The sequence below is a fragment of the Pseudoduganella sp. RAF19 genome (assembly GCF_052114165.1).
In the GTDB taxonomy this organism is placed as follows: Bacteria; Pseudomonadota; Gammaproteobacteria; order Burkholderiales; family Burkholderiaceae_D; genus Rugamonas.
Genome location: NZ_JBFREF010000012.1, coordinates 113109 through 169829, shown reverse-complemented (window position 1 = coordinate 169829; position 56721 = coordinate 113109). Strand labels below are relative to the sequence as shown.

General features: G+C 61.1%; 51 protein-coding genes, 5 tRNA genes and 2 pseudogenes (2 of these 58 running past the window's edge). 29 read left to right on the top strand and 29 right to left on the bottom strand.

Annotation, left to right across the window (positions count from 1 at the left end; genetic code table 11):
- Positions 1-1335, top strand: partial view of a bifunctional 3-(3-hydroxy-phenyl)propionate/3-hydroxycinnamic acid hydroxylase gene (locus AB4Z19_RS27670; RefSeq protein ID WP_442023954.1) — the 3' portion only. The gene continues 288 nt to the left of window position 1, outside the view; only the last 1335 of its 1623 coding nucleotides appear in the window; the start codon falls outside the window, past its left edge; the stop codon is at positions 1333-1335.
- A 95-nt stretch (positions 1336-1430) separates the two neighbouring features.
- On the top strand, positions 1431-2516 hold the full coding sequence (locus AB4Z19_RS27665; RefSeq protein ID WP_442023956.1) for a transporter: 1086 nt from the start codon (positions 1431-1433) through the stop codon (positions 2514-2516).
- 153 nt (positions 2517-2669) lie between these two features.
- On the opposite strand, the gene AB4Z19_RS27660 is transcribed toward AB4Z19_RS27665, so the two are convergent.
- The gene (locus AB4Z19_RS27660; protein ID WP_442023958.1) at positions 2670-3536 is read right to left on the bottom strand and encodes a hypothetical protein; all 867 of its coding nucleotides are present in this window, start codon (positions 3534-3536) and stop codon (positions 2670-2672) included.
- Between the two features lie 184 nt (positions 3537-3720).
- Here AB4Z19_RS27660 and AB4Z19_RS27655 point away from each other — a divergent pair, with 184 nt between their 5' ends.
- Both AB4Z19_RS27655 and AB4Z19_RS27650 read left to right on the top strand, forming a co-directional pair.
- A complete protein-coding gene (locus tag AB4Z19_RS27655; RefSeq protein WP_442036746.1) occupies positions 3721-5550 on the top strand; it encodes an AI-2E family transporter in 1830 nt (609 codons plus the stop codon).
- A 3051-nt stretch (positions 5551-8601) separates the two neighbouring features.
- A complete protein-coding gene (locus tag AB4Z19_RS27650) occupies positions 8602-8901 on the top strand; it encodes a hypothetical protein (RefSeq protein ID WP_442029671.1) in 300 nt (99 codons plus the stop codon).
- Positions 8902-9066: 165 nt separating this feature from the next.
- Here AB4Z19_RS27650 and AB4Z19_RS27645 read toward each other — a convergent pair whose 3' ends face one another.
- The 3 genes from AB4Z19_RS27645 to AB4Z19_RS27635 form a co-directional block, all read right to left on the bottom strand.
- Positions 9067-9231, bottom strand: a complete 165-nt coding sequence (locus AB4Z19_RS27645) for a hypothetical protein (RefSeq protein ID WP_442029673.1) — start codon at positions 9229-9231, stop codon at positions 9067-9069.
- Positions 9232-10133: 902 nt separating this feature from the next.
- Complete coding sequence (locus AB4Z19_RS27640; protein WP_442036744.1) at positions 10134-11504, bottom strand: MATE family efflux transporter; 1371 nt, start codon at positions 11502-11504, stop codon at positions 10134-10136.
- A gap of 23 nt (positions 11505-11527) precedes the next feature.
- A complete protein-coding gene (locus AB4Z19_RS27635) occupies positions 11528-12433 on the bottom strand; it encodes an NmrA family NAD(P)-binding protein (RefSeq protein ID WP_442036742.1) in 906 nt (301 codons plus the stop codon).
- Positions 12434-12616: 183 nt separating this feature from the next.
- Between AB4Z19_RS27635 and AB4Z19_RS27630 the strand changes: the two genes are divergently transcribed.
- On the top strand, positions 12617-13168 hold the full coding sequence (locus AB4Z19_RS27630; protein ID WP_442030083.1) for a PadR family transcriptional regulator: 552 nt from the start codon (positions 12617-12619) through the stop codon (positions 13166-13168).
- 916 nt (positions 13169-14084) lie between these two features.
- Complete coding sequence (locus AB4Z19_RS27625; protein ID WP_442036740.1) at positions 14085-14609, top strand: hypothetical protein; 525 nt, start codon at positions 14085-14087, stop codon at positions 14607-14609.
- A 50-nt stretch (positions 14610-14659) separates the two neighbouring features.
- Here AB4Z19_RS27625 and AB4Z19_RS27620 read toward each other — a convergent pair.
- A pseudogene (locus tag AB4Z19_RS27620) lies at positions 14660-14995 on the bottom strand (Hsp20/alpha crystallin family protein); the annotation flags it as partial.
- A gap of 206 nt (positions 14996-15201) precedes the next feature.
- Positions 15202-15735: pseudogene (gene istB / locus AB4Z19_RS27615) on the bottom strand (IS21-like element helper ATPase IstB); the annotation flags it as partial.
- A gap of 24 nt (positions 15736-15759) precedes the next feature.
- On the opposite strand from istB, the gene AB4Z19_RS27610 reads away from it, so the two are divergent.
- The 4 genes from AB4Z19_RS27610 (at position 15760) to AB4Z19_RS27595 (ending at position 17285) form a co-directional block, all read left to right on the top strand.
- Positions 15760-15984, top strand: a complete 225-nt coding sequence (locus AB4Z19_RS27610) for a hypothetical protein (RefSeq protein WP_442027633.1) — start codon at positions 15760-15762, stop codon at positions 15982-15984.
- Positions 15981-16649: a hypothetical protein gene (locus AB4Z19_RS27605; RefSeq protein ID WP_442027631.1), complete on the top strand. Its 669-nt coding sequence runs from the start codon at positions 15981-15983 to the stop codon at positions 16647-16649. The genes AB4Z19_RS27610 and AB4Z19_RS27605 overlap by 4 nt, the downstream gene beginning before the upstream one ends.
- Positions 16650-16820: 171 nt before the next feature.
- Complete coding sequence (locus AB4Z19_RS27600) at positions 16821-17060, top strand: hypothetical protein (RefSeq protein WP_442027630.1); 240 nt, start codon at positions 16821-16823, stop codon at positions 17058-17060.
- Positions 17061-17069: 9 nt separating this feature from the next.
- Positions 17070-17285 (top strand): helix-turn-helix transcriptional regulator, encoded by a 216-nt coding sequence (locus AB4Z19_RS27595; RefSeq protein WP_442027628.1) that lies wholly within the window; start codon positions 17070-17072, stop codon positions 17283-17285.
- On the opposite strand, the gene AB4Z19_RS27590 is transcribed toward AB4Z19_RS27595, so the two are convergent.
- The 7 genes from AB4Z19_RS27590 to cysS form a co-directional block, all read right to left on the bottom strand.
- The gene (locus AB4Z19_RS27590; protein ID WP_442027626.1) at positions 17272-18432 is read right to left on the bottom strand and encodes a tyrosine-type recombinase/integrase; all 1161 of its coding nucleotides are present in this window, start codon (positions 18430-18432) and stop codon (positions 17272-17274) included. The genes AB4Z19_RS27595 and AB4Z19_RS27590 overlap by 14 nt on opposite strands.
- A 195-nt stretch (positions 18433-18627) precedes the next feature.
- Positions 18628-18720 (bottom strand) — tRNA-Ser (locus AB4Z19_RS27585).
- Between the two features lie 118 nt (positions 18721-18838).
- Positions 18839-20086, bottom strand: coding sequence for an aspartate kinase (locus AB4Z19_RS27580; protein WP_442036738.1), 1248 nt, complete (start codon positions 20084-20086; stop codon positions 18839-18841).
- A gap of 135 nt (positions 20087-20221) precedes the next feature.
- Positions 20222-21739: a tRNA lysidine(34) synthetase TilS gene (gene tilS / locus AB4Z19_RS27575; RefSeq protein ID WP_442028831.1), complete on the bottom strand. Its 1518-nt coding sequence runs from the start codon at positions 21737-21739 to the stop codon at positions 20222-20224.
- Positions 21740-21783: 44 nt separating this feature from the next.
- The gene (locus tag AB4Z19_RS27570) at positions 21784-22758 is read right to left on the bottom strand and encodes an acetyl-CoA carboxylase carboxyltransferase subunit alpha (protein WP_442028830.1); all 975 of its coding nucleotides are present in this window, start codon (positions 22756-22758) and stop codon (positions 21784-21786) included.
- Between the two features lie 66 nt (positions 22759-22824).
- On the bottom strand, positions 22825-23400 hold the full coding sequence (locus AB4Z19_RS27565) for a DNA-3-methyladenine glycosylase family protein (RefSeq protein WP_442036736.1): 576 nt from the start codon (positions 23398-23400) through the stop codon (positions 22825-22827).
- Between the two features lie 65 nt (positions 23401-23465).
- Entirely contained in the window at positions 23466-24863 is a 1398-nt protein-coding gene (gene cysS / locus AB4Z19_RS27560; RefSeq protein WP_442036734.1) for a cysteine--tRNA ligase, read from the bottom strand.
- 264 nt (positions 24864-25127) lie between these two features.
- Between cysS and AB4Z19_RS27555 the strand changes: the two genes are divergently transcribed.
- The 3 genes from AB4Z19_RS27555 to AB4Z19_RS27545 are packed head-to-tail and all read left to right on the top strand — an operon-like array spanning position 25128 to position 27140.
- Positions 25128-25850 carry a peptidylprolyl isomerase gene (locus AB4Z19_RS27555; RefSeq protein WP_442036732.1) on the top strand — a complete coding sequence of 241 codons (723 nt, stop codon included), beginning with the start codon at positions 25128-25130 and terminating at the stop codon, positions 25848-25850.
- A gap of 55 nt (positions 25851-25905) precedes the next feature.
- Positions 25906-26397 carry a peptidylprolyl isomerase gene (locus AB4Z19_RS27550; protein ID WP_442025436.1) on the top strand — a complete coding sequence of 164 codons (492 nt, stop codon included), beginning with the start codon at positions 25906-25908 and terminating at the stop codon, positions 26395-26397.
- A gap of 2 nt (positions 26398-26399) precedes the next feature.
- A complete protein-coding gene (locus AB4Z19_RS27545; RefSeq protein WP_442025435.1) occupies positions 26400-27140 on the top strand; it encodes a UDP-2,3-diacylglucosamine diphosphatase in 741 nt (246 codons plus the stop codon).
- Here AB4Z19_RS27545 and AB4Z19_RS27540 read toward each other — a convergent pair.
- The 5 genes from AB4Z19_RS27540 to AB4Z19_RS27520 are packed head-to-tail and all read right to left on the bottom strand — an operon-like array spanning position 27103 to position 29963.
- Positions 27103-27720, bottom strand: coding sequence for a DinB family protein (locus tag AB4Z19_RS27540; RefSeq protein ID WP_442025438.1), 618 nt, complete (start codon positions 27718-27720; stop codon positions 27103-27105). The two genes, AB4Z19_RS27545 and AB4Z19_RS27540, sit on opposite strands and share 38 nt — an antisense overlap.
- Positions 27720-28169 (bottom strand): NUDIX hydrolase, encoded by a 450-nt coding sequence (locus AB4Z19_RS27535; protein WP_442036730.1) that lies wholly within the window; start codon positions 28167-28169, stop codon positions 27720-27722. The genes AB4Z19_RS27540 and AB4Z19_RS27535 overlap by 1 nt, the downstream gene beginning before the upstream one ends.
- Entirely contained in the window at positions 28170-28556 is a 387-nt protein-coding gene (locus tag AB4Z19_RS27530; protein WP_442025433.1) for a hypothetical protein, read from the bottom strand.
- A gap of 24 nt (positions 28557-28580) precedes the next feature.
- A complete protein-coding gene (locus tag AB4Z19_RS27525; RefSeq protein ID WP_442025432.1) occupies positions 28581-29336 on the bottom strand; it encodes a hypothetical protein in 756 nt (251 codons plus the stop codon).
- A 60-nt stretch (positions 29337-29396) separates the two neighbouring features.
- The gene (locus AB4Z19_RS27520; RefSeq protein WP_442025431.1) at positions 29397-29963 is read right to left on the bottom strand and encodes a DUF1439 domain-containing protein; all 567 of its coding nucleotides are present in this window, start codon (positions 29961-29963) and stop codon (positions 29397-29399) included.
- A gap of 48 nt (positions 29964-30011) precedes the next feature.
- On the opposite strand from AB4Z19_RS27520, the gene AB4Z19_RS27515 reads away from it, so the two are divergent.
- The 4 genes from AB4Z19_RS27515 (at position 30012) to AB4Z19_RS27500 (ending at position 33034) form a co-directional block, all read left to right on the top strand.
- Entirely contained in the window at positions 30012-30716 is a 705-nt protein-coding gene (locus tag AB4Z19_RS27515) for a DUF72 domain-containing protein (protein ID WP_442036728.1), read from the top strand.
- A gap of 124 nt (positions 30717-30840) precedes the next feature.
- The gene (locus AB4Z19_RS27510) at positions 30841-31215 is read left to right on the top strand and encodes a GntR family transcriptional regulator (RefSeq protein ID WP_395407349.1); all 375 of its coding nucleotides are present in this window, start codon (positions 30841-30843) and stop codon (positions 31213-31215) included.
- Positions 31212-32069, top strand: a complete 858-nt coding sequence (locus AB4Z19_RS27505) for an ABC transporter ATP-binding protein (protein WP_442025429.1) — start codon at positions 31212-31214, stop codon at positions 32067-32069. Before AB4Z19_RS27510 ends, AB4Z19_RS27505 begins: the two co-directional genes overlap by 4 nt.
- The gene (locus AB4Z19_RS27500; RefSeq protein ID WP_442025428.1) at positions 32066-33034 is read left to right on the top strand and encodes a hypothetical protein; all 969 of its coding nucleotides are present in this window, start codon (positions 32066-32068) and stop codon (positions 33032-33034) included. Before AB4Z19_RS27505 ends, AB4Z19_RS27500 begins: the two co-directional genes overlap by 4 nt.
- A gap of 1 nt (position 33035) precedes the next feature.
- On the opposite strand, the gene AB4Z19_RS27495 is transcribed toward AB4Z19_RS27500, so the two are convergent.
- From AB4Z19_RS27495 to rnr, 6 genes are all read right to left on the bottom strand, one after another.
- On the bottom strand, positions 33036-33848 hold the full coding sequence (locus AB4Z19_RS27495; RefSeq protein WP_442025427.1) for an outer envelope protein: 813 nt from the start codon (positions 33846-33848) through the stop codon (positions 33036-33038).
- A gap of 12 nt (positions 33849-33860) precedes the next feature.
- Entirely contained in the window at positions 33861-35747 is a 1887-nt protein-coding gene (locus AB4Z19_RS27490; protein WP_442036726.1) for a methyl-accepting chemotaxis protein, read from the bottom strand.
- A gap of 122 nt (positions 35748-35869) precedes the next feature.
- The gene (locus AB4Z19_RS27485; protein WP_442036758.1) at positions 35870-36562 is read right to left on the bottom strand and encodes a YceH family protein; all 693 of its coding nucleotides are present in this window, start codon (positions 36560-36562) and stop codon (positions 35870-35872) included.
- A 19-nt stretch (positions 36563-36581) separates the two neighbouring features.
- A complete protein-coding gene (gene cysE / locus AB4Z19_RS27480) occupies positions 36582-37325 on the bottom strand; it encodes a serine O-acetyltransferase (protein ID WP_442027860.1) in 744 nt (247 codons plus the stop codon).
- A 119-nt stretch (positions 37326-37444) separates the two neighbouring features.
- Entirely contained in the window at positions 37445-38191 is a 747-nt protein-coding gene (rlmB, locus tag AB4Z19_RS27475; protein ID WP_442027861.1) for a 23S rRNA (guanosine(2251)-2'-O)-methyltransferase RlmB, read from the bottom strand.
- 113 nt (positions 38192-38304) lie between these two features.
- Positions 38305-40845: a ribonuclease R gene (gene rnr / locus AB4Z19_RS27470; RefSeq protein ID WP_442036724.1), complete on the bottom strand. Its 2541-nt coding sequence runs from the start codon at positions 40843-40845 to the stop codon at positions 38305-38307.
- Positions 40846-41069: 224 nt separating this feature from the next.
- Between rnr and AB4Z19_RS27465 the strand changes: the two genes are divergently transcribed.
- Positions 41070-41154 (top strand) — tRNA-Leu (locus AB4Z19_RS27465).
- A 63-nt stretch (positions 41155-41217) separates the two neighbouring features.
- On the opposite strand, the gene AB4Z19_RS27460 is transcribed toward AB4Z19_RS27465, so the two are convergent.
- Positions 41218-41616, bottom strand: coding sequence for a VOC family protein (locus AB4Z19_RS27460; protein WP_442029800.1), 399 nt, complete (start codon positions 41614-41616; stop codon positions 41218-41220).
- 550 nt (positions 41617-42166) lie between these two features.
- Here AB4Z19_RS27460 and AB4Z19_RS27455 point away from each other — a divergent pair.
- The 5 genes from AB4Z19_RS27455 (at position 42167) to AB4Z19_RS27435 (ending at position 45403) form a co-directional block, all read left to right on the top strand.
- Positions 42167-44014 carry an ABC transporter ATP-binding protein/permease gene (locus AB4Z19_RS27455; protein ID WP_442036722.1) on the top strand — a complete coding sequence of 616 codons (1848 nt, stop codon included), beginning with the start codon at positions 42167-42169 and terminating at the stop codon, positions 44012-44014.
- Between the two features lies 1 nt (position 44015).
- Positions 44016-44100, top strand: a tRNA-Leu gene (locus AB4Z19_RS27450).
- Positions 44101-44287: 187 nt separating this feature from the next.
- Complete coding sequence (locus tag AB4Z19_RS27445; protein ID WP_442029137.1) at positions 44288-45085, top strand: APH(3')-I family aminoglycoside O-phosphotransferase; 798 nt, start codon at positions 44288-44290, stop codon at positions 45083-45085.
- A 116-nt stretch (positions 45086-45201) separates the two neighbouring features.
- Positions 45202-45286 (top strand) — tRNA-Leu (locus AB4Z19_RS27440).
- 32 nt (positions 45287-45318) lie between these two features.
- Positions 45319-45403 (top strand) — tRNA-Leu (locus AB4Z19_RS27435).
- Between the two features lie 51 nt (positions 45404-45454).
- Here the strand turns inward: AB4Z19_RS27435 and AB4Z19_RS27430 are convergent.
- Entirely contained in the window at positions 45455-46300 is an 846-nt protein-coding gene (locus AB4Z19_RS27430; protein WP_442036720.1) for an NmrA family NAD(P)-binding protein, read from the bottom strand.
- Positions 46301-46388: 88 nt separating this feature from the next.
- Between AB4Z19_RS27430 and AB4Z19_RS27425 the strand changes: the two genes are divergently transcribed.
- The 5 genes from AB4Z19_RS27425 (at position 46389) to AB4Z19_RS27405 (ending at position 53904) form a co-directional block, all read left to right on the top strand.
- Positions 46389-46817: a winged helix-turn-helix transcriptional regulator gene (locus AB4Z19_RS27425; protein ID WP_442029245.1), complete on the top strand. Its 429-nt coding sequence runs from the start codon at positions 46389-46391 to the stop codon at positions 46815-46817.
- A 42-nt stretch (positions 46818-46859) separates the two neighbouring features.
- Positions 46860-48962: an ATP-binding protein gene (locus AB4Z19_RS27420; RefSeq protein WP_442036718.1), complete on the top strand. Its 2103-nt coding sequence runs from the start codon at positions 46860-46862 to the stop codon at positions 48960-48962.
- Between the two features lie 238 nt (positions 48963-49200).
- Complete coding sequence (locus AB4Z19_RS27415; RefSeq protein ID WP_442026495.1) at positions 49201-49743, top strand: phasin family protein; 543 nt, start codon at positions 49201-49203, stop codon at positions 49741-49743.
- Between the two features lie 73 nt (positions 49744-49816).
- The gene (locus AB4Z19_RS27410) at positions 49817-51460 is read left to right on the top strand and encodes a VRR-NUC domain-containing protein (protein WP_442026494.1); all 1644 of its coding nucleotides are present in this window, start codon (positions 49817-49819) and stop codon (positions 51458-51460) included.
- The gene (locus AB4Z19_RS27405) at positions 51457-53904 is read left to right on the top strand and encodes a helicase C-terminal domain-containing protein (protein WP_442026493.1); all 2448 of its coding nucleotides are present in this window, start codon (positions 51457-51459) and stop codon (positions 53902-53904) included. Before AB4Z19_RS27410 ends, AB4Z19_RS27405 begins: the two co-directional genes overlap by 4 nt.
- Here the strand turns inward: AB4Z19_RS27405 and AB4Z19_RS27400 are convergent.
- Complete coding sequence (locus tag AB4Z19_RS27400) at positions 53859-54779, bottom strand: LysR family transcriptional regulator (RefSeq protein WP_442026492.1); 921 nt, start codon at positions 54777-54779, stop codon at positions 53859-53861. The genes AB4Z19_RS27405 and AB4Z19_RS27400 overlap by 46 nt on opposite strands.
- A gap of 93 nt (positions 54780-54872) precedes the next feature.
- On the opposite strand from AB4Z19_RS27400, the gene AB4Z19_RS27395 reads away from it, so the two are divergent.
- Positions 54873-55859: an NAD(P)H-binding protein gene (locus tag AB4Z19_RS27395; RefSeq protein ID WP_442026491.1), complete on the top strand. Its 987-nt coding sequence runs from the start codon at positions 54873-54875 to the stop codon at positions 55857-55859.
- Here the strand turns inward: AB4Z19_RS27395 and AB4Z19_RS27390 are convergent.
- Positions 55849-56595 carry a LytR/AlgR family response regulator transcription factor gene (locus AB4Z19_RS27390; protein WP_442036716.1) on the bottom strand — a complete coding sequence of 249 codons (747 nt, stop codon included), beginning with the start codon at positions 56593-56595 and terminating at the stop codon, positions 55849-55851. The genes AB4Z19_RS27395 and AB4Z19_RS27390 overlap by 11 nt on opposite strands.
- On the bottom strand, positions 56596-56721 hold the final stretch of the coding sequence (locus tag AB4Z19_RS27385) for a sensor histidine kinase (protein ID WP_442025892.1). The gene runs 930 nt beyond the window's last position; only the last 126 of its 1056 coding nucleotides appear in the window; its start codon lies beyond the right edge, outside the window — the gene reads right to left on this strand; the stop codon is at positions 56596-56598.

The window sequence follows — 56721 nt, the reverse complement described above, 5'->3', positions numbered from 1 at the left end:
ACCGATGGCCACCCGCGACTCGTCACGTTCTACCAGCCGGAATTGGAGCGGGTACTGCGGGCGCGTCTCGCGCAGTACGCCTGTGTCCAGACATCGCTCGGCACCGAACTGGTGGACTTCTCCCAGGACGCCAATGGCGTCCGTGCCACCCTGCGCCAGCCAGATGGACAGCTGGCAACGGTGCACGCCAAGTTTCTGCTGGGCGTGGACGGCGCCAACTCGTTTGTGCGCAAGCATGCGGGCCTGGGCTTCGAAGGCAAGACGTTCACCCAGGACTGGCTGGTGGTGGACACCATCAACGCACCCAAACCCATCAGCCACATCGAATTCACCTGCGATCCGCGCCGTCCTTCACCGCATATGCCGGCACCGGGCAATCGCCAGCGCTGGGAATTCATGCTGCACCCAGGTGAAACCCGCGAACAGATGGAACATCCTGATACCATCCGCGCCCTGCTTTCCCCTTGGTGCGATACCAGCGAGTGCACCATCGAACGCACTGCCGTGTACCGCTTCCATGCACGCATGGTGGACTGCTTTTCCAAGGGGCGCGTGTTCCTGGCCGGCGATGCGGCGCACATTACGCCGCCCTTCGTCGGGCAGGGCCTGGTAGCTGGCCTGCGCGACGTCGCCAACCTGTGCTGGAAGCTGGCCTGGGTGGTACAAGAGCGCGCGCCCCAGTCCATTCTGGCGACCTATGACATCGAACGCAGGCCGCACGCCCGCTCGATTATCAACATGGCGCGCATGATGGGAGCTCTCGTCATGCCGCGTAACCGCATCACTGCGCTCGTGGTGCATGGCTTCATGCGCCTGATGCATCGCATACCGGTAACGCGCCCCGTATTCGAAGACTTAAAGATCAAGCCAGCCAATCGCTTCCCCTGCGGCTTGTTCCAGCGCGGCAGCAGCCGCGCGCGGCTGGTACGCGGTGGCCAGCTGCCTCAGGGTCTGGTAAGGCTGGCACCGGGAGCACCGTGCTCCCTCAGTGACGATTGCCTGGGCGATGCGCTGACCTTGATTGGCTTTGGTTGCGATCCCGCTGCGGAACTGAGCCTGCCTTTGCGGGTAGCCTGGCATGGCGCGGGCGGCAGGAGCATCACGCTGCTCCACCGGGGCCAAACCGGGCTGCGGGCCGACGCCTGGGAAGACATGACCGATGCGCTGGTTCCCGGTGCGGCGCCCGTTGGCTGGGTGGCTGTGGTCCGTCCTGACCGCACGGTGCTGCATGACGGCCCGCTGGGGGAAGTTGAAGCCATCGTGCGCGAATCGCTCGCACTGATGGGATGCACCAGTCCAATGATCTCGAGTGTCTCGTCTCCGGTGCCTACTTAGAACCACCGGAGATTCCTTTGCCTGCCGTCGCGGGGCGGCAGTTTTTTTTCTTCCGCAGTCCTGCAACACAAGTTCAATCACATAAGGAGACTTGCATGACCATGATGAAAAAAGTCGCCGGCGGCGCCATGCTGGCAGCCAGCTTCGCCAGCGCACACGCCGCCGAGGGCTTTGAGCCGCGTTACAACCTGGCGGGAAGCCTGGCAGGCGAAATTTTCTCTCCGCCAGACCAGACAGGATGGGCCATCGGCACGGCGGTAACACGGGTGCCGGTGCGCCACGTGACGGGTGACGACGGCAAAGACCTGACCTTGCCGGTACCGGGCGGCACGCTATCCGTACCCGGCCTGCCCAGCGCACTGCAACCGTCCTACGGTCCGGGCAAGACGACGGTGTATGGCAATGGTTCCATGACGCGTACCGATGTCGCCCTTGGCTACATCACCACGGAGCAGTACAGCGGAGGGCGTTTCCTCTTTGTGCTCGATCTCCCCTACATTCGCAAGGACCAGCACATCGGCGTGAGCGGCGCCACGCCAGCGCTGTCCTGGCCCGGTCCAATGCCCGCCGAAGTCCAGGCTGGCGTGGGGGGCCAATTTCAGACGCAGTACCAGAATGCGTTGGCGGCACAGGGAGCAGCGTCCACCGGCATCATCCACGGCTTGGGCGACGCCGAGATGATGGCCGGCTGGCAGTACGTCGGCGAGAAATGGCGCGTCCTGGGTGGCGCCTCGCTCATTCTGCCGACCGGCAAATACCACGATGATCCGCAACCGGACGCAGGAACCGGCAACTTCCGCACCTTGCGTCCCGCCATGCAGGTCGCCTATTTGCCGACCTCGAGTATCGCGCTCGGCGCCAAGGTCTCACTCGGCCTCAATACAAGAAACCGCGACAACCAGCTCCGCAGCGGCAACTGGTTTGGCGTTGAGCTCGCGGCCGGCTATATGACGCCGATTGGCGTGGTGGGCGTCCATGCGCTACGTGTGCAGCAGTACCAAGACGACGAGAACAATCCCTTTGGAGCCAGCCGATTCCGCTCCACGAATGCTGGCGCCTTCTTCACGACCAAGGTGCCCGTCGTCGATGCCATCTTGACACTTCAATACATCGACACCACCGCGTCGCGCAACGCCAAGCATGGCAGTTTTTATCAGCTGCGCCTGATCAAACTGCTGTAAGCGGCTTATCCGCCTGCGTTGCTTCGGAACGTCGCCGTGTCGGCGATATGGGTGGCCGGGCCAGGCGCGCTGCGATAGCCGCCTGCTGTCCGAGCCGAAACTTCATTGACTTGTCCGTCGCAATGTTGGGGGTGGTCCTATCTTAGGAGCCAATCATAGCGGCCGCCTGGTCAGCTCCGAATTATTCGTCTGCGCCACCATCCATGAGTCTGACTGGCCACTACTGACCAAGCGTACGTGCGGGGAACGGTTCGATTCTTGCGCCGCGGCTTGACGCTTGGTGGAGACCGCCAGCTTGACTTGGGCAACAACCTCGTCCAGGCTATGGTGAAGCGTGTTCAGCTCAGCCAGCACACGGCGCTGGTTTTGCGCCTGCCCATCTTGGGGTGCTGCTGCGACGGAGCCTTCGCCAGACTGATCGCGCTGCGAACTCACGGCCATCCACACGGTCACTCCGAACACCAAGACCAGCAACACAGCGGCAACCACGACCAGCAGGGTAGTCCGCCGGGATCCACCGGCGCTACTGGTGGCACCGCTGGCAAATTCGTTCAGCGCGTCCAGCCGCGCCTGCTCCAGGTCATTCTCTAGAACGCGGTAATGTTCTTCGAAAAGGATGATTGCCGAGCTTGGATCATTTGGCCTGAGTGCGCGTGTCATACGCGCCTGCATGGCTGGCCTGTACCAGAGATCGAATTCCTCCTTCAGGCGATTCGCCAGTGCGTCCTGGCCAGGCTCTGCACTTAACGATTGCAACTGCTCGCTAATGCGCTTCGCCTTTTCGGCCAATGCTTCCAGTCCGTTGTCTTCACCACCCTGCGCGTCCAGCAAGCCGTCACTCAAATTGTCCACTTCTTGCGCGAGCGCGGTTAGCTTGCTGAGTACCGTGTAGTTGGTGCCCAGCGAGGTGTGCAACTTGCTGATTGTGCCAAGATCGACATACACCATCCCTGCCAAGCCGATGCCAAACAAGATGACCGCCATCACCGGCATCAGCCATACATTTCGCTTTGTGTTCATAATAGTATTCTTCACTGCAACCGTACCGTCTTGGCACGATTTCATAATGATTGTATCATCATCCTGACATCTATGTCAATACAAATAACTTGCAAATACAGAACGAGAGCTGACGCAATACACAATGACATTTGCGTCATTATGATTTAGTATCCGCAGACTCAGCTTGTTCCACTGCCGTGTTATGTCCAGACCTATTCATACTCCGCGTCTAAATGCAAATGCCATTGCCGGCGCGACCTGCGTGCTTGTTATGCTTTACTTTGGACGCGATGTCCTTCAGCCCATCGCACTTGCCGTCATACTGAGTCTGGTCGTCGCCCCGCTGACGCGCGCACTCGGTCGTGTCGGGGTACGCGGGTTGTCTGCCACTTTGGTGACACTGCTTTTCGCGGCAGTATGTGTGATCGGGATAATTGGCGTCCTTGCATCGCAACTTGTAAACGTTAGCGCCGAGTTGCCAAAATACCGAGCTACCATTCAACAGAAAGTCGAACAGTTACGCACCATTGCGGAGCGCCCGTTCGTGCATTTCAATGCGAATTGGAATGCAGTGGTACCTATGCCGGCGCGCCCGGCGATTGGCGACGCTGGTCGAGACACCGCCGTGGCGCCAGCGCCCGTGATCCCGCCAGCGGATGCGACCGATGTTCTGAATCGTTTGGTTGAGCTGACGTGGGAACCCTTGGCTAAATCTGGTTTGGTGATGCTGCTTCTGCTGTTCATTCTTCTGGAACAGGAATCCTTACAGGATCGCCTGATCCGGCTGGGACGCCAAACCGAAATCAGCCGCACCGTAAAGGCGCTGGGCGATGCTGCCGGTGGCGTGTCGCGATACTTCTTCACGCAATTCCTCGTCAACACGGTGTTTGGCATTTTTATCGGATTTGGATTGTTGACTTTAGGAGTACCGCATGCACTACTGTGGGGAACCTTAGCTGCCGTGATGCGGTTTATCCCATACCTGGGCGCCATAGCCTCTGGCGGGGTGATCGCCTGCTTTGCCGCGGCCGTCGACACCGGTTGGGATATGGCGCTTTCAGCCGTCATCTTGTTTGGTGTCCTCGAAATAACGGTGTCAAATTTGGTGGAGCCAAAGGTCTATGGGCACAGCACAGGCTTGTCGCCTCTGGCAGTCGTGGTATCGGCTGTGTTCTGGGGAACGCTTTGGGGGCCCGTAGGGCTGTTGATTTCTACGCCTCTGACCGTTTGCCTGGTCGTCGCCGGCCGGCACATTGAGTCCTTGGAGTCGCTCTCAATATTGCTGGGCCAAGCACCAGACGTAACTGCCGCACAGCGTTTCTTCCAGCGTAGCCTGTCGGGGGAAGCTGCGGCCATTCTTAAGGATGCTCAAATATATCTACGCCGTGCCAGCTTCGCACGGTACTGTGATCAAACGCTTCTACCTGGCTTGGCACTTGCCGCGGGAGAGTTGCGCAGGGGCGCAATCGACAAAGTGCAACAGGAGCGTCTACGCTGCACCGTTGTGGAAGTTGCGGAAGTCCTCGCACCCAGCGGTACGGCGACACGCCGACACCGCGTGTCCCTGCTCGACGCTAACGTAGGTGCACATCCACGGCAGTTGCGTGAAGCACGGCTCGGTCGCTGGCAAGGTTCACTAGATGTCCCTCTACGTTCCATCGTCCTGTGCGCAGGATTAGAATCGGAGCGCGATGAGCTAATCGGTGAACTACTCGCACGATCATTGCGAGAAAGTGGTGTAGACGCACGTAGTGTTTCTTTGCCCCTGCCTTACGAGCAGCACGACTCCGGCAAGGCTTCTCTGGTCTCTACCATTTTGGTCGCCTATCCACTAAAAGAGACCTTCGAAACATGGCGCATTGCCGTCGCTGCGCTGCGCATTCTGCTTCCCCAAGCGCTGGTGGCGACCGTTCGGCTGCCAAGGGACGAGTTTTCCGTGCCGCCTGCAGCGATGCAAACCGAGGTAGATATGGTCTTGCGTTCGTTCGAGGAGTGCCTAGCTTTCGTTTCCCCCGACCGCGACGCGGCTTGAAGTACTGAAATGATGCGCTGCGGGTCGAAATAACAGCACACAGCCGCACCTGGCCGCGGCAACTGTCCAATTCGGATGAATGCCGGCGGCGCCAGCTTTAGCAGCGATCAAGCGCTGTATCGACAAAAGCGCCTAATGTCTGAGGCCGCAGGGAATTCATCTCCTCTACAAATAAACGGTACAATTTGCTATTCAAGGTCGTGCATGCCTTGAATGTCACTACAGATACTGCAAAACTGATCCTGCTACCTGTGAGGATCGCTCTCACATCGCTCCTGCTTCGGCTCATCGCGAGCCAGTCAGGGCCTGACACCGGCGACGGTGTCAGGCCCTGCGGACGTCACCCGCTGAATTCTCAACCGGTGTCGCTTCTGGCGACATTCTCTTTCATTGCTGAACTTCCCAACCTGCATCCCTGCTGGGTTTTCCTGTTTGCTGTTGTTGGGGCCCTTGGTATGGCGCTCATTACAACCACAGTCGCGAACGACATAATGGCCTCGAGTGCGTTCGCGATCACCCTAGCCTTTATTCAAGTGGCTCAGGCGGCTGGGACATGGCGTTATTCGGAAAAAATTCTAGTGGACTAGGCTGGGGACCCAAGACACTGAAGCTAAGGAATGCGCCATGGATCTTTATCTGCGTAAAAGCTGCTGCAGCGTTATATCTCATTATCGCGGTTGTCAGTAAGTCGCTGATTTACGTCATAGCAACCTTTTGCCCGCCTGACGTTCGAATTAAACTACTGGCGTTCTATACGCTCCCTGGCGTTGTTCTCACTTTGGCTTTAGCTTACCCCACATTCATTATCTTGCGTCCGCCTGTACGGCTGCTGATAGCTGTTTCATGGCGAGCGATAGAGTACCCAACTGGTGCCTGGGCTGCAATTGTATTCTTATCGCGAGCGTAACCGCTTTAGCTCAGACCTTTCTTACGTCCTAATGCCACGTCTATGTGGCATAGGCTACTGGGCGCTCAGAGTGCTGGAAACTTTAACTCGGATCGCTGCACCAGCTCGAGCGGCCCACCAAAACGTCCGACATTTTCGAGCTTGTTTCTGAAGTTGCAGCGCGGGCAAAGGAAGAAGCGACCAATACTATCTATCGTCGGTTCGCAATTGTTAAACTTTACATCTACACCGCATCGCGCGCGTTTCCACATGGGCTCTCCCTTCAGTAAAATCTGGTAACGTCAAGCGCTTGACCCCAACCCTGCATTCGCGTGCTGACCTGCGGCGCATGCGTATAAGACACACCTGTGTGCGCACTCAATGCGTGTCTGAGCATGTGCCAAACAGGCAAAAGTTCGGCTCGTAATCCGGCCCGTCACCGCAGACATGATGGGCTTCGGCGACGTTATTCGCTGAACCGCGGGCTACCGCTAAACGACTCCCGCGTTGCGCCGTCTGCCCTACTAAAAATCGCATCAACTAAATCAACAGGTATCCCCGCATTAAGCGCCAATCTATACGCAAACCGCCGGCCGAACTGCACCCTCGCGGCGAGCACGACCGTTATTTTGTCCGACGTTATCAAGTCAGTTCGTGGGGTCACTTCGTCTCCTGTGCTTGCCGATGGTGCGTCATGCGGCGAGGATCAACTACTTCAGCCATACAGTAGTCAGGTCGTGGGCGCCCTACCCGATGCCTACGACTATTTCCCCGCCAAATAAATGCGGCTGCAAAACAGCCACTCGCTGGCTCTGAACATTCGCCGCCTTGCGAAAACAAGTCATTGGGCGAGGCCTTCGCTCATGGTACGCCACTAATGTGCCCGTCGGGGGAATGAATACGACACGATGCATTGCTCTCTTAGGTAAAGCACTCAAACGCGCATGCCTTTCACTGCGCATGCCCCCGGCGCGTGGCAATGCTGGATCACCGCTTTCGATCAGACACGGAACCTTATAAAGAGCAGGCCAAGGAGCAACTGGCATACTGCTTGGCCAGGTGCTGCGTTTGGCAGGGATACTAGCTCGGCCGCGTACAGCCCCCCGTCGCGCTCACTCAACCATTGCCGCTATTCTTTTACGCGGCGGATGTCGTGAAGAGCCACTGTCGGCCCCGAATCTCCTGTATGCTCGATGTAGTAGGCGCCGCATCGATACTGCGCCAACGCTGGCTCGTAATGCGAGCCAGCATCGATCGCACTATCAACATTCGCGCATCGAGCACGCGGTAACGCGTGGCGTCAATGAAGGCCAGACAGTTTGAAAAGCGCAACGGCGAGACGGCGCGGATCGATCTTCTCCAATCAGTGAACATTACGGTTCGCGACCCCAACTTCCTCAACTCTGCTGTGGTCACGCGCTTTCGCCGCCTGAAAGGTAGTGCAAAATGGACTTCTTAATGATCGCTGCCGCCGGCTGTACTATTGGCGCAGCCGCATTGGGAGCTTGGTCATTGCGCAGCGAACATCGCAAGCGTTACCATAAAGAGCGCGGACACCAAGGTGCCCAAGGCTCACCTAGTAAGTTCATCGGACCTGCGCCTCTCGTTCGCGGACCAAAAGGTGATTGGCAGCATCCGGCTTTACCGACTTTCGATGAGGGCGACAACTGGCAGTTGAGTGACTGGGCTGCGAAGCAAGGCCTCGAAATTCGTACCTGCTTACTAAAGGATGAGCCCGAACGAAGCCCCGCTTATCAAGCGTATTTCCGGCATGCGGACCCGCATCCGGGTTACTTCGCCTGGCAACCTTCGCCTCCTGAAGGATCGGGTTGGTTCGCACTCGTAGTGAACGACACCGACACTGGCCCGCGTTGGTGTTGGGCCCGACAAAGCGTCCCGACACAGTAATTGACTCAAATGGTCGACTGTCAGCGCCCGCTGACCTGGCTAGCGCTGGATGCTGAAAAGATCGCACGGCATAGCTTCTGTCCCCGGCGCGACATAGCTCTATTGATGACACAATTTTCCTCCGCCGCCAAGCCACTGGAACTTGCGCAACTTGAAATCCGGGACTATATCGAAGAAGTGGGTCATACAAGGCAGCGATCCGCGCCGAAATTGCCCTGAACCGCCTCATGTGCCCTTGACATTTGTCCCCCGCCACAGTGAATGCCATCGATGCGTATCTCGCCGAACGCTTGACGGCGGGCGGCACGCAGGAGACGGCGGCCCCCTATCGCGGTTTGGCTCCCGACAGCAGGCAATTTCTCACGCGCTGCGGCAAACCAATGCGCATCGTCCCATGCGGCCCCATAGGACAACACCTCATCTGCAAGGAAATCCATGAAATCTATCGTCGCATCCTGGGCTATGGCGAGCTATGCGGCATCAACACTGCTTTCGGGCGACGCATCGCGACGCAAATCGCTTCATCAACGCGGCGCCAGACCGGAGGAGATCGGTGACGCGCTTGGCTTGCGAAAACCGGCGGTTTACAAACTGCTGCGGTATAGTGATGACGAGGTGACGCGCAAATCGGGAGACGCACAGCTTAACAAGCACACATGATGCAGGTAACAGCAGGGCAGCGTGGACCGAACACTATCACAGGCTGGCCACGGCAGAGCAGTTTAAGCCGAAGGCGCACAATCGACGACGCGATGGTCGCACCAGCGGCCAAGTATCACACGCAGAATCGTCGCTTCATCAACTCTCTGATCGCGCAGATATCCGATCGCGTAAGTCGATCCATGGACTTTCTTCAGATCGATGGCATGGTCGATGGCTGCGGCCACTACGGTCCTCTTACGCCGATTGGACATTGAACTCATGTGGCACCTTTTTAAGGTTGATTGCGTACCGTACAACACTAGCACTGAAAAGCGTTGCCAGAGATCGTCATTTGCTATCGAAACACGTGCCATTTAAGAGCGGCCTTATCTAGCATCGAACGCACAGCGTTAGCGCAAGTAGGAAAAGTGGATTTTGCGAATTGCAGTCCGCATCGGATCCGCTTGCCCCCTAGAACGTTGCAAGCAAATGTGTGATCAAGACAGGGCAATCAGAGCCACCACAATAACGGCTTGATTGCCGATGCGAAGCCATGGTCGTGGAGGGTAAGGCCAACGAAAGCTCATTGGTTGATGCAGCCGCAGTATACAGTACAGGAGACGCAAATTTCCACTCAGCGACGCAGCCGCAATAAGGTCATGTGCAAAGCTACCGTTAAGAACGGACCGCGTAGCTGTGTCTAGCTGGCTGCATTCGGCTCGCCATGTCACGATAGCTCGTAACTGATGAGTACATTGGAGTTCAACCACTGTCCGACAGCGTCTGCACGATGTGACTCTGGACACGGAGTACCTAATGAGCATTACAGACCGTCGATCCAACCTGCTGGACGCTGATGTCGTGTGCGCCGCGCTAAAGCTAAGTACGCTGAGAGGCCGCGTGCCGGCGTGGCATTTATTTGTAGTAACTTAGACTTGACCCGACAAGAGGCGTCAGCTGGGTTAGGTTTTCTTTGGCATTATCGGCTGCGGTTTCAGCCGGTCGTGAGCGGAAAGGCGTCATTACATCCATGTCCAGCTGCGCGAGGAAGAAACTTAACGCTCGAGCAGGTGGAAGTGGTACAACTGTCCTTGTTCGAAGAGTTTCCCGACGACGCATTCCCGGCATTTAGGCCACGAGTCGATCGCTATCGATTCCAGCGTGTCCACTTGAACCCGAGTAGACTAATTGTGGCCGCCGCCACGATGCTGACCGCCACCAGTATGAAAGCAGTGTCCAGGCTCACGTAATGTTGCTGCACCAACACCATCGCCGCCAGCGCAAACGAGCAGCGTACTACGCTGGCGATCATCGGCCAGAGAATGCGTCGCGCGCCTTGTCCCGCAAAGTACAGCTCGAAAATTACACCCAGCCCCGCGTAGAAAGGGGCGACCACGTGCGGGTACTGTGCACCGACCGCGATCGCGGCGCTATCGCTGGTGAACAGGCCTAGCCATAGTTGCGGGAACAGCGAGGCCAGCAGCCCAACCGTGCCAACCACGCCCGCAACAAACAGCACGTTGATGATCGCAATCCGACGGGCACGTTCCACGTTGCCGGCGCCCAGGTTGGTGCCCACCAGCGTGATTGCGGCAGTACCAAAGCCGAACATCACCGGTATCAACAGCATGTCGAGGCGGGAGGCTATGCCGTAGCCGGCGACGGCGGCTAGGCTGACAGCACCGGCTGCGGCAGTCAGCGCGGTGATTGCCGCGGCGGACATGACAGCGTTAATCGCCGACAGCACGCCAATGCCGAGAATCGCACGGAAATGCTTGCGCTGCAGTGAATGGCGGCACAAGCGTAGCGTGGTAGAAGGCGAGCGCATGTACCGCACCACCACGCTCAGCGCGGCGATATTGCATAACACCTGGGCGACGCCAGCGCCCGCCACACCCATGTGCGGTGCACCAAGCCAGCCGTTAATCAGCACTGGTGACAATACCAGTCCCCCCATCGCGCCGCCGAGGATAATCTTGGCAGGCACCTTGACGTTACCGGTTCCGCGCAAGGCGGCCAGCAGCAACAACAATATCCAAAACGGGATTGCACCGCCGAACAGGATGTTCGAGTACAGCACCGCCTGCTTCAGTGCTGCGCCGCTGCCGCCAAGGCTGCGGTACAACGCCGGGCCGGCCAGGATCAGCAGTAGCGAGAACAGCCCGCCCGCCGCGATCCCGATGACCAGCGCGTGCCACGCCAGGCTTTCCGCCTCGTCCTGTCGGCGGGCGCCGCCGGCGCGAGCGATCGCTGACGACACTCCGCCGCCGATGCCTGCGCTTGCCATCGTGGTCATCAGCACCATCACAGGAACGACTAGCGATGCGGCCGCGATCGCTTGCAAGCCCAGCGAGCTGACAAAATAGGTCTCGGCGACACCAACCAGTGTCGTTATAAACATGACGGCGACGGTCGGCAAGGCAAGACGAATCAAAAGGGACAACACCGGACCGTGGACCATGGAATTGATCGGGGACGACTTGATTTTTTCGGCCTGAGGAGCGAGGGTAGCGGACATGGTTTCCTCTTAAAGAATGCAGATCAGGCTGGTGCGAACGCGGCCGCGTTGCGGCGCACGAATTCGGCGGCGGAAATTGGCGCGCGGCCGACCAGTTGCTGGAACGTATCGGTCATGCGGTCATAGCGGTTGTCGCGGTGCAGCTGGGCCATAGTGACCAGGTGGGCGATCAGATACGCTGGCTGCTTGAACTCCACCAGCTTGGCTTCCCACATCTGCGGGGGTACGTTGACGTACTGGATGGTGCGGCCCAGTGCACTGCTGAACTCCTGCGCCAGCTCGCTCATAGTCATCGATTGCGGGCCGGTCAACTCATAGACCTGGCCGATGTGCGGCGCCGGGTTGGTCAACACGGCTGCGGCTGCCGCCCCCACATCGGTGGCGGCGATCGGCGACGTGCGGCCCTCGGCAAACGGCAGGCGGATGGCGTTGTCGGCACGGATGCTCCTGGCGGCCGGCAGGAACAGGCCCTCAAAGAATGCGGTTGGCCGCAGGTAGACCACCGGCAGGCCCGACCAGCGCAACATCTGCTCGGCGAGCCAGTGCTGTTGCTGTTGCGGGCTGTTGGTAGTCTCGGTCTCGCTCATCTGCGACACGGTCATCTGCGACAGATTAACGATAGCCTTTACTCCGAGGCTCCTCGCGGTGGCCGCGACGTTTGTAGCCGCCACCAGATAGTCTGGCGAAACCGACATTGTGAAATACACCGTCGAGCAACCCTGCATGGCCGCGCGCAGGGCGACGATGTCTAGCATGTCGGCTACCATGACTTCGGCGCCCATTTCACGCAACTGGTCGGCGCGCGCGTCGAGCTTGCGCACTATGGCGCGGACGCGACGACCTTGCTTCAGCAGGATGGTAATGACCGCGCGCGCGGTCGAGCCGACGCCGCCCGCAGCGCCAGTGACGAGGATGGTTTCTTGGGACATGACTTTTTTCCTTCTGTTAATGAGTGAAGTGATCAATGAACAACGAGCGGCGCCTTCTCGGACCGCCATGGTAAGATCTGGTATGTAGGAAAATACATAGTGCCATGGATTTTTAACTATGTCAAAACTAACATAGTTGATTTGCCTGCGCGTTGAGGTGACCAAGGAGAAGGAGCAAGGCGAGTGAGTGATCTGAAGGACGCCGGTAAGGAAAAGCCGCTGAAAAATGTGCTGTTGGCCGGTATTTATAACGAGCCGCGTTCTGGCTACGAGCTGACCAAATGGCTTCAGCAGGGAGGCCAGCATTGCTGGTCAGTCGACCATAGTTCGGTGTATCCGGCCTTGCGCGAAATGGAGAAGGACGAGCTGATTCGATCGGAACGCCTGCCCGGAACGCGCGGGCCGGAACGTTCAATCTACAGCCTGACCGCGGCGGGCATCGAGAAGTTGACGGCATGGGTGGCGAAAGGTTCGCCGCGCCCGGCCATCAAGGATGAGCAGATACTGCGGGTACTGTGTTTCGATCTGCTGCCGCGCGACACCGCGCTACAGCAAATCCGCGAGGTTCGCGCCGACCACGTGGCGCAGCTTGAATTCTTCCTCGAAAGGCAAGCTGTGCTGACCGAGAAGCAGTTGGGACCGCTGCTGGTGACGCGCCGCGGCGTGCTGGCCGAACAAGCCTACATCGCGTGGTGCGACGAGGTGGCGGAAATGATCGCTCGCAGACCAAGCTGATGGAAGCCGAACGACACTAATCGCTGCGGAAGCGGTCGTTCGTATGACGCCAAGTATTAGAACGGGTCGGGGTTAGTACAGGCCTGGCAGAACTCTAGCTCATCTGACATTTCGTGTCGGATCAAGTTTGAACTAGTACAATTTATTGCGGCATTGCGCAATCGAGGCAGATGTCGCAGCCTGCGTTCTCTCCGGTACCGGCCCGTGCCGTCACAACGATCATCTACTCGATCGGAACGCGATGACTGTGCCCGGAACCTTTACTGGCGGATCGCTCCGGACGCCATCGACGATAGGTTCCGCGGAATCCTCCGTGGAAACACCAAAGCGTCGCGTTAATCTGGCCACTGCGGCGGTGTGCGATCGTGCAGTCCGCGTCTTGAACACTGCAGGCCGACAGTATGCAGACACCTTGCTGCAGATGTATGGACTGAAGACGGCCACGATCATGCGCGTCCTGTACGATCCCTCGCTAAGGCGCAAGTTGTCGGTCACCGATTCCCTCAAGCCGGATAAATGACCAACTACCGCACGCAAGCGGGAAAAAACTATCTCACGTGCGAGGCAGGTCGATACGGACGCTAATCGTACGCGCACTTCAGTGGCGTACACTGCATGCATCTGGCAACGGCGCAACGCCCGATTAAAACAGGATGCCCCGTCCTCTCCGGCGACGAAACAGACCGAGCGACACAATCCGCTTGCTAGCGCTCCGAACTCAACCACATCGCGTCTGGGACCAGCGGAGTTGCGAATCCCTGACCCAAGGTCCACCGAGATGATCTTGAGGCTATTGGCATCAATTAGCCATTTGTGAGGTGACCAGCGAGACCTCCGAGGGGTCTCGTCCAGCAATCGCATCGGCCATACCGCCAGACTCTCGCATTTCGCTTGAAATCCTGGTCGCTGGCTCGCCGTGGATGGCAGTGTCGTCACCGCTCCCTTCGCCCACAGGATGATGTTCGAGACATTTCCCTTGGTGATATCCAATATTTTGAAAGAAAACTGGACTTTAATGCTGCGTCACAACATACTGGTCCTGTCTCCTCTATTCCCCTCCAAGGAAATAGATTCAACCCGCTCGATGAGCGGGTTTTTTTTAACGCGCTGCATAGAGCGTGTCGCGGACAGAAAGGGGGCGTTATCTTTGGCCGACGGTGCGCCGCATCGCCCTACTTGTGAGATTCAGCAATTTGTCGAATGCATGGAGCGCCGTACCGGCGCCATTTACGCTTCACTGCGCACGGCGGTCCCGCCGCTGGCCGCGCCAGCTACGGCACCGCGGGTCAGATCGATGAGGCCAAGGTCTGCCATGCGGCGCAAAGAACACCCTTTGCTTGGGTTTGATGTTGCGCTTTGCGCCGAAATGCCAAATCCCGCAGCCCTACGGATGGTTCTGGAGCAACGGATTAGAAATCTGCTGCTCTACCAGTTGTGCTAACGGCACCGTTCGCCACATCCCTCTCCGCTTCCGGCGCGAATTGGAGGCCCCTAGTCGATATCGATTACGCGGCTCGCGGAGCGCGACGGCTCCGATTTCGGCACGGTCAACGTCAACACGCCATTGTCAAACTTCGCCAGGGCATGGTCCGGCTCGGCGTTTTCCGGCATCGGAATTGTACGCACGAACCGGCCATGGGCGCGTTCAAGTCGGTAACAGCCCGCTTCCTCGTTACACATGTCCTGTTTTTTCTCGCCCCGCAATACCAGCGCCCCATCCTCGACGGTGAGGTTGAGATCGCCTCGCTCCATGCCGGGCAGCTCAGCGGTTACGCGCAGCACTGGCCCTTCATCGACTACGTCAATGCGCGGTTGGAAGCGCGATTGTTGGCGCTGATTGAAATTTGACCCAACCTGCTGATTGAATTTTGACCCAGGGGCGGGGTGCCGAGTTTGAAGCATCGGCTGTGGATAAGTGTACCAAATAACAAGGGGGATTCGCGTAGGGCGCCGCCCGAAGCGAATCCCCCTTGGGGCGGTAGATAGCAATTAACGAGATAAACGATTTATCTCATTGCTTGTTTCGCCGTGCTTCAAATCGGATCGGCCGAATCACTAGCCTTGCCGGACTTGCGCCTTTGCTCCCGTTCCTTAATCCTTCCCTTGGCGGCCATGCTGCTGTGCTGGAAGCGGTAGGAGTCATTGCCGGTCTCCACGATATGGCAGTGGTGGGTCAACCGGTCCAGCAGCGCCGTGGTCATCTTGGCGTCGCCGAACACGGCAGACCATTCCGCGAAACTCAGGTTGGTAGTAATGGCGACGCTCGTGTGCTCGTACAGCTTGGAGAGCAAATGGAACAGGAGCGCCCCGCCTGCCTGGCTGAAGGGAAGATAGCCCAGCTCGTCGAGGATGACGAGGTCCATGCGCGGCAGCGACTGTGCGATGCGGCCAGCTTTGCCCTCTCGCTTTTCCCGTTCCAGCGCGTTGACCAGATCGACTGTCGAGTAGAAGCGGACGCGCTTACCCATGGCAGTGATGCCCGCCACGGCGATAGCAGTCGCCAAGTGCGTTTTGCCGGTGCCGGGTCCGCCGATGAACACGACGTTCTGCGCGGTGTCGGTAAAGGTACCAACATGGAAAGGCATCCCGCGATGAACGATACGACTAAACCCGCTGCAGTACAGCCAATACCGAGCATGATGTTCGAAAGCCCGGTGCGGATAATTCGGACCAACTATCCAGAACCAGTAGGGTATTGGGTTCTTTATCCAGGAGCGCCAGCGTTGACGAAATTTGCCATCTACAGCAAGCCGACTGAGGAGCAGATCAAAAACACGGGAGAATTACTCGGTTGGGGCTGGGAGGACGCAAAATGACTGAATTGTCGAATAACAAACCGAAGGCAAGCGCAGTACCGGAACAGCCGGAAATGGAATCGCTGGCTGACCTGACGTATGCGCAGCAAACGCCAGAAGATTGGGATGCCGATTACAAGTCCACTTGGCAGAAGCTTCAGGTAGCAGAGCGCAACAAGGCTCAATGGCGTACCTACGCTTTGAAACTCCATTCGATATTGACCGGCACCGCAGCCGTTCCTGTCGCTTTCGCCGCTTCACCACAGGCAGATGAAGCGCCAGATCCCCGCCCGCTGTTTGATCGAAAGCTAGCCGACCTGAAGCAGCGCGGCTACGAGGTGATCGGGCGCATCCTGCACAAGGATGGCGAGTATGCTCTGTTCGACAGTTCGTGCCGCTGGCTCACGCAGCCGCAATACTGGCGCCTGATGCATGAGCAGGATGGCTCGCTGTTCGCTGAACCTAAGGCAGTAGAGCCAGTGGCGTGGATAGACCCGCAAGCGCTCGTAAATTTCAAAGCGGGCACTGCCACGAAAGAATGGATGTGGGCAAGTGAAGACTTCGGACTTGTGCCAGTTTATGGCCGCGCAGCACCGCTACAGCAGGTGCCAAGCTGCGAAATCTGCGAAGGCACTGGCGTTACCTACGGTAAGCGGTGTGAGTGCGTGGGGCGTGAAAATGCGTGACACCTTCTTTTGCTGGATGGCGCTCCTGTGCTTTGCCTCAATCAACTTTGGCGCGGCGCCTGCCCGAACCGCAGATGGCCATGCGCAATGGGGCTACGTGCTTGTGTATGGCGCGCTCGGAGTGGTTGCTGGCGCCTGCCTTGGCGGCCATAGGTCTAAGGGTGGCAAGCCATGACCACCATCCAAACCGCCTTCGAGAACTACTGCCATGACAAGCCAGTAGACCTCCGCAAGAAAGCCGATGGACGGTACTTGATGGGCAGCACGCGAACGATGTGGCGCGAGTTCAAGGTGATCTACGAGATCGGGCAGGCCGCCGGCCGGTGTGAGGCACCAGGCAGGAAGCCAATGGGTGAGGCGCTGCAGCAGCTGGCCAGCCAGGCGCGGGCAATGGGTATGTGTGACGAATAGGAGCAGACGATGTCGGATATGAGCCAAATGAACATGATGGCGGCCACAGTCGAGGACCGGGTCATTTACCGTCAGGACTTGTACGCGATGCTGGGGGTTACATCAGAGACGCTGCGCCGCTGGCTGCGCGATGGTAAGTTACCGCCGCCCGATGTCGCAATCACGCAGCGCACGGTCGGCTGGCGGTTGTCGACGCTTCAGGCGGCCGGGATTAGGCTTCTTTAAGTAGCCAGTCCGCATAGTCCTGCATCATTCCCCGGCGCTGCTTTAAGTATTCCGCAGAGTTGTAAGCGCCGCGCACTTCGTTCTCCTCTACGTGCGCGAGCTGCATCTCGATCCAATCGCGGTTGTACTCATTTTCGTTGGCCCAGGTCGAGCCAACCTTGCGCCAGCCGTGGCCGGTCATCTTTCCTTTGAATCCGATCCGATGAATAAGGTAGAGAATCGCGTTCTCGCTCATTGGCCTGGTGGCGGTGCGATCGTTCGGGAACACGTACTTACTTCCGCGCGCGCGGCGCTTCAATTCCGTGAATAGCTGTTGCGCCTGCTTTGACAGTGGTACCAAGTGCTCGCGGCCGCCCTTCATCCTATGAGCCGGAACGCGCCACAGGTCACCCTCTATCTCATCCCAAGTCATACTCCGAAGTTCATCGGTCCTGGTCCATGTCAACGCCAGAAGTTTGCACGCCAGCACCGATTGAGTCATCTCCTCTAACGCCATGCGCTCTAGAAACGGGTGGACATCCGCAAGTGGCAGCGCAGCAAACCCAACCGCCTTTTTGCGAGAGAATGCGACCTTAGGGTTGATGGCGGCAGCCGGATTGCCATCACAGTATCCATGTTGATGCGACCATTCCACTACGTGACTCACCCACATCCTAAGGCGCCTCACGTACACACTCTTGCCTTCTTGATCCACAGGACGAAGCGCCTCCATCAGCTGCTCCTTGGTTATGTCTCGGACCATCGCCTTGCCAAGCGTCGGAGACATGTACATCTCGTACGCGCTGCGCGCATTTTTCCGATACCCCTCTTTGGTATCAGTGCGGCCCGCCCAATACTTTTCGTGCGCCTCATCGAGCGTTATCGAAGGCTTGCCGGCAGACTTGCTTTTCAAGTCTTCACCATCCAGGAGGCGTAGGCGCAGCGCATCACGGCGCTCACGCGCATCTTTCAGGCCGATCAATGGGTAAGGCCCAATCACTGCCGTCTGCTGCTTACCGTTGGCATCGCGATAGGCCATGCGCCATACCTTGTTTCCACTGGGCAGAACAGCAAGCATTAGCCCGTGGCCGTCGAATAGTTTGCGTAGCTTGCCGTCGTTCGGCGTGGCTCGACGGCAATCAGCGTCGGTGAGTGAATTGATGGCCATGGCAGCGTTTTGTAGGTACGGTCAAAGGCGATGCCTAATGATACCTACAAATGAACCTACACGCGCATGTGTGACTGGGGATTGTTGTGTTGCTGAATGTGCGACTCGTTGTCGCTAGCCACCCACTAACTCCTTGATTCTACTGAATTTAGTGATGGTTATCGCGGGGTATTGTTTGCCAACCTTGAGTGTGGTTGGCGGAGACGGTGGGATTCGAACCCACGATACAGGTTTTGCCCGTATGCTTCCTTAGCAGGGAAGTGCCTTCGGCCACTCGGCCACGTCTCCTCGCTGATTGCTCAACGATCGTCTGTTCTTTACATTGCTGCGTCAGATCAGACGACCGCCATATTAATGACCGAACCCGCTTTGGTCAAGGCAATCCAACGGTTTTTTTTGGAAATATTTACGCTTTGTCCAGTTCGAACGCTTTGTGCAGCGCGCGCACGGCCAGCTCCATGTATTTCTCGTCGATCAGCACGGAAATCTTGATCTCGGAAGTGGAGATCATCATGATGTTGATGCCCTCTTCCGCCAGGGTCTGGAACATCTTGGAGGCTACGCCCACGTGCGAGCGCATGCCCACGCCGACCACGGAGATCTTGGACACTTTCGCATCGCCCACCAGGGTGTGGTGGCCGATCTCGCCCTTCTCGTTGTGCAGCACGTCCATGGCCTTCTGGTAGTCGTTGCGCGACACGGTGAAGGTGAAGTCGGTCTTGCCGTCAACGGCCTGGTTCTGGATGATCATGTCGACTTCGACATTGGCGTCGGCAACCGGGCCCAGGATGTGGAAGGCGACGCCGGGACGATCCGGCACGCCCAGCACGGTGATTTTGGCTTCGTCACGGTTGAAGGCGATGCCGGAGATAACTGCTTGTTCCATATTCTTGTCTTCCTCAAACGAAATCAGGGTGCCCGAGCTGGCTTCTTCGGCGAGATCCATCAGCGGATCGGTCAGCGAGGACAGCACGCGGGTCGGTACGCGGTAGTTGCCGGCGAATTCCACCGAGCGGGTCTGCAGGACCTTGGAGCCCAGGGACGCCAGTTCCAGCATCTCTTCGAAGGTGATCGCCTTCAGGCGGCGCGCTTCGGAGACCACACGCGGATCGGTGGTGTAGACGCCGTCGACGTCGGTATAGATCAGGCATTCGTCGGCCTTCAATGCGGCGGCAATCGCCACCGCAGAGGTGTCCGAACCGCCGCGGCCCAGCGTGGCGATGTTGTCGTTCTCGTCCACGCCCTGGAAGCCGGTAATGATGACGATCTTGTTCTCTTCCAGGTCCTTGCGCACGCGGGCATCGTCAATCGACTGGATGCGCGCTTTGGTGAAGGCGGAGTCGGTTTTAATTGCCACTTGCCAGCCGGTGTAGGAAACCGCGTCCTTGCCAATGGCTTGCAGCGCCATCGACAGCAGGCCCACGGAGACTTGCTCGCCGGTAGAGGCGATCATGTCCAGCTCACGCGGGTCGGGCGGGTTTTGCACTTCCTTGGCCAGGGCAATCAGACGGTTGGTTTCGCCGGACATTGCCGACGGCACCACCACGATCTGATGTCCCGCATCGTGCCATTTGGCGACGCGACGCGCGACGTTTTTGATGCGTTCCGTCGAGCCCATCGACGTACCGCCGTATTTGTGGACAATTAAAGCCATGCTTGTATTTCCGCACTGATGTGATAAAGGAGCCCTTTACTCTACATGCTGCGTTGCAAAATCTCAAGTCAAAAAGGTACTAAACTCATACCAATTTGGCATAAGTACATACGTATAGACAACTGTAGACGAAGATTATTCGGCTTCCCAGCGGAAAACTATGCGCGGGGCCTGACCAGTGGTCAGTTTATGGCAGTCCATGCCGATTCCCTTCGCATATAAAAGTTGGCCAGGAATGGATATCAGAATGGCTCTTTCGCGCTCCCAGGCGGGAACGCCCAGGGATTGGTAGTGGTGCTTGAGATCGCGCGTGGGGCGATTGTGGGCGGGCTTGAGGCGTTCGCCGCCGTGCCGCTTGCCGATGGTTAGCAGCTGTTGGCCCAGCCAGTCCGGGTCCATGCCCTCCGCAGCCAGCTCAATGTGCAGCGTGCCACCGTATGCAGGGAACGCCAACGCCGTTTCGCCATTCCAGCGGAAGTGGTGGTCGACTTCCGGCAACGCCGGGCGGCGCGGGACGAGGTAGAGCGTGTCGCGGTGGCGGCGCACTTCGCAGTCGGGATGGGTGACGCGCAGATTGGCGTCATCGCGCGCGGTCAGCGCCTGCTCGCGCATTTCGGCGAGCCAACTGGTCGATGGCAGACGGATCTGGCGCTGCGCGAACCAGTGGCGCAGCAAGTTGTTGCAGCGGTCTTCGGACATGGCGCGCAGGCGCGACAGGTCCAGCCCTGAATGTGGGTCGACGCCCTCGCCTCTTGCGGCATGGGTCACGCGGCCATGCGACGCGGCGGCGCTGCTCGACGGGTCAGCGGCCGCATCGGAAGGCGCATCGGCAACGGCGCGGCGATCCGCAGTGGCGGGCGCAGCAGGATCGCGCAGGCAGGCGTGGAGGTCGTCGGCGGCGAGTTCGTCGAGGAGGCGCTGCGCGGATTGGGCGTGCCTGGCGCTGCGGGCGAAGCGGTCCTGGTAGCCGGGGAAGGCGCGCTCCAGTTGCGGCATCACGCTGTGCCTCAACGCGTTGCGGGCGTAGCGCTGGTCGGTGTTGGATTCGTCTTCGATGTGGGCGATGCTGTGCTCGCGCACGTAGTCTTCGAGCTCGGCGCGGCTGGCAGTCAACAGCGGACGTGCGAGCAGGATGTCTTCGGAGCCCAGCAGGCCAGGCGCGCGATTGGCGGCGTCCATGCCGGACAGGCCTGCGGGACCGGAGCCGCGCAGCAGTTGAAGCAGGATGGTTTCGGCCTGGTCGTCCTGATGGTGGGCGGTCAGCAGCAGCTTGATGCCATGTTCGCGGCACATCTCGCCCAGTGCTGCATAGCGCTGCTTGCGCGCGGCGGCTTCGGTGCCGGAGCGCTTGTCGTCCAGCGTGATGTAGCGCGTAGCGAAGGTGACGCCCAGCGCGGCGCACTCGCGCTCGCAATGGGCGAGCCAGGCATCGGCGTTGGCGCTGAGGCCATGATGTACGTGGAAAGCAAACAGGCGCGGCGAGTGCGCAGCGGTGGACGCGGCGGCGCGGGACAAGGCGTGGGCCAGGTGCAGGAGCGCGGAGGAGTCCAGGCCGCCGCTGAGAGCGATGGCGACGCCCTCCCCGGCCGCGCGCGGGAGCGCGGCGAGGGATGCTGCGAAGAGGGAGTCGAGTGAGGCGGGCTGCTGGTTCATGCTGTCAGCCCGCCGGGCATCGGACGGGCTGGCGAACGCGCGGATTATTCCGGCGCGTTGGTTTCCTTGAACTTACCGTAGCTCATCAGCTTCTCGTGACGGGCCGTCAGCAGGTCCTTGGTCTTGACGCCCTGGAACTGGCGCAGGGAATCGGCCAGTGCGCGCTTGAGCAGCTTGGCCATTTCTTTCGGATCGCGATGAGCGCCGCCCAGCGGTTCGCTGACGATCTTGTCGATCAGGCCCATGGCCTTCAGGCGGTGCGCGGTCAGGCCCAGTGCCTCAGCAGCGTCGGAAGCGCGCTCGGAGGTCTTCCACAGGATGGAAGCACAGCCTTCCGGCGAGATCACGGAGTAAGTCGCGTATTGCAGCATCAGCACCTGGTCGCCCACGGCGATTGCCAGTGCGCCGCCGGAACCGCCTTCACCGATAATGGTGGCGATCAGCGGCACTTTCAGCTCGGCCATCACGTACAGGTTGTGGCCGATCGCTTCGGACTGGCCGCGCTCTTCAGCGTCGATGCCAGGGAAAGCGCCAGGGGTATCCACAAAGGTGAAGATCGGCAGGTTGAACTTCTCGGCAACCTTCATCAGGCGCATCGCCTTGCGATAGCCTTCAGGCTTCGGCATGCCGAAATTGCGCATGGCGCGTTCTTTGGTGTCGCGGCCCTTCTGGTGACCGATCACCATGCAAGGCTGGCCATTGAAGCGCGCCAGGCCGCCAACGATGGACTGGTCGTCCGCATAGGTGCGGTCGCCGTGCAGTTCGTGGAAGTCGGTAAAGATCTCGTTCACGTAGTCCATGGTGTATGGACGCTGTGGGTGACGAGCGATCTGAGAAACCTGCCAAGGCGTGAGCTTGGCGTAAATATCCTTGGTCAGCTGTTGGCTCTTTTTAGCCAGACGGTCGATTTCTTCCGAAATATCGACGGCCGAATCGTCTTGCACGAAACGCAGCTCTTCAATTTTGGAATCCAGTTCCGCAATCGGTTGTTCAAAATTGAGGAAAGTCGTTTTAATCATTGTACCTCCGAGTGTTTCACCGCCAGGGCTACCCGCTTTTGGCAGGCGGCACGGCGTCCATTTTCGCTATTTTACCGGAACCGGGTCCAGACTACGCCATAAATACCAGGTGGCTACCGTTTTGAAAGGTTCCCAATTGGCGGCGACTTCCCGCGCATCGCTACGGGAAACCGGCTCTCCGGAGAAGTAATTCTGGCTGATGCCGTCGATCAAACGGGGATCATCCAGCGGCAGCACATTGGGACGGAGCAGATTAAATATCAAAAACATCTCTGCTGTCCAGCGCGTAATGCCGCGGATTTGAACCAGTTCCGCAATGACCGCTTCATCGTCCATCTGGCCCCATTCGGCGGCATGCACCTTCTTCGTCTTGAAGTGGTCAGCCAGGTCCAGGATGTATTCGGTCTTGCGTTTAGACAGGCCGCAAGCGGCCAGTTGTACCGCGCCAGCCTTTTGCACGGCGGCGGGAGAAAACTTGGGGCAGGCATCCAGCAGCTTGGCCCAGGCCACATTGGCGGCCTTGGGCGTGACTTGCTGGTTGACGATGGAACGCGCCAGGGTGGTAAACGGATCGTCGTGGCCGACCAGGTGCAGGTCGCCGAACTGGGGAATCAGGCGGTTCATGATGCGGTCCCGCTTCATGAGCTCTGCCTTGGCTTCCTCCCAATACGGCGGCACCGGGGCCGCTTTCTCCCTGGCCTGGACCATTATGCGCGGCGCCAGTTCGTGGTGCCGTCAGGCTTGTCTTCGAGGACGATGCCGGCTGCCAGCAGGTCAGCGCGGATCTTGTCCGACTTGGCGAAGTCGCGCGCCTTCTTGGCCGCGGCACGCTCGGCGATGGCGACGCCGAGCGCTGCTTCGTCCATGCCCTCGCCTGCCGCACCGGCCGGTGTGGCCTTGCGGAACTCGTCCGGGCTGCGCTCCAGCAGGCCAATCACGGCCGCCAGGCCTTGCAGCTGGCGCACGGCCGCAGGCGACTTGGTCTTGTTGACTTCCGACGCCAGGTCGAACAGCACGGACACGGCCACCGGCGTGTTGAAGTCATCGTTCATCGCTTCGGCGAAGCGCTTGGCGTTGTCTTCGTTCCAGTCCAGCGGCTGGCCATCGCCTTCCACGCCATCCAGCGCGGTGTAGAGACGGGTCAGTGCACCGCGCGCGTCGTCCAGGTGGGCGTCCGAATAGTTCAGCGGGCTGCGGTAGTGGGCGCGCAGGATGAAGAAGCGCACCACTTCGGCATCGTACTTTTCCAGCACTTCGCGGATGGTGAAGAAATTGCCCAGCGATTTGGACATCTTCTCGTTATCGACGCGCACGAAGCCGTTGTGCACCCAGTAGTTCACCATATCGTGGCCGAAGGCGCCTTCCGACTGGGCGATCTCGTTCTCATGGTGCGGGAACTGCAGGTCGGCGCCGCCGCCGTGGATGTCGAACTGTTCGCCCAGCAGCGCGCAGGACATCGCGGAGCACTCGATGTGCCAGCCCGGACGGCCCTTGCCCCATTTGGAGTCCCACTTCACTTCTTCCGGTTCGGATTCCTTGGCGGACTTCCACAGCACGAAATCGAGCGGATCGCGCTTGCCGGTGTTGACGTCCACGCGCTCGCCGGCGCGCAGGTCGTCCAGCGACTTGCCGGACAGCTTGCCGTAGCCCGCGAAATTGCGCACGGCGTAGTTCACGTCGCCATCGTCGCCCTGATAAGCCAGGTCTTTGTCTTCCAGCTTCTGGATGATGTCCAGCATCTGCGGCACGTACTGCGTCGCGCGCGGCACATTGGTCGGCTCCAGAATACCCAGCGCCTCACAGTCCTCATTCATGTACTGGATGAAGCGGCCGGTCAGCTGGCCGATGGTTTCGCCGTTTTCCACGGCGCGCTTGATGATCTTGTCGTCGATGTCCGTGATGTTGCGGACATACTGGACGGCATAACCCGATGTCTTCAGCCAGCGGTAGATCACGTCAAACGCCATCAGCATGCGGCCGTGGCCGACGTGGCAGTAGTCATAGACGGTCATGCCGCACACGTACATGCGGACTTTGCCCTCTTCGATCGGTTTGAACGTCTGCTTCTCGCGCGCCAGCGTGTTGTAAATCTTTAAATTACTCATCGGGTCCTGGTAAAACGGGCTGGCCTCGCCATAGCAGAACGACAAGAGGGCGCAGACACGAGAAGTGCCGCGCCAGTCGTCTGTGCAGTGGAATCCGACCGCCCTTTGTTATAGTTCTTCTTTGTTAGAATGGAACGTCAGCGGAAGTATAGCATTGATAAAAACGCCCGAGCGAGATTGCGGCGGATCAATGATCCGCCCTACGCCACAATGTAGGGCGGGTCATTGACCCGCCGTCACCGCATCATAAAAGGAAAAAGACATATGCAGAAGTTGAAGAGCCTGGCCTTCGCGGCCATGCTGCTGACCGGCGCCGTGCACGCGGCCGAGAATCCCCAGGTCTCCATGAAGACCACGATGGGCGAAATCATCGTCGAACTGGACCAGGAAAAGGCGCCGATCTCGACCGCCAATTTCATGGCTTACGTAAAGAGCGGCTTCTACAAGGACACCATTTTCCACCGCGTGATCAATGGCTTCATGATTCAGGGCGGCGGCTACACCTCGGACCTGAAGAGCAAACAGGGTCTGCGCCCCACCATCAAGAGCGAAGCAAAGAACGGCCTGCACAACGACGCTTATACGATCGCGATGGCGCGCCACGACGATCCGAATTCCGGCCAGTCGCAGTGGTTCATCAACGTGGTCGACAACCCCGGCCTCGACTATCCAGCGCCGGACGGCAATGGCTACGCGGTGTTCGGCCGTGTGATCCAGGGCAAGGAGACGGTCGACAAGATCAAGACCGTGCTGGTGGACGACAAGCCGAATTTCCAGAACATTCCTGTGGTGCCGATCGTGGTGAAGTCGGTGACGGTGCTCAAGCATCGCATCGTGCCGCCTCCGCCTCCAGCGCCAACACCTGAACCCGCGCCTGAGCAGCAGCAACCGGCCGCCGAACCAGCGCCAGTTCCGACGCCAACTCCGGTCCCGGCACCGGCCGAACCAGCGCAGCAGCCCGTGCCAACGCCCGAAGCGTTAAAATAGCGTTTTGCCATTGGCTGCGGTACACTCCCGGCCCTCGTATTAAAGGAAAAAGAACATGACCACCATCACCATCACCACCAACAAAGGCAAGATCGTCGCTGAACTGGATGCTGAAAAAGCACCGAAGACCGTCGAGAACTTCCTGCACTACGTGAACGCAGGCCACTACGACAACACCATCTTCCACCGCGTGATTGACGGTTTCATGATCCAGGGCGGCGGTTTCGAGCCAGGCATGAAGCAGAAGCCGACCGACCAGACCGTGGAAAACGAAGCCAAGAATGGCCTGAAGAACGAGCCTTACACCCTGGCCATGGCCCGTACCTCGGCGCCGCACTCCGCCTCCGCACAGTTCTTCATCAACGTGAAGAACAACTCCTTCCTGGACTACCCAGGCCAGGACGGCTGGGGCTACGCCGTATTCGGCAAAGTGACCGAAGGTACCGACGTGGTCGATGAAATCCGCAAAGTGCGCACCACCCGCTCCGGCATGTTCGCCGACGTGCCAGTGGAAGACATCATCATCGAAAAAGTCGAAGCCGCTTAATCTTGATTCTCCTCATCTCCGACCTGCACCTACAGCCGGAGCGCACTGCGTTGACGGAAGCGTTCCTGCGCTTCCTCGACGAACGCGCGCTGCAGGCCAAGCAGCTATACCTGCTGGGTGATCTGTTCGAATATTGGGCGGGCGACGACGATCTGTCCGAGCCTTTCCATCAGCAGATCGTGTCTGCCCTGCGCCGCGTGAGCGACGCGGGCGTGCAGCTGTTCTGGATCGCGGGCAATCGCGATTTCCTGGTCGGCTCCGCCTTTGCCGACGCCTGCGGCCTGACCCTGCTGCCCGAAACCTGGGTGATCGAGGCTGGCGGCCAGCGCATCGCGCTGCTGCATGGCGATGCCCAGTGCACGGACGATGTGAAGTACATGGCATTCCGTGCCCAAGTGCGCCAGCCAGCGTGGCAGCAGCAATTCCTGTCCATGCCGCTGGAGCAGCGCAAGCAGATCATTGTCGGCCTGCGCGAGAAGAGCAAGGAAGGCCACGCCGAGAAGTCCTACGAAATCATGGACGTTACGCCGCAGGCGATCGCGGACGTGTTCGAACAAACCGGCACATCGGTCATGATCCACGGTCACACGCACCGCCCTGCCCTGCACGTGGTGGATGGCAAGCGCCGTTATGTACTGTCTGACTGGGAACCCGAGCTCTCGCCCCCACGCGGCGGCTGGATCGCCATCGCCGACGACGGCAGCATCACGCGCCACGCGCTCGATGGCTCGGTGATTCAGTAGGCCACACTTCCTCTTCGGTCCATCCAAGTTCAGCGAAGTCCTGCCTGCGCAGGGGGGCTTCGCTCGCGCAGAAAAACTCATCGAGCTGGGGCGGCGCGACAGGCGTCGAGGACAGCATCGCGTGCACCTGGCCGCGATGGTGGATCTGATGCTCGAACACGTGCGCCAGCAGGCGCTCGCGCGTGTCGCGCTGTTCATGATCGATGCGGGCGATGACTACGATGTCGTTGAGCGCGTCGTCGCTTAGCTGGCTGGTGTAGTCGATCAGGCGCTGGTCGGAGGCGCGCTGGGCGGCCCATAGCTCGGCGCAATTTGCGAATGGTTCTTCCGGGCGAAAGAAGCTTTGGTAGTCGGGATGCGGTGGTTCGCCGCGCAGGTTGCGATCCAGCGCGTCGATGTAGAACCAGTCCACGGTGAGGATGTGGTTCAGCGTCGCTTTGATCGACGGGAAGAAGCCGGTGCGCGGAGCTTCGAAATCGGCTTGCGTAAGCTGCGCACAGGCGCGCAGCAGGCGGTGGTTGGCCCAGGCGTTGTTGTAGGCGCAGGCACGCAGATGGCGCGACAGGCGATTCGAGGGCATCACGCGGCTCTCGCTGCCACCGGCGCCGGAGCATGTTCGGCGGCGCCACCGGCAGCTTGCGTCGCGGCGCGCGCGGCGTCGCTCCATGCGCCGATGGAGGCGCGGTAGCCGGCTGGCAGGCGCTCTGGCAGCATGTCCGGCGCGAACAGGCCGAGGCGCTTGTGTTCGTGGCTGATGGCGGCGTTGAAGGCACCTTGCAGCGTGCAGGCATAAGTCGCGATGAACACGTGTTTACCTGGAATGACTTCAAACAGATAACTGTCCAACGGAGCTCCGACCGCGACATCAAGATTCAGCTCTTCACGGATTTCACGCGCCAGGCATTCGGTGGCGGATTCGCCCAGCTCGATACGGCCACCGGGCAGCTCCCATTCTTCGCGTTCGTTCATCAGCAGCACAACTTCGCCGGATGGCGCGGCCAGCACGCCCTTGATGGAAACTGGGTACATTCAATCTTCCTCGTGCAAGCCATTGATGCCGTCGGCGTCCTGCAGGATGGCGTGCAGCGCGGTGTAGAGCGCCGCAACTGCCGGTGGACGGGGATCTTTGCCGAGCAGGCGGGCCATCAGGCCGCTCTCGGCGAAGACAAAGGCTTGCCAGCCCTGCTCAGCATTGGCGCAGGCGATGTACAGATCGCAATCGGACGCCGTCACCGGCACGCACCAGCCGAAATCTTCAGGAATCGCAGGACCGGCGGGCTCAAAGCCTTGCGGCGGCAACTCGGCAGCCAGCCACTCAGCAAGCTGGCGGCCAAAGATGCCGGGATTGGTCAGTTCGTCCTCGCCGGGAATCGCTTCGAAGCGGGAGGACTGGAACATCAGGACAGGACTGTGCATGCCGATGCTCCTTCCCGGCGGTGCTCAGCTGCGCGGCAGCGTGGCGAAGGCCGCGTTAAGGCGGCGGATCAGGGGCTGGTTCATGGAATGCGTGTGGCGGTTCCAGTGATCCATGGTCTTCTGCAGTTCATTCTGCAGACGCTGGGCCAGTTGATACTCGCGCATATTGGCAGCCCAGATGGCGAATTCGGCGCGCGCTTCGAAACTGCCGAAGCGGTCCACGGCCGACTCGAATTCCGCCCGTGCTTCGTCATTACGACCAGCGGCAGCCAGGGCTTGCGCCAGCAGCACACTGGTTTGCTCGGGACGGAAGTTGCGGTCGGTGCGGCGAATAAATTCCAGATGCGTGATCGCCTCGGCGGGACGCGCGCAGGCGATATTGGCCCGTGCGGCGCCAAGGCGAATGTCCATGTCGCTCGCAAAGGCGCCTTGCAGGCAAGCTTCATACGTCTTGGCGGCTTCCTGCGCCTCGCCAGCCTCGAGCAGCGCTGCGGCCAGGCGCATCTGATTCTGCGCGGTCGGCGTGAAATCGAATGCGGCACGCGCATCGCGCAGTTCGCGCGTCGGGTCCAGCGCTTTCGCGGTGGCCGCCACAACCTTGCGCGCGCCATGTTCGATACGCGAATTCGGCAGGTAGATGCCAAAGAAGTACACGACACTGCCCAGCAGCGGGAAGCTGAACAGGATCAGCAGCCAGTACATTTGCTGGCGGCTGCGGATGGCGTGGATAGCGAAGAAGATCGCGACCAGGATGTGAAGGCCGACTCCGATAAACGGCATTGCTGAGACTCCGAATTATTTGATGGAGTTCATTATAAGCAATGTCCGCTTATTTCTGGCTTAGCGCCCTTCACGAACCGGTTCAAGATGGATTGTGAGCCCGTCCGCTGTTGCACGAATGCTGGTTGGCTGGAACTGGACGCCTGCATATCGCAAGTCTTCCGGCTTGAATGTGTACAAAGGCACATCGCGCACCAGCGAATCGGCCAGCACATTGCCGATGGCGCCCAGCTTGGCCTGGGTGTGCTCGTCCATGCCGTTAATGATGAAATTGTCCATGCGCGCATCGGCGAGATAGACGGCGTTGCGCACGTTGTCGACTTTGAGGTAACCCGACAATGTCAGGCTGCCCTGCCAGCCGCTGCGCGCCAGCAGCGAATTGACGGAAAGGTCGGTGCTCAGCGCGAGACGATCGGCGCCGCCGTCCGTGCTTAATTGGGGACGTACCAGTTCAATGTCGAACAGGCCAAGCGCACGGTGATGCACGGGGAATCGTTTGTCCAGGCCGTGCTGCAGGCGGGCCATCGGGACGTCGATGTCGCGCGGGCCAATGATGGACGCGCAACCTGCCAGCGTGGCGGCGGCAATGCAGGCGGCAACGATGAATGTGCGGCGGATGACGGTCATGCAAGATCCTTTGTTTTAGAGTTGACCGCATCTTAACGGGGATTAGCGATGAATGGTTTACGCCTGGGTGTTGCCGGCTGGTCGATTCCGCGTGCGGACGTGGGCTCTTTTCCCGCCGATGGCAGTACGCTGCAGCGTTATGCAGCCGTGTTCAATGCGGTTGAAATCAATTCATCGTTCTATCGTCCGCACAAGCCGGAGACTTATGCGCGCTGGGCCGACAGCGTGCCTGACCAATTCCGTTTTGCCGTCAAACTGCCAAAGACCATCACGCACGAGGCGCGGCTGCTCGGCGCCGAGACACTGATGGACCGTTTCGCCGGCGAGGCAGGCGCATTGGGCGCAAAGCTGGGATGCGTGCTGGTGCAGTTGCCGCCGTCGCTGGCTTTTGAGGCCACGACAGCGCAGGCGGCGCTGGCCGCGCTGCGGGCGCGTTTCGATTGCCTGCTCGCTTGCGAAGCGCGGCACGGGACGTGGTTCGCCGATCCCGCGACCGCGCTGCTGCGCGAATTCGGCGTAACGCGCGTGATCGCGGACCCGCCAGTCGGCGAGCCGGGACCGTATGCCGCGACTTCGGCGACGGCCTACGTGCGCTTGCACGGCAGCCCGCGCATCTATTTTTCGTCCTACGAGCCGGAGCGCCTGGCGCGTGTGCGCGAATGGCTGGCCACCCAACAGGACGCCTGGTGCATCTTCGACAACACAGCATCCGGCGCAGCGGTGCCGGATGCGCTGGCGTTGATGCGTACTTAGTAAGCAAAGCAGATATTCCCTTCCGCCTCGTCATATTGCAAAATAAACACTTGCGCGGCGAAGTTTTAGTGTTATAGTTCACTACAACACCAGTCCATTAACACACCACTGGAGGAGCCGCAGTATGTGGAATGAAAACACGCCGATCTATCGCCAGCTCAAGGAGCGGGTCATCGGCATGATGCTGGACGGCTTGCTGAAGCCGGGAGACGCCCTGCCCTCTGTACGGCAGGTCGCCGCCGATTATCAGTTGAATCCGATCACCGTCTCCCGAGCCTATCAGGAGCTGGTTGATGAAACCTTGGTAGAAAAACGGAGGGGATTAGGTATGTACGTCACAGAAGGCGCTGTCGATAAGCTGCTGTCCACCGAACGCGATCGCTTCGTGCGCGAAGAATGGCCTGCGATGGTCGAGCGCATTCGCCGCCTGGGCCTGGACATCGAACAACTGCTGCGCGCCGCCGCCGTACCGCCGGCGCCGAACGGAGGCCGGGCATGAGTGCGCTGATTACGGCGAAAAACCTCAGCAAGCGTTACGGCAAGACGGCTGCGCTGGATGCCGCCAGCTTTGAAGTGCAGCCCGGCCGCATCGTCGGCCTGATTGGCCCCAACGGTTCCGGCAAGACCACCACGCTGAAAGCCATCCTCGGCCTCACGCAATTCGAGGGCGAGCTGACTGTGCTGGGCATGGACCCGCGCCAGCACCGCGATGAGCTGATGAAGGATGTCTGCTTCATCGCCGACGTGGCGATCCTGCCGCGCTGGCTGAAAGTCAAGGACGCCATCAATTTCGTGGAGGGCGTGCATCCGCGCTTCAACCGCGCCAAGGCCGAGAAATATCTGGCCGCGACCAAATTGAAGCCGGACACCAAGGTCAAGGCCATGTCCAAGGGCATGATCGTGCAGCTGCACCTGGCGCTGGTGATGGCCATCGACGCCAAGCTGCTGATCCTGGACGAACCGACGCTGGGCCTGGACATCCTGTACCGCAAGCAGTTCTACCAGAACCTGCTGGAAGACTACTTCGACGAGAACAAGACCATCGTCATCACCACCCATCAGATCGAGGAAGTGGAGCACATCCTGTCCGACCTGATGTTCATCCGCGAAGGCAAGATCACGCTCGCCGCTTCGATGGACGAAATCGGCGACCGCTACACCGAAGTCATGGTGCAGCCGGAATTTCTCACTGCCGCCAGCGCGCTGCAGCCGCTGTCGCAGCGCACCGTGTTCGGCAAGGCTGTGATGCTGTTTGACGGCGTCTCGCGCCACCAGCTGGAGCGCTTCGGCGAGATGCGTACGCCCAGCGTGGCGGATCTCTTCGTGGCCAGCATGAAAGGAACCTACGAATGAAAACGATGAAATGGCTGCTCCAGCGCGAATACTGGGAGCACAAGGGCATGCTGGTGTGGGCGCCGCTGGCGGTGGGCGTGGCGCTGGTGCTGATCAGCGCCGTGATGCTGATGGCCGGGCACAACGTCGGCTTCGAAGTCAATGGCCACGCCTTCAACAGCATGACCACGGTCGACATCGCCCCCGAAGAACGGGCGCAGATTGCCCAGGTGGCGGCGGCTGCCTTCCCGATGGTGGCGATTCCGGTCTACGCCATGCTCGGCTTCCTGGTGTTCTTCTACTGCCTGGGCGCCCTGCATGACGAGCGCCGCGACCGCAGCATCCTGTTCTGGAAATCGCTGCCGGTGTCGGATGCGCAAACAGTACTGTCGAAAGCCGTGATCGCGCTGCTGGTGGTGCCGCTGATTGTGCTCGGCGTCGCCTTTGCCGCGTCGCTGCTGATCATGCTGATGGCGGGCCTGGTGCTGGCGTCGCACGGCGCCAATCTGTTCGGCGCCTTGTTCAGCTCCGGCCAGTTCTGGCTCACGCCTTTGCGCATGCTGTCGCTGGTGCCGATCTATATGCTGTGGGCGCTGCCCTCGGTTGGCTGGCTGCTACTGGTATCGAGCTGGGCGCGCAGCAAGACCTTCCTGTGGGCCGTGGCTGGTCCGATGCTGGCCGGCGGCCTGCTGATCTGGATCGAGCGCGTGTTCCATCTGCCGCTGTTCGCCAAATGGTTCTGGGACAACGTCGTGATGCGCCTGCTGCTGAGCGTTGTGCCGGGCCAGTGGATCATCTTCAGCGACCATGCCCGCGAAGCCATGGAGCAGACCAGCCCGCACGACCAGCCGATCCGCGTCGCGATGGAATTCTTCCAGCAAGCCTGGACATCGCTGGGTTCCGGCACCTTGTGGAGCGGTGTGATTGCCGGCGTGGCGATGATCATTGCGGCGGTGTGGGTCCGCCGCTGGAGCGAAGCAAGCTAAATCAGAAATGGTACTCGGCGCGGACCATCGGGGTCTGCGCCAGGCTGCCCGGCACGTTCGAAGGATTACCGAACTTGTTGCGCCAGTATTGGTACTCGAAGCCCGCCTTCAGCTTGCCCGCCTTCAAACCCACCGCCGAACTGCAATCGTACATAACCTGCATGTCCAGATTCGTTTCAGCGCCGGTGGGACCACCGAATTCATCGCGGCCCTTGCTGCCGATGTAGTTCACATAGCCTTCGAACGACCAGCCGCTGCCGCCCAGCGGAATGCCCCAGGAAGCATTCAGCATCGCATGCGTGTCGTAGTGATAGCGGCTGGCGACGCCGATCGGCGCATTGCTCTCCCAGATCGCCAGCAAGCTCACGTTCAGGAAACCCGGCACATCCACCATCAGGGTCGGTCCCGCCACCAGCATGCGCTTGCGCGAAGCGTAGCTCTTGTCGTTCTTGTGGTTGATGTCGAAGCCCGCCGTCAGCCCCAGGCCGCGCAGGCCGAAGCCCTTGAATTCGTGGCCGGTGACCTTGCCGACGTCCAGCGTGTGGCGGTACAGCAGATAGGCCTCGGTCGCGTTGTCGTCGCGGTCATCGGACTTCAGCACGTCCAGGTTCATGTAATTGCCGCCATACTGATAACCGTCGGCGTGCGTCAGGAAAACGATATGCTTGTGGATGTCGTTCGGGTTGTACGGCTCGGCGAACTTGGTCCCATAGCGGTAGCCCACGGAAGTATCGCTCCAGTCAAACGCCGCCGCCGGCTGGGCCGCGCCCAGTGCCAGGGCCACCACACCAGCCGCCTTGAAGAATCGATTCATGTGTTCTCTCGTTTAACGTAGTCTCGGGGTGGCATCCAGTTTGAACAGGCCAACCACCTGCTCCAGCTGGGCCGCCTGCTCGCTCAGCGACTGCGCCGCTGCTGCCGCCTGCTCCACCAGCGCGGCGTTGCGCTGGGTGGTGTCGTCCATCTGGCCCACGGCCTCGTTCACCTGATCGATGCCCAGGCTTTGTTCCTGGCTGGCGCCCGCAATCTGCGCCATCAGTCCTGTTACTTCGCGCACCGACCGCACGATATCGTGCATGGCCACGCCCGCCGAATCGGCCAGCTTGCCGCCATCCGCCACGTGCTGCACCGAGGCCGTGATCAGCTCCTTGATTTCCTTGGCCGCTGCCGCACTGCGCTGCGCCAGGTTGCGCACCTCGCTGGCCACGACGGCAAAACCGCGGCCCTGCTCGCCGGCGCGCGCTGCCTCCACTGCTGCATTCAGAGCCAGGATATTGGTCTGGAAGGCGATGCCGTCGATGACCCCGATGATGTCGGCAATCTTGTTCGAGCTGGCGGTGATGGACGCCATCTTCTCCACCACCTGCCCCACCACCTCGCCACCGCGTTTGGCGGAATCGGAGGTGCTGGCCACCAGCTTGTTCGCTTCTTCCGCGTGCGCTGCGTTGTTATGCACGGTGGACGTCAGCTCTTCCATTGCCGCTGCCGTTTGTTCCAGATTGGAGGCCTGCGCCTCAGTGCGCGCCGAGAGATCCATATTGCCGCTGGCGATGTCGCCCGTGGCGTCGGCGATGGCGCGGCTGCTTTCGCGCACGCGCAGGATGGTGGTATTCAGCGATTCGACGAAGCGGTTGAATGCTGCCGCCAGCGCGCCGATTTCGTCCTGCGATTCGACCGGCATGCGGCGCGTCAGATCGCCGCCGCCGCTGGCAATATCTTCCAGCAGTTGCGCCGCCTGCGCCACCGGCGCTGCGATCGCGCGGCTGATCACGAAGATGGCCAGCATGCCCACACCGCCACCAATCACGGCCGCAATCAGCGAAGTCATGGCCGCGCCGCGCACGATCCCGGACAGCACTTCGGCTTCCGGCACTTGCGCGATCAGATAGGCATTCACCTCCGGGATGAAGGACGACGCCACCAATTGCTCGCCGCCGTCAGCCTTGTAGTGGTCCGCGGTGTAAGCCGCGCCGCCCAGCAGGCGCCTGGCCAGATCGGCCGACATGCCCGGCATATCTTTCAGCTGGTGCTTGCCGTCCACCAGCTTGGGATCGCGGTGAATCAGGATGGTACCGTCGGCGCGCACCAGGTACACATAGCCGGATTGTCCCAGCTTGTAGTTGCGCACCGTCTGCGCCAGCGTGTTGACCGCCAGGCCCAGGCCGGCAACCGCCAGCTTGCCGCCCGGCGTTTGCGCACGCGAGTTAATGAACAACATATAGGAATCGGCACTGACATCCTTGTCGATCACCATCTCGTACGGCGCATTACTGTTCAGGAAGCCGTAGAACCAGGCGTCGCGCCCCTCGCCTTCTTTCAAGGTGCGGTCATAGCCCTTGTCGGTATAATACTTGCCGGTCGCCTTCGACACCCAGAACACGGTCGCCGCATTGTTCTTCGCTTTCAGGTTGCGCGCCAGCGCCACCCAGTTGTCGACGCCTTCGTCGCCCAGCCCCGCATCTTCCCAGGCATACAGGAAGGTATTGTTGGCGACCGTTTGAGATACCGCCAGTGGCGTCGCGATCTGGTGCAGGACGTCGTTGCGGATGGCCGCCACCTGGGCCGGCAGCTCGTGCTGGCCGACGCGTTCGCGCGCCGCCCGGCTGGTCTGCATGATACTAAGAGTCGATGAGATAGCGATGAACAGCAGCAGGCACAGGCCCATGCTGAGCAGAAGCTTGTGCCGGATGGACAAGCGGCGAAGCAATTCCATGTTCCCCTCCCAGAGTCGTCGATATTGTTATGGACTCAGCATATCAACGTCGCCCGGGAGGCCACAATCACTAGTGATGCGCTTGCGCAACAATAGCTACTATAGGGATTGGAACATACTAATTACTCAAACGAGCGTTTGAAGGCGATGAAAGCCGCCGTCAGCGCGGACATCTCGGCACGCAGCGCATGCACTTCGCGCTCCAGGGCTGCGACGCGCTCGCTGTCGGCGCCGCCACTGCGCCCGCTGTCCGCAGTACCGCCACCTGCGCCGGCTGGCGCGTGCGCCGAGCCGCCGTAAGCACCCGCCGTCGCATCGCGCGCCAGCGATTCCTCGCCGCCCAGCAGCTGGCCGTAGCGCGGTTCGCGCGTGCCCGGCGCCTGCACCGAGGCCACCAGCGGCGGATATTTATCCATCAAAAACTGCAGGCCGGTTTCCACCTCGGCCACCGACTTGAATTCATACAGCCTGCCGCTGCGGGTGCGGATCTCGCCCGCAGTCTGCAAACCACGCAGCATCAGGATCGCCATGATGGCTACCTTGTCCTGCTCCAGCGACCACTTGATGCGCATGCGGTGCTCGTACTTGGTCACGCGCGAGCCGGACTGGTTGACGGAATTGACCAGCTTCTTCTCGGTCAGACGCGCCAGCACATCGGCTACCGTGTCTTCCGACAACTGCATCACCGGATCGCGGCTCGACAGCTGATTGCAGCCATTGGTCAGCGCGTTCAGGGACAGCGGATAGTTATCCGGCGTGAGGCCTTCTTTCTCGGCCAGTACGGCCAGTACGCGGATTTCAAAGGGGTCCAGAATATCGTCCAAAGCAGTCTCCTTAATCCACGAGTTTATTCAGCTGTGCGGGATCGAATTTATCGCACGCCTCGATGCTTTCGCAATGCAGCCCGGCCGCCTTCATGGTGGCCACGATACGCTCGATTTGCTGCTCTTGTGTGACAGCGTGATTGATCAGGCCATGCAGCGCCTTCGACAGCGGGTCGTCGCCGTTCGGCGTCACGCCATACGCGGCAAACAGGCGCTCGGTCGGGCTGATACGCTGCTGGTCCTTTTGCACGATGTGCGCGGGATTGCCAACTGCCGTACCGCCCGGTGGCACAGGCTTCAGCAGCACGGCGTTGGAACCAACCTTGGCATATTCGCCCACCGTAAAGCCGCCCAGCACTTTGGCGCCGGCGCCCACGATCACGCCGCGCGCCAGCGTCGGATGGCGCTTGGTGCCCGTGTGCAGCGTGGTGCCGCCCAGCGTCACGCCCTGGTAAATAGTGCAGTCGTCGCCTACCTCGGCCGTTTCGCCGATCACCACGCCGAAGCCATGGTCGATGAAGACGCGGCGGCCGATTTTCGCGCCGGGGTGGATTTCAATGCCCGTGACAATCCGCGCCAGATAGGACAGGAAGCGGCCCAGCCACTTCATGTGGTGATGCCAGCACCAGTGCGCCCAGCGGTGCACCACGATCGCGTGCAGGCCCGGATAACAGGTCAGCACCTCCCAGCCATTGCGCGCGGCAGGGTCGCGCTCGATGATGCTGTTGATGTCGTCGCGGAGGTGGGAAAACATAGGGGGCGCGCGTGATTGTTCAGAAATCCATCATAACGCATCCGCAACGCCCGTGCAGATGGCCAAACCCGAGGCAAAGGCAGGTGGCAGGCACATCGTGCCTGCCACCCGGTTTTGGGTCAGGTTTCAGAAGCGATGCGTTGGCGGCGCGCTTCGTACAGGCAGACGCCCGAGGCCACCGACACGTTCAGCGACTCAACGGAACCGAACATCGGAATCGACACCAGCACATCGCAGGTCTCGCGCGTCAGACGGCGCATGCCCTCGCCTTCCGAGCCCATCACGATCGCGGTCGGGCCGCGGTAGTCGCCTTCGTACAAGCCCTTCTCGCCATCATCGGACGTGCCGATCAGCCAGATATCGCGTTCCTTCAGTTCGCGCAGGGTGCGCGCCAGATTGGTCACGGTAATGTACGGCACCGTCTCCGCCGCACCGGAAGCCACCTTGGCGGCGGTCGCGTTCAGGCCCACCGAGCGGTCCTTCGGTGCGATCACCGCATGCGCGCCGGCGCCGTCGGCCACGCGCAGGCAGGCGCCCAGGTTGTGCGGATCGGTGATGCCGTCCAGGACCAGCAGCAGCGGCGGGCCGTCGATGGCGTCCAGCAGCTCGTCCAGGTTGCGCGCCAGCGCCAGCTGGGACGCGAAGGCGATCACGCCCTGGTGGCGGCGGGTGCCGACGATCTTGTCGAGACGGGCCGATTCAACCGGCATCACGCGCACGCCAGCCGCTTTCGCGTTGGCGATCAGGTCTTTCATGCGGCGGTCGTCGCGCGTGGCGTCCACGAAAATCTCTTCAACGCTGGACGCTTCGTGGCGCAGGCGCGAGGTGACGGCGTGGAAGCCGAAAATCATTTTGTTCTTGCTCATGGTGCTCTCGGGTGCGTTAGCGGCGCGGGATGGGACGCAATGGCGGATCGATGATCCGCCCTACGCCGCAGCGCGGCCCCAATATCGGCGCCGCGCCGGCGCCGCCGGGGTGGTTATCGTTTCTTCTTGCTCTTCGCGGACTTGGTCACGCGTGGTGCAGCCTTCGGGTTGGTCTTGGGCTTGCTGCGCTTGAACGCTGGCGCCGCCGGTGCGGCCTGCGTACGGCCTTTGGCGCGTGCGGCCGGCGCCTTGGTCGGCGCCGCGCCACGCGGGCTGATGCTTGGCGCCGGTTTGGCCTTAGGCTTGCGGCCACGCGGCACCATACCCTCTTCGTCCTCGAAGGTATCGAAATCGCCGAAGGAGCCTACCAGGCCGCCGCCTTTGCCGCGGCCGGATTTTTTCGGCGATGGCATCGACATCACTTCGCTGTCGGCCAGGCGCAGGTCGATCTTGCGCGATTCCAGGTCCACGCGCACCACTTGCACGTTCACGCGGCCGGTCAGCTGATAGCGCTTGCCGGTGCGTTCGCCGCGCAGTTCATGGCGCGCTTCGTCGTACTGGAAGTAGTCCGCGCCCAGGTCGGTGATGTGCACCAGGCCTTCCACGAACAGCTGGTCCAGCTGCACGAACACGCCAAAGGTGGTCACGCCGGTGATGATGCCGCTGAACTCTTCGCCCAGCTTGTCCTGCATGAAGTAGCACTTCAGCCAGGCTTCCACGTCGCGCGACGCTTCATCGGCACGGCGTTCGTTGGCCGAGCAATGCACGCCCAGCGCATCCCACACAGTCAGGTCGCCGGAGGCCTTCTTCGGCTCCCGGCCTTCCTGCTTGTCCTTCAGCTGCTGGCGGCGCTGCGCGTTCGAGATCGTGGTATTCAGCACGCTCTTGTCGGCGATCTTCGGCTCGTACTTCCTGCCCTGCAAAACCGCCTTGATGGCGCGGTGCGTCAGCAAGTCCGGATAGCGGCGGATCGGGCTGGTGAAGTGGGCATAGGCCTCATACGCCAGGCCAAAGTGGCCGATATTGTCCGGGCTGTAGACCGCCTGCTGCATGGAGCGCAGCAGCATGGTTTGCAGCAGGTTCGCGTCGGGACGCTCCTTGACCTTTTTCATCAGCTCCGCGTAATCGCGCGCCACTGGCGTATCGCCACCGCCCAGGGACAGTCCAACCTGCTTCAGGAAGTCGCGCACCTGGGTGAGCTTTTCCTTGGTCGGGCTGGCGTGAATGCGGTAGGTGCCGGGGTGTTTGTGGCGCAGCAGCAGATCCGCCGCGCACACGTTCGCCGCCAGCATGCATTCCTCGATCAGCTTGTGCGCATCGTTACGGGTGCGCGGGATGATCTTCTCGATCTTGCCGGAAGGGTTGCAGACGATGTAGGTTTCGGTGGTCTCGAAGTCGATCGCGCCGCGCTCCAGGCGGGCCTTGAGCAGCGCGTGATAGACGTCGTACAGATTCTGCAGGTGCGGCACCAGCTCGGTACGGCGCGCCGCTTCCGGTCCCTTGGTGTTGCCCAGAATGGCCGCCACTTCGGTATAGGTGAAGCGCGCGGCGGAGTGGATCACGGCCGGATAGAACTGGTAAGCCTTGATGTCGCCTTGCGCCGTAATCACGGCATCGCACACCAGGGTCAGACGGTCCACACGCGGATTCAGCGAGCACAGGCCGTTCGACAGCTTCTCCGGCAGCATCGGAATCACACGGCGCGGGAAATAGACCGAAGTGCTGCGTTCCAGCGCATCAGTATCCAGCGCATCGTTCGGCTTGACGTAATTCGAGACGTCGGCAATTGCCACGATCAGGCGATAGCCCTTGCTGCGGCCGATCTTCACCGGCTCGCAATACACGGCATCGTCGAAGTCGCGCGCGTCTTCGCCGTCGATGGTCACCAGCGGCACGTCGCGCAGATCGACACGCTCGCCCCAGTCGGATTCGCGTACCGAATCCGGCAGCTTGGCGGCCTGCTTCAGCGCGGCGTCCGAGAACACATGCGGCACGCCGAACTTGCGCACGGCAATTTCGATTTCCATGCCCGGGTCGTCCATATCGCCCAGCACTTCCACGATCTTGCCAACCGGCTGCTTGAAGCGCGCCGGCTGCTCGGTCAGTTCAACGCTGACGATCTGGCCGCTCTTGGCCTTGCCGACGCCGCCTTCCACCAGGATGTCCTGGCTGATGCGCTTGTCTTCCGGCGCCACGATCCAGACGCCGTTATCTTTCAGCAGGCGGCCGATGATGTGGGTGGTGCCGCGCTCGACCACTTCCACGATCGTGCCTTCCGGACGGCCGCGGCGGTCGTAGCCGGTGACGCGGGCCAGCACCTTGTCGCTGTGCAGGACCTTCTGCATCTCGCGCTCGTTGAGGAAGATGTCCTCGCCCGGCTCGTCGGGGATCACGAAGCCATAGCCATCGCGGTGGCTGCTCACGCGCCCGGCGACAAATTCGGAATGATCGGCCAATACATAGAAGCCATTCACGTCGGACATGATCTGTCCGTCGCGCTCCATGGCGTTCAGGCGGCGCGTCAGCACCGCATGGGAATCGGGTTTCACCTTGAGCTGCAGCGCCAATGCGCGCAGGTCGAGCGGCGCTTTCGCGCTGCGGAAGATGCCGAGGATATCCTCTCGGCTCGGAATGGTGTGTGTAGACTGGTTCAAAAGAGATTCGGTCGTTTTATTATTGCTCGTAGTGTACCGGAGGTCGGCCTGAATTCCTAACGAGTGAAATATGCTCGCTGGCCTTTGACATCTGAAAATATTCCTCTATAATCACGCTCTCTCGCAGCAATGCGGGGGCGCAGTAAAGGGTTGATGTGCAGCGTGGAACGAAAGTTCATCTGGCGCAAAACTCTCCAGGGCGTTATAATAGCAGAAGTTGCAATGCCCACGTGGCGGAATTGGTAGACGCGCATGGTTCAGGTCCATGTGCCGCGAGGTGTGGGGGTTCGAGTCCCTCCGTGGGCACCAAAAATTCCGTAAGAAAGCCGCAAGCTCTTTCGAGTCTTGCGGCTTTTTTCATTTCCAGCCCGGTCAGGCTTGCGGCGCCATCCACACCAGGTTCCACAGGTGGCCATCGATGTCCTCAAAGCCCTGGTCGTACATGAAGCCGTGATCCTCAGGCGGATGCGGAATGCGGGCGCCGGCGGCTGTGGCCTTGGCGATCAGACTGTCCACCTCTTCCCTGCTCTCGCAATTCAGGCAGATCACCACCTCATTCGCCTCGGTCGCCCGGACCACCGGCTTGTTGATGAGCGACTTGAAGAAGCTTTCGGTCGTCAACATGACGTTGATCGCGTCTTCGACGACAACCATCATCGCCGCGTTCTCATTGCTGAATTGCCCGTTGAAGCTGAAACCGAGTGCGGAAAAGAAAGCCTTGGACTTGCCCAGATCCCTGACCGGCAGGTTGAAGATGACCAGCTTGTTCATGATGTCGCCTCTTTAAAAAGTGGATCGAATTGTGTACTTCCATCCCGACGACGAACCATGCCGCAGGAAATCGACAAGCACAAGAAAAAACTTTGCCGCCCTCATTCCGCTGGCGCCGCCACCTCATTACCAGGGAAAAATGAATAGCGCCGTTCCCGCGGCAAGATAGACGTGGCGCCGGCGAGTTCTCGCGATAGTGGCGTGCGCAACGAGCAGAACCGCGAATGGGCTGCCCAGCAGCGCAGAACCAATGGCGTAGGAGATTGGAGCGCGGCGCCAGTCCAAAGTCAAAAAATTTGCGACTGTAGCCGCCACGAAGATTGCCGCCGTGAACGCAGCGAGGGGATGAAAGCGAAGCGGTTTCATTTGGCCGCAATGAATTATTGATTCTCCTAGTCTACAGATCAGCAATCGGACAAAGTGCACACAATGTCACTTGGAAGAGCTCGGGACGTAGCCTCATGGCGCGCACGCTATGTCCGTTTCCGCACCGAACAGGTTTGCGGCGAGTCGTATGCTCAGCATATAGCCATTTTGCAATTTACTGACGATGAGCACGCGCACTTCAGCCACCAATGAAGCACCAGCCGATGAGACTGCGGCAAAGCCGAAAAAACGCCGCCGGGTTCCCTTGCTGTCGCTCGCCGCATGGAAGCAGTTCGTCAATGTCGCGAAGCCTTATTGGCTGGAGGACGAAAAGGCGAAGGCCTGGAGCCTGCTCTTGCTGCTGATCGTCCTGATGCTGATCGACACCAAACTGGCAGTCATGCTGAACAACCAGACTGGCGAAATGACCTCTGCGCTGGCGGCCAGAAATAGCGGCAGATTCTGGAATTCGGTGCGGGCCTGCCTTTTTATTCTGGCGGTTGCCGTGCCCGTCTACGCCTTCTATTACTACATGCGCGACCTCTTCGCCAACCACTGGCGGCGCTGGCTCACCAGCCATTTCCTTGATGGCTACCTGAAGGGGCGCAAATATTATGAGCTGGGTGCGGACGGCGAAATTGACAATCCCGACCAGCGTATCAGCGAAGACATCAACACCTTCACCGGCAGGTCCATCAACTTCCTGCTGATTTTTTTAGGCTCAATCATGCAGCTGGTGGCCTTCAGTGCCGTGCTGTGGTCAATCTCGCACATGCTGGTGGCAGTGCTGACCGTGTACGCGCTGCTGGGCACGGTCGTTGCCATCTATATTTTCGGCACGCCGCTGATTCAGCTGAACTTCTGGCAGCTGCGGCGCGAGGCGGACTTCCGCTTCAGTCTGATGCGCTTGCGCGAGAATGCGGAATCCATTGCCTTCTATCGCGGCGAAGCGCAGGAGCGTGCGCACATCGACAGCAAGTTCGACAAGGTCTTTCACAATTTTGCGAGATTGATCAAGAAGCAGCGTGCGCTGAACTTCTTCCAGCGCTCCTTCAGCCAGCTCACGCTGGTGCTGCCGGGCGTTATTCTGGCCGGAGGCGTTCTGTCCGGCGAGCTGGAAGTGGGACGGGCGGTACAAGCAACCGGTGCGTTTACCGCGGTGCTCGCGGCCGTGGGCGTCATTGTCGAAAACTTCGAAAGCCTGAGCCGCTTCGTGGCAGGCATTGGGCGCTTGCAGGCATTGTCCAACCTCGTGGAGCCGAGCCCGGCAAGCAAGACCGACGACAAGCAGCATCCGCGCATTCAAACGCGCCCAGGCGAGCATCTCGCGCTGGAAGCCTTGACGCTGCATCCCCCGCAATCCGAACGCGTGCTCATCAAGGAACTGAGCCTGATCCTGAAGCCAGGCGATGCCCTGCTCATTACCGGCGACAGCGGCTGCGGCAAAAGCTCGCTGTTGCGTGCGATAGCGGGTTTGTGGAATACAGGCAGCGGCGTGATTCATCAACCGCCCATCGAGGACTTTTTCTTCCTGCCGCAGCAACCCTATCTGCAATCGGGCACGCTACGCAGCCAGCTCATCTACCCCAGCGTCGAGTCAGACCTGAGCGACGAACAGTTGCTGGAAATACTGGAACAGGTTCATCTGCCCAGACTGGTCGAGCGCGTGGGCGGCCTGGATGCGGTCAATGACTGGGAAAAGTTGCTATCGGTCGGCGAGCAGCAGCGCCTGGCGTTCGGACGCGTGCTGGTGCACAAGCCAAACATCGTCATCCTCGACGAAGCCACCAGCGCACTCGACAGCGGCAACGAAGCCTCGCTCTACGCGCGCCTGCGCGACAGTGGCGCCACGCTGATCAGCGTCGCACACCGCGCCGCCGTGCTGCGCCACCACACCCACGTGCTGCGTCTGATGGGCGACGGCGAATGGGAAGTGCACGACGCGAGCGCTTATGAATTTGATGCACCAGTTGCTATTGACGCCAGCCTCGCCGTCGGTCACAATGCGCCCCGCTGTTGCAACGCACAGTAATGCCCACGTGGCGGAATTGGTAGACGCGCATGGTTCAGGTCCATGTGCCGCGAGGTGTGGGGGTTCGAGTCCCTCCGTGGGCACCAGGAATTCCGCGAAAAACGCCGCAAGCTTTCATGAGTTTGCGGCGTTTTTCTTTTCTACAGCGCCGACGTGCCTGACCCGCTTCATGGGCCGCCCGGCCGGCGGTCTGTTGCACCTGATCCTGCACCACAAGCAGTGCTCGCGTGATGTTAAGATCGACAACCATCGCGATCCACCCGGAGTCCTCGCTTGAACCGTGAACATCCCTGCGCCGCCGTGCCAGTACCTGCCAGCATTGCGGCACACATCGAAGGCTATACCTGGTCGCGCAACACTGTTGGTGAATCCGGCGGCGCCGTCTACCATCTTCACGGTCAGCCAGACCTGTATCTGAAGCATGGCCGGGGAACTGTCGCCGACGACCTGCTTGCCGAAACCACCCGCCTGCGCTGGCTCTCGGCGCATATCGCCGTTCCCGCCGTCCGCCAATTCAGCTGCGACGCCAGCGAAGCCTGGCTGCTGATGGACGCCCTGCCCGGCCGGACCGCCTACGAACTGCTCGCCGCAGCACCGGAACGTGGCCCCGCCATCGTCGACGCCATTAGCCGATTCCTGCAGCGACTGCATGCCATCCCCGTCACCGATTGCCCATTCAACAGCAGCCTCGAATTCCGCCTCGCCCGTGCCCACGCGCGCATGGTCGCCGGGCTGGTTGATGAAGACGATTTCGACGACGAGCGCGCCGGCCAAACCGCAGCCCAGGTCTGGCAAGAGATGACCGACCTGCTGCCAATGGCCGCCGATCCTGTCGTCACCCACGGCGACTTCTCGCTGGATAACCTATTTGTGCAGGATGGCGAAGTGGCCGGCTGCATCGATGTTGGCCGCGCCGGCATCGCCGACCGCTATCAGGACCTGGCCATCCTGCACAACTGCCTGGGCGAATTCGGGCCGGACCTGCAACGGCAGATGTTCGAAAGCTATGGCGTCCGCCAGCCGGACCAGCGCAAATTACGCTTCCACCTGATGCTGGACGAGTTTTTCTGACAAGGCGTGGTAAATAATTTCACAAAAGCACAAATTGCACTTGACCGAAACCGCTTCGACCTTTAAGATGCGTGCCTTCTGTTGCTGAACACCGCAACGGAGACAAAGAAAACAGCGCCCACGTGGCGGAATTGGTAGACGCGCATGGTTCAGGTCCATGTGCCGCGAGGTGTGGGGGTTCGAGTCCCTCCGTGGGCACCAAACGCTGTTTTCAAAGTCACTGCAGTACCAGTGCCCACGTGGCGGAATTGGTAGACGCGCATGGTTCAGGTCCATGTGCCGCGAGGTGTGGGGGTTCGAGTCCCTCCGTGGGCACCACAGAATTCCGCTAAAACGCCGCAAGCTTTCACGAGCTTGCGGCGTTTTGCATTACAGCGCTGCTTTTACCGCATCCGCCAGCGTGCGCGGCGCGCGGCCAATCAGGCGCTCCAGGGTGCGCGTGTTGTCATCCAGCGCACCGCCCGCTGCGGCGGCGTCGGAATCCGAAATCAGCTCGGCATACACTTCCGGCACACCCAGGCCAAGCAGCACTTTCTTGAACTCCGCCTGCGGCAGATCCTGATACGCAGCCTCGCGGCCGGATTGACGCGCCACTTCGGCAGCCAACTCGGCCAGGGTGAACGGCGCACTGCCGCCAAGCTCGTACACCGGCTCCGGCGCTGCCGCCGTCAGCACCGCCACTGCCGCCGCCGCATAATCGGCGCGTGCCGCTGCCGCGATACGGCCATTGCCCGAGCTGCCCACCACCGTGCCATGCGCTGCGCCGGCCTGGATGCGCGAGCTGAAGTTCTCGTAGTACCAGCCGTTGCGCAGGAAGGAGAATGGCAGGCCGCTGGCGCGGATCGCCTGCTCGGTGGCCACGTGTTCCGCCGCCAGGCCGAGGCGCGAAGTGTCCGCACGCAGCACGCTGGTGTAGGCCAGCAGCTTCACCTGCGCGCGTTTGGCCGCATCGACCACATTACGATGCTGGGCGTCACGCTGGCCAATCTCGCTGGACGAAATCAGCAGCACTTTCTGCGCGCCGTCGAAGGCCGCATCCAGCGACGCCGGATCGTTATAGTCGGCACGGCGCACCACCACGCCGCGCGCAGCCAAGGCGGACGCCTTGGCCGGATCGCGCACTGCCGCCACGATCTGCCCTGCCGGCACTTTCTCCAGCAGTCCTTCAATTACCAGTTGGCCCAGTTGGCCCGATGCGCCCGTAATCACGATCATGATGTTTCCTTTCAAAGTCAGTTAATCGATGGGCGTATAATAGGACCGATACTAACGAATTGTAAGTACGTACCTTTTGGTAAGTGCCATGAAAACATCCAAATCCCTGCGCGCGGCTCTGGCCGTCAATAACGCGGCCCGCCGCGGCGAAGTGCTGGCGGCCGACTGTCCCTCGCGAATCGTGCTGTCCCACGTCACCAGCCGCTGGGGCGTGCTGATCCTCGTCGTGCTGCTGGGCGGCATGCACCGCTTCAGCCAGTTGCGGCGTGAAATCGGCGGCGTCAGCGAGAAAATGCTGTCCCAGACGCTGGATGCCCTTGTGGCGGACGGTTTCGTCGACCGGGTGTCGCTGCCCGTGATCCCGCCCCACGTCGAATACACGCTCACGCCAATGGGCACCGAAATCGCCGGGCGGCTGGAGGTGCTGGTGGACTGGATTGAGGATAATTTCCCACGCATTGCCGCCGCCCGCGCCGAGCGTGCCGCCGCGAATTCATCTGAGGACGCCGTCTTGTAATACACTTGGGGACAGGCAGGCCAACGGAAAGGCGCGGCATACTTGGACCCCACGCAAACCATCCTGATTGTGACAGGCACGGACTTCGATCTGGCCGGGTTGGAGCTTGCGCTCGCGCGCCACGCTTTTCGTGTGCAAGTCGTCAACAAGGGCGACAGCGCACTGGAAGCGGTCGAGGCTGGCCACATCGCGCTCGCGCTGCTGGACGTGGCCATCGCCGGCAGCGCCAGCTTCGAGCTGTGCCAGCGCCTGTCGTCCCACCACAACGGGCGCCGTTTGCCGGTGCTGCTGATGTCCGCCCGCCCCTGCGACGAAGAACAGCAGCGCGCCGCCCTCGCCGGCGCCGATGGCTATATCCGCATGCCCTTCTCGTCCAGCGCCGTGGTCGAAAAAATTCTGCTGCTGACGGGCTCCCATTCCGGTCCGCCCCTGCTGGGCACCCTCGAAGTGAATTACCACATGATGATGGCCGGCTCGCCGGACGCCATCATTCTGCTGGATGCCGACAGCGGCTATCCGATCGACGTCAACCTGAACGCCGAGCGCCTGTTCGGCCGCAGCGCCGAAGAATTGATTGCGCTGCCGCTGCTGTCGCTTTGTCCGCCGCTGCAGCCCGATAGCCGCACCTCGGCGGCCGTGCTGATGGAGCTGGTCGAGCGCGTGGCGGCCGGCGAAATCCGCGTCTACCAGCTCTCCCTGCTGCATTCGAGCGGGCACCAGATCGACTGCGAAGTCCGCATGATCCTGATCGACAAGGACGGCCGCCGCCTGCTGCATATGCGCCTGGTCGACGTCACCGGACAGCTGCTGGCCGAGGCGCTGCGCGAAGGCCAGAACCGCCTGCTGGAAATGGTCGCCCGCGGCGCGCCCCTGCAAGCCACGCTGGACGCGCTGGTGCAGCTGATCGAAGCGCAAACCGAAGGCGTGATCTGCTCGGTGATGCTGCTCGACGAATCAGGCACACGTATGCGCTGCGGCAGCGCGCCCAATCTGCCGCGCGATTATCTGGTTCTGCTGGAAGGGCGCGAGATCGGTCCCATGGTCGGTTCCTGCGGCACCGCCATGTTCCGGCGCGAGGCGGTGATCGTGTCCGACATTGAAAGCGATCCGCTGTGGGAACCCTATCGCGCACTGGTGGCGCCGTTTGGCCTGAAAGCCTGCTGGTCCATGCCGATCCTGATGGACGAAAACACCGTGCTCGGCTCCTTCGCCATGTACTACCGCGCCGTGCGCCATCCGACGGCCGCGGACCAGCGCCTGATTGGCGTCGCCAGCCATCTTGCCGGCATCGCGATCGAGCGCACGCGCGCGGAAGCGGAATTGCATCGCCACCGCGCCAAGCTGGAAGAACTGGTGCGCGAACGCACCGCCGAACTGACCCAGGCCCAGCAAGCCCTGGTCCAGCGCGACAAGCTGGCCGCGCTGGGTACGCTGGTCGCGGGTGTCGCGCATGAATTGAATACGCCCATCGGCAACAGCCTGATGGTGGTCAGCACCATGAGCGATCACACGGCGGAAATGGTGGCGCGCCTGGAACAGGGCCTGCGCCGCTCCGAGCTGGTCGAATACGTGAAACAGGCGGGCGAAGCGGACGCCGTCCTGCTGCGCAATCTGAGCCGCGCGGCAAACCTGATCAGCAGCTTCAAGGAAATCGCGGTCGACGTGCCGGATGCGCAGCGCCGCGAATTCGTGCTGGATGAATTTGTCGCCCAGCTGATGCTGCCGCTGTACGCCGCCGTCAAGCAGCCACGCCCGCAGCTAGTGCAGGATATCCCGCCGGATTTGCGCATGCGCAGCTACCCCGGCCAATTGGGCCAGGCCATCACCAATCTGTTCGCCAACTGCCTGCTGCACGCCTTCCCTGCGCACAGCGATGGCGTGATCACGATCGCCGCCCGCGTCGGCGAACCGGACCAGATGCTGCTGACGGTGTCCGACAACGGCGTTGGTATCCCGCCTGAAAATCTGCGGCGGGTGTTCGATCCCTTCTTCACCACCCGGCTTGGCGCGGGCAGCTCCGGCCTCGGCCTGCATATCGTGCACAACATCGTGACGGGCGTACTAGGTGGCCAGATCGACGTCGAGAGCAAGCCCGGCCAAGGCAGCCGGTTTACAATGCGGCTTCCCATGAATGCACCGCTATGAAACGTCTCGCCCTACTCCTCGCCATGCTGGCCGCGCCCGTGCTTGCGGAGCCAGCGCCATGGTATTGGTGGATCAGCAAAATCGATGGCCACCGCAGCTGTTCGCAATACCCCCTGGGCCCCGGATGGGAAAAAGGCCAGGGTCCATATCGCGATCCCCGTTGCACAAAGCCGTGGCGTGGGAAATAATGAAGTAAAAGCAAGAAGCAAACGAAGTATCCAACCAGAGAGGAGAAAGTATGTTTCAAAATCCCGAGCAGTTCGCCGCCGCCACCAAAGCGCTGTTCCAGTTTCAGCTCGAAACCTTCAATACTCTGACCGAAAAGGCCGTGCATGGCCTGGAGCAGGTGGTGGACCTGAATATGACAACCGCCAAAACCGGTGTCGAACAAAGCATGGCCACCAGCCAGCAGATGGCCCAGGCCACCGATCCGAAAGCGGCAATCGCCGTAATGTCGGCCCGCCTTCAGCCCGGCATGGCCGCCACCAACGCCTATAACCGCCAGCTGACGGAAATCATTACCGAGATCCACAACGAATTCACCAAGGCTGCCGACGCCCACCTGGCTGAAGCCAAAAACAACCTGAGCGCCTTGATCGAAGACGTCACCAAAAACGTGAAACCAGGCTCGGAAAACGCCGTCCAGATCGTCAAAGCGGCCATCGAAAACGCCTTCAGCGGCTACGAGCAGGTTACGAACGCTACCCGACAAGCGGTAAGCGCCTTCGAACAGCAAATCGCCAAGGTTTCCGAACAGGCGGAGCACCTGGTCAAAAAATAGTGCTTAACTAGTGCAATAGCGGGGCGGTCGCGGTACACTGTATAAAAATACAGTTTTTCCCGCTTCCGCCCCGATGCTCAAAGTTCTCGACAACCCGTTTTATTACCTGGACAACTTTCACCAGGTCTTGCAGTGGATCGGCGACCGCTACAGCGATCTGCTCAATGAAGAAGAGAACGCTTTTCTCAGCCGCTTTCCCACCCTGCCCCAGCCTTCGCGCGCCCTGTTCGTGCGCATGGTCATGCGCAAGGGCGAGCTGTTTCGCGCCTCGAAGCTGAGTTATCCGGAAATCGGCTGCACGATTACCGCCGCGGCGCCGCTGAGCGCCGAAGGCTGGATCGAGGATGATCCCGTGGTTACGCTGGACGAGCTGTTCGAGCTTCTGCAAAAGCCCGAAATCATTGGCGTCTTTGGCCTGACTGGCGGTGAACGGGCGGCCCGCAAGGCCGATCAGCTGGAAGCCCTGCGCGAACAGCACGATGCCGGGCACCGCTTTTCCGCCTGGTGCGGCGAGGCGGCGCCGGACCGCGCCTGGCGCATTCTATCCAAACCCCTGTGCGACCGCCTGCGCCTGATTTTCTTCGGCAATTACCACCAGGACTGGTCGGAATTCGTGCTGTCCGATCTGGGCATCTACCGCTACGAAAAGGTGGAGTTTTCGCCATCGGCGCGCGGCTTCCGCTCGCGCCGCGATATCGACGAATACCTGGCCCTGCACGCCTGCCGCGAACGGTTTGCGGAGGGTGAAGATCCACTGGCCGTGCTGGCCGATATGCCGCCGCCATCGCCGGACAATGAGTGGCTGCACAGCCGCCGCCAGAAGCTGCAATTCCAGATCGGCCAGCAGCTGGAAAAGCTCGCCGACTGGCCGGGCGCCTTCAGCGTGTACGAACAGTGCGCCTATCCCGGCGCGCGTGCCCGCGCCGTCCGCGTGCTGGAGAAGCATGAGCGCTTCGGCCTCGCCTACGAATGGCTGCAACGCGCACAAGCTGCGCCGGAGAGCGAAGCGGAGCGCCAGTCCCTGCTGCGCATGGCGCCGCGCCTGCGCCGCAAGCTGGGTCATATGCGCGAGCCGGCGCGCAAGGCGACGCCGGTCGAGCGTCTCGATCTGAGCCTGCCGATGCCGAGCGAGGAATGGTGGGCCGAGGGCGTGGTGCGCGATCACCTGTGGCGCGATGATGTGCCCTGCTATTACGTGGAAAACGCCCTGGCCAATTCGCTGTTTGGCCTGCTGTGCTGGGACGCGATCTTTGCCGCCATCCCCGGCGCCTTCTTCCATCCCTTCCATCACGCGCCGGCCGATCTGCATAGCGCCGACTTCCATCTGCGCCGCTCCGCCTTGTTTGCCGCCTGCTTCGCGCAGCTGGAAGATGGCCGCTACCGCGACACGATTCTCGCCAACCGCGAGGCCAAGTACGGCATCCAGTCGCCGTTCGTGTATTGGGATGCGCTGGATGACGAGCTGGTCGCGCATGCGCTGGACTGCATTCCGGCGCTGCATCTGCGCCACTGGTTCGAGCGCATCCTGCAGGATGTAAAGGCCAATCGCAGCGGCTTCCCTGACCTGATCCAGTTCTGGCCCGCGGAGCGGCGCTACAACATGATTGAAGTGAAGGGTCCCGGCGACCGCTTGCAGGATAATCAGCTGCGCTGGATCGATTATTGCGCCGAGCATCAGATGCCGGTGTCCGTTTGCTATTTGCAGTGGGCGGCATGAGCTATACCGTTGCGGTCCGTGCGCTGTGCGAGTTCACGGCCAAGCAGGGCGATCTCGATTTGCGCTTTACGCCAACGCCGACGGCGCAGGAGGGTATCGCAGGTCACGCCGTTGTCACCTCTCGCCGCGCGGACGACTACGAACGCGAGATTTCGCTGTCCGGCGACTTTGGTCCGCTGCACGTGCGCGGCCGGGCGGATGGCTACTGCCCCCGCCAGAATCAGCTGGAAGAAATCAAAACCTATCGCGGCGATTTGTCGCGCCAGCCCGCCAACCATCGCCATCTGCACTGGGCGCAGCTCAAGGTCTACGGCCATCTGCTCTGCGCCTCGCGCGGCCTGCCGTCCGTGCGACTTGCCCTGGTCTACTTCGACATCGCCTCGCAAAAAGAAACGCTGCTGACCGAAGACGCCGAGGCCACGTCGCTGCGGGCCTTCTTCGAGCAGCAATGCAGCGCCTTTGTTGCCTGGGCCGAGCAGGAACTCGCGCATCGCCAGGCGCGAGACGCGGCTTTGCGCGGCTTGCGTTTCCCGCATGCCGACTTCCGGCCGGGCCAGCGGCAACTGGCCGAAGCCATGTTCAAGGCCAGCGCCCGTGGCTGCTCACTGCTGGCACAGGCGCCTACAGGAATCGGCAAGAGTATCGGCTCGCTGTTCCCGCTGCTGAAGGCGTCCGCCGAACATGGGCTGGACAAGATCTACTTCCTCGCCGCCAAAACCAGCGGGCGCGCGATGGCGCTTGGCGCCGTCGAAACCATCCAGCGCAGCGCGCCGCTGCTGCCTCTGCGCGCGCTGGAACTCGCCGCCAAGACGACCGCCTGCGAGCACCCCGACAAAGCCTGCCACGGCGAATCCTGCCCCCTCGCCGCAGGCTTCTACGACCGCCTGCCCGCCGCCCGCAGCGCCGCCCTCACCCGCGCCGCGCCGCCCCGAGCCGCTCCACACCGCACCGTCGCAGCCGCCCTCGTTGCCGGCTCCGCGCTGGACACTGCGGATACTCTGCGCGCCGATCCGGCCGCGTCGGATGCTGGCGCGCTGGCGTCGCCTGATGCGCTGCGCGTGCCGGCCGCCGCCGGCGCCACGCTGGGTTCCATGGCGCCGGGTCGCGCGCTGGATCGCGCGACGGTGCGCGAGGTCGCGCTGGCGCACAATGTCTGCCCCTACTATCTGCAATCCGAACTGGTACGCTGGGCCGATGTGATCATTGGCGATTACAACTACTACTTCGACCTGAGCGCGATGCTGTACAGCCTCGCGCAAATGAACGACTGGAAGGTGGCCGTGCTGGCAGACGAAGCGCACAATATGGTCAACCGTGCGCGCCAGATGTACTCGGCCGACATGGATCACACCGGCCTGCGCATCCTGCGCAAGTCCGCGCCCGACGCGCTGCGCAAGGCGCTGGACCGCGTGCACCGTCAATGGTCCGCGCTGGAAAAAGAGCAGGAAAAAGAATACGCCAGCTACTCCGCCCTGCCGGACAAATTCATGCACGCCCTGCAGACCGCAACCACGGACATCGGCGACTACATGGCCGAGAATCCGTCCTGGTTCGACGCCGACGTTCTGAACTTCTACTTCAACGGCCTGCTGTTCGCGCGTCTCGCAGAAACCTTCGGCGAGCACTCCCTGTTCGACATCACCCGATCCGGCAGCGGCACGAAGACCAACTCCACACTGTGCATCCGCAACATCCTGCCCGCGCCCTTCCTGAAGCCGCGCTTCGACGCCGCGCATGCAACGGCCCTGTTCTCGGCCACGCTCAGCCCCTGGAACTACTACGCCGACACGCTCGGCATGCCGCAAGACACCGCCTGGATCGACGTCGAATCTCCCTTCGCCGCCGAGCAGCTGGCAGTGAACGTGGCCGGCCACATCTCCACGCGCTACCAGCACCGCGAGCGCTCGCTGGCGCCGATCGCCGCGCTGATGGGCGAACAATACGGGCAGCAGCCCGGCAACTACCTGGCCTTCTTCAGCAGTTTCGATTACATGGAAAAAGTGGCCGACCTGTTCGCGCAACAATTCCCGCAAGTTCCAGCCTTCCGCCAGTCGCGCCGCATGGGCGAATCCGAACGCGCCGCCTTCCTCGACCGCTTCGGCGACGACAGCGCAGGCATCGGCTTTGCCGTGCTGGGCGGGGCTTTCGGCGAAGGCATCGACCTGCCCGGTTCGCGCCTGATCGGCGCCTTCGTCGCCACCCTCGGCCTGCCGCAAGTCAATCCGATCAACGAGCAAATCCGCGAGCGCATGGAGTCCATCTTCGGCGCGGGATACGACTACACCTACCTCTACCCCGGCCTGCAAAAAGTCGTGCAGGCCGCCGGCCGAGTGATCCGCACCACCACCGACCGCGGCACCGTGCACCTGATCGACGACCGCTTCCTCAAGCCCGAAATTCAGGCCCTCTTCCCGGCCTGGTGGAAAGTCGGCGGCGCCACGTAGGCAGCCAAGCCTTCGCCCAGCGCCGCAAAGGCCGCCGCGCAGCGCGGGTTGTCGCGCAAGTCCTCGTGCATGACCAGCCAGGTTTCCATAGGAATCGACAAGGCCCGCGGCAGCACGCGCACCAAGCCACTGCGCGCCGCCAGCGGCGCCTGGCAGATACCGATGCCCACGCCCGCGCGTATCGCGGAAATCAGCGCCGGATCGCTGTCCGACTTGAAACTGAAGTGCAGGCCTTCCAGCACTGGATACTGCTTGCGCATCTTGCGGATGTAATCGCTCTCGCTTTCATAGCCGATCAAGGTGTGCTTGTCCAGATCGCGTGCCGAGGCGGGCGTGCCGTGCCGTTCCAGATAATCCCTGCGCGCGAAAAAACCTAACTCAATCGTGCCAAGATTGCGCGCCACCAGCGCTTCCTGCGTCGGGCGGAACATGCGCACGGCGATATCCGCCTCGCGCTGCAGCAGATTACCGGCGCGGTTGGACAGCACCAGCTCGACCGACAGCGCAGGATGCAGCGCACGCATGTCCGCAATAATGGGCGGCAGCACTTCCGCGCCCACCATCTCGCTGGCCGTAATGCGCACCGTGCCGCGTACCTCGCCCTCGCGGCCATGGCTGCTCGCCATGCGCCGCAGGGCCGCCGCGCTGGACGCCAGCGAGGCCGCATACGGCCGCAAATGCTGAGCGGCGTCGGTTGGCGTGTAGCCGTCGTGCGCGCGCGTGAACAAGGCCAGTCCCAGCGCCTGCTCCAGCGATTCGATATGGCGCCCCACGGTCGGCTGCGTCAGCCCCAGCGTGCGCGCAGCAGCAGACAGCGAGCCCTCATCCAGCACGCCGAGGAAGCTGCGATACCAGTCCCAGTTCGGTTCCGTCATGGCCTATGCATTTATGTATAGCGACCATGCCACTTTAACCAATTTTCTTTAACTTGCCGCCGGCGCACAATGCAGTTCAAGGAGGATTCACCCATGAACAAGACTGCATTGATTCTCGGCGCAACCGGCGGTGTAGGCGGCGCATTGGCCCAGCGTCTGCTGGCAGGCGGCTGGAAAGTGAAAGCACTGCATCGCAACGCGGCGGCGCAGCAGCCGAACGGACTGGAATGGCTGCAAGGCGACGCCATGCAGCGTGAAGACGTAGTAGCCGCAGCCAATGGCGTGGCGCTGATCGTCCATGCCGTGAACCCGCCCGGCTACAAGAACTGGGCCGGCCTGGTGCTGCCGATGATCGACAACACCATCGCTGCGGCACGCGCCAGCGGCGCACGTATCCTGCTGCCCGGCACCCTCTACAACTTCTCGCCGGAGCTGAAAGGTCCGATCGCGGAAGACGCGCCCCAGCAACCGCACACCCGCAAAGGTGCGATTCGCGTCGAACTGGAGCGCCGCCTGGAACGCGCTGCAGCCGAGGGCGTGCCCAGCCTGATCGTGCGTGCCGGCGACTTCTTCGGCCCCGGCGCCGCCAACAGCTGGATGACGCAAGGCCTGGTCAAGCCTCATCAGCCCGTGCGCGCCATTCACAATCCGGCCGAACCGGGCGTTGGCCACCACTGGGCCTATCTGCCGGACGTTGCCGAAACCATGTTCCGCCTGATTGAGCGCTCCGACGCCCTGCCCATCTTCGCCCGCTACCACATGGAAGGCCAGTGGGACGCCGACGGCACGCAGATCGCGTCGTCCATCGCCCGCGTCGTCCATGCGCGCACCGGCAAGGCGCCTGCGCTGCGCAGCACGCCGTGGTGGCTGTTCAAGCTGATGTCGCCGTTCGTGACGGTATTGTGCGAGCTGCAGGAAATGCGCTATCTGTGGCAATGCGAAGTCCATCTGGACAACGCAGCCTTGCGCGCGGCACTGGGCGGCGCCGAACCGCGCACGCCGCTGGATACCGCTGTCGCCGCCACGCTGCAATCCTTCGGCTGCCTGGATGGCGCGCGGCCGGTGCAAGCTACTGCATGACGGTGCGGATGCGCTGGTAGCCGCTGCGGCTGATTGCCAGGCGCGTGCCGTCCTGCAGCACGGCCTGGTGGCTGTCCTTGCTGGCCTGCTCGATGCGAGCCACGCACTCGATGTTGACCAGATAGGAGCGGTGGATGCGGATGAATTTATCCGGGTCCAGCTGTTCCTCCAGCTCCGCCATGCGCTGGTTCTTCAGATATGCCTTGCCTTCGGAGTGGATCTGCACATAGTCATCCTGCGCTTCGACGTAATCGATTTTCTCGCTGGGGATCACGTGCACGCGGGCGCCATCGCGGATCAGCACCCGCTCGGCCGGACGCGCGCGCGCGGCCGCGACATCGCGCGCCGCAGCAGCCACCGCCGCCTGCTGGCCGCCCGCCGCCGCGCCGAGGTTGATACGCGCATGCGCCAGCGCCTGGTCCAGCCGCTCCTGGCTGAAAGGCTTCAGCAAGTAGTCCAGCGCGTGCACCTCGAAGGCCTTCAGTGCGTACTGGTCGAACGCTGTGGCGAAAATGAAGCGCGTCTTGCCGCTCACCAGTTCGGCCACTTCGAAGCCATCCAGCTTGGGCATCTGGATATCGAGGAACACCAGCTCCGGCTCCAGTTCGGTGATGGCCTTCACGGCCTCAAAACCGTTGGCGCATTCGGCCACGATCTCCACGTCAGTATGGGCCGACAGATATTCGCGCATGACGCCACGCGCCAGCATTTCGTCGTCAACAATGATGATCCGCATTCAATCCTCGTTTGTCTCGGCAGGCATCGCTATCTCCACGATGAACTTGCCCTCTTCTTTTTTCCAGTGAACGCTGGCCTCGTGGCCGTAAGCGCAGCTCAGGCGCTCGCGGACATTTTTCAGGCC

Coding starts and splice junctions, on each gene's coding strand:
- AB4Z19_RS27665 (WP_442023956.1), top strand. CDS start 1,431: ATGACCATGATGAAAAAAGTCGCCGGCGGCGCCATGCTGGCAGCCAGC.
- AB4Z19_RS27660 (WP_442023958.1), bottom strand. CDS start 3,536: ATGAACACAAAGCGAAATGTATGGCTGATGCCGGTGATGGCGGTCATC.
- AB4Z19_RS27655 (WP_442036746.1), top strand. CDS start 3,721: ATGTCCAGACCTATTCATACTCCGCGTCTAAATGCAAATGCCATTGCC.
- AB4Z19_RS27640 (WP_442036744.1), bottom strand. CDS start 11,504: ATGTCCGCTACCCTCGCTCCTCAGGCCGAAAAAATCAAGTCGTCCCCG.
- AB4Z19_RS27635 (WP_442036742.1), bottom strand. CDS start 12,433: ATGTCCCAAGAAACCATCCTCGTCACTGGCGCTGCGGGCGGCGTCGGC.
- AB4Z19_RS27610 (WP_442027633.1), top strand. CDS start 15,760: ATGAACGATACGACTAAACCCGCTGCAGTACAGCCAATACCGAGCATG.
- AB4Z19_RS27605 (WP_442027631.1), top strand. CDS start 15,981: ATGACTGAATTGTCGAATAACAAACCGAAGGCAAGCGCAGTACCGGAA.
- AB4Z19_RS27600 (WP_442027630.1), top strand. CDS start 16,821: ATGACCACCATCCAAACCGCCTTCGAGAACTACTGCCATGACAAGCCA.
- AB4Z19_RS27595 (WP_442027628.1), top strand. CDS start 17,070: ATGTCGGATATGAGCCAAATGAACATGATGGCGGCCACAGTCGAGGAC.
- AB4Z19_RS27590 (WP_442027626.1), bottom strand. CDS start 18,432: ATGGCCATCAATTCACTCACCGACGCTGATTGCCGTCGAGCCACGCCG.
- AB4Z19_RS27580 (WP_442036738.1), bottom strand. CDS start 20,086: ATGGCTTTAATTGTCCACAAATACGGCGGTACGTCGATGGGCTCGACG.
- tilS (WP_442028831.1), bottom strand. CDS start 21,739: ATGAACCAGCAGCCCGCCTCACTCGACTCCCTCTTCGCAGCATCCCTC.
- AB4Z19_RS27570 (WP_442028830.1), bottom strand. CDS start 22,758: ATGATTAAAACGACTTTCCTCAATTTTGAACAACCGATTGCGGAACTG.
- AB4Z19_RS27565 (WP_442036736.1), bottom strand. CDS start 23,400: ATGAAGCGGGACCGCATCATGAACCGCCTGATTCCCCAGTTCGGCGAC.
- cysS (WP_442036734.1), bottom strand. CDS start 24,863: ATGAGTAATTTAAAGATTTACAACACGCTGGCGCGCGAGAAGCAGACG.
- AB4Z19_RS27555 (WP_442036732.1), top strand. CDS start 25,128: ATGCAGAAGTTGAAGAGCCTGGCCTTCGCGGCCATGCTGCTGACCGGC.
- AB4Z19_RS27550 (WP_442025436.1), top strand. CDS start 25,906: ATGACCACCATCACCATCACCACCAACAAAGGCAAGATCGTCGCTGAA.
- AB4Z19_RS27540 (WP_442025438.1), bottom strand. CDS start 27,720: ATGCCCTCGAATCGCCTGTCGCGCCATCTGCGTGCCTGCGCCTACAAC.
- AB4Z19_RS27535 (WP_442036730.1), bottom strand. CDS start 28,169: ATGTACCCAGTTTCCATCAAGGGCGTGCTGGCCGCGCCATCCGGCGAA.
- AB4Z19_RS27530 (WP_442025433.1), bottom strand. CDS start 28,556: ATGCACAGTCCTGTCCTGATGTTCCAGTCCTCCCGCTTCGAAGCGATT.
- AB4Z19_RS27525 (WP_442025432.1), bottom strand. CDS start 29,336: ATGCCGTTTATCGGAGTCGGCCTTCACATCCTGGTCGCGATCTTCTTC.
- AB4Z19_RS27520 (WP_442025431.1), bottom strand. CDS start 29,963: ATGACCGTCATCCGCCGCACATTCATCGTTGCCGCCTGCATTGCCGCC.
- AB4Z19_RS27515 (WP_442036728.1), top strand. CDS start 30,012: ATGAATGGTTTACGCCTGGGTGTTGCCGGCTGGTCGATTCCGCGTGCG.
- AB4Z19_RS27510 (WP_395407349.1), top strand. CDS start 30,841: ATGTGGAATGAAAACACGCCGATCTATCGCCAGCTCAAGGAGCGGGTC.
- AB4Z19_RS27505 (WP_442025429.1), top strand. CDS start 31,212: ATGAGTGCGCTGATTACGGCGAAAAACCTCAGCAAGCGTTACGGCAAG.
- AB4Z19_RS27500 (WP_442025428.1), top strand. CDS start 32,066: ATGAAAACGATGAAATGGCTGCTCCAGCGCGAATACTGGGAGCACAAG.
- AB4Z19_RS27495 (WP_442025427.1), bottom strand. CDS start 33,848: ATGAATCGATTCTTCAAGGCGGCTGGTGTGGTGGCCCTGGCACTGGGC.
- AB4Z19_RS27490 (WP_442036726.1), bottom strand. CDS start 35,747: ATGGAATTGCTTCGCCGCTTGTCCATCCGGCACAAGCTTCTGCTCAGC.
- cysE (WP_442027860.1), bottom strand. CDS start 37,325: ATGTTTTCCCACCTCCGCGACGACATCAACAGCATCATCGAGCGCGAC.
- rlmB (WP_442027861.1), bottom strand. CDS start 38,191: ATGAGCAAGAACAAAATGATTTTCGGCTTCCACGCCGTCACCTCGCGC.
- AB4Z19_RS27460 (WP_442029800.1), bottom strand. CDS start 41,616: ATGAACAAGCTGGTCATCTTCAACCTGCCGGTCAGGGATCTGGGCAAG.
- AB4Z19_RS27455 (WP_442036722.1), top strand. CDS start 42,167: ATGAGCACGCGCACTTCAGCCACCAATGAAGCACCAGCCGATGAGACT.
- AB4Z19_RS27430 (WP_442036720.1), bottom strand. CDS start 46,300: ATGATCGTGATTACGGGCGCATCGGGCCAACTGGGCCAACTGGTAATT.
- AB4Z19_RS27425 (WP_442029245.1), top strand. CDS start 46,389: ATGAAAACATCCAAATCCCTGCGCGCGGCTCTGGCCGTCAATAACGCG.
- AB4Z19_RS27415 (WP_442026495.1), top strand. CDS start 49,201: ATGTTTCAAAATCCCGAGCAGTTCGCCGCCGCCACCAAAGCGCTGTTC.
- AB4Z19_RS27410 (WP_442026494.1), top strand. CDS start 49,817: ATGCTCAAAGTTCTCGACAACCCGTTTTATTACCTGGACAACTTTCAC.
- AB4Z19_RS27405 (WP_442026493.1), top strand. CDS start 51,457: ATGAGCTATACCGTTGCGGTCCGTGCGCTGTGCGAGTTCACGGCCAAG.
- AB4Z19_RS27400 (WP_442026492.1), bottom strand. CDS start 54,779: ATGACGGAACCGAACTGGGACTGGTATCGCAGCTTCCTCGGCGTGCTG.
- AB4Z19_RS27395 (WP_442026491.1), top strand. CDS start 54,873: ATGAACAAGACTGCATTGATTCTCGGCGCAACCGGCGGTGTAGGCGGC.
- AB4Z19_RS27390 (WP_442036716.1), bottom strand. CDS start 56,595: ATGCGGATCATCATTGTTGACGACGAAATGCTGGCGCGTGGCGTCATG.